Source organism: Microbacterium sp. NIBRBAC000506063 (assembly GCF_017968845.1).
Lineage (GTDB): Bacteria > Actinomycetota > Actinomycetes > Actinomycetales > Microbacteriaceae > Microbacterium.
The window spans coordinates 57,672-111,838 of the sequence record NZ_CP072877.1 but is presented as its reverse complement, the minus strand read 5'-3'; the positions used below and the strand labels follow the sequence as shown (position 1 = coordinate 111,838).

55 protein-coding genes and 19 pseudogenes (3 of these 74 running past the window's edge) are annotated in these 54,167 nt (G+C 66.6%); 25 read left to right on the top strand and 49 right to left on the bottom strand.

Annotation, left to right across the window (positions count from 1 at the left end; all coding sequences use genetic code 11):
- Window positions 1-62 carry the final stretch of a hypothetical protein gene (locus KAE78_RS18980; RefSeq protein WP_317451961.1) on the top strand. It extends 238 nt beyond the left edge of the window, so only the last 62 of its 300 coding nucleotides appear in the window; its start codon lies beyond the left edge, outside the window; the stop codon is at window positions 60-62.
- Window positions 1-1,282: the 3' portion of a DNA polymerase Y family protein gene (locus KAE78_RS15135; protein ID WP_411156043.1), read on the top strand. 47 nt of this gene lie to the left of the window's left edge; the window shows 1,282 of its 1,329 coding nt (coding positions 48-1,329); the start codon falls outside the window, past its left edge; it ends in the stop codon at window positions 1,280-1,282. Before KAE78_RS18980 ends, KAE78_RS15135 begins: the two co-directional genes overlap by 109 nt.
- Before the next feature lie 33 nt (window positions 1,283-1,315).
- A pseudogene (locus tag KAE78_RS15130) lies at window positions 1,316-4,682 on the top strand (error-prone DNA polymerase).
- On the opposite strand, the gene KAE78_RS15125 reads toward KAE78_RS15130, so the two are convergent.
- The gene (locus tag KAE78_RS15125) at window positions 4,661-5,080 is read right to left on the bottom strand and encodes a hypothetical protein (protein ID WP_223172741.1); all 420 of its coding nucleotides are present in this window, start codon (window positions 5,078-5,080) and stop codon (window positions 4,661-4,663) included. The pseudogene KAE78_RS15130 and the gene KAE78_RS15125 sit on opposite strands and share 22 nt — an antisense overlap.
- A gap of 100 nt (window positions 5,081-5,180) precedes the next feature.
- Between KAE78_RS15125 and KAE78_RS15120 the strand changes: the two genes are divergently transcribed.
- Both KAE78_RS15120 and KAE78_RS15115 read left to right on the top strand, forming a co-directional pair.
- The gene (locus KAE78_RS15120; protein ID WP_223172740.1) at window positions 5,181-6,062 is read left to right on the top strand and encodes an SDR family oxidoreductase; all 882 of its coding nucleotides are present in this window, start codon (window positions 5,181-5,183) and stop codon (window positions 6,060-6,062) included.
- A 29-nt stretch (window positions 6,063-6,091) separates the two neighbouring features.
- Window positions 6,092-6,565: a hypothetical protein gene (locus tag KAE78_RS15115; protein ID WP_223172739.1), complete on the top strand. Its 474-nt coding sequence runs from the start codon at window positions 6,092-6,094 to the stop codon at window positions 6,563-6,565.
- 44 nt (window positions 6,566-6,609) lie between these two features.
- Here the strand turns inward: KAE78_RS15115 and KAE78_RS15110 are convergent, their stop codons facing one another.
- The 4 genes from KAE78_RS15110 to KAE78_RS15095 all read right to left on the bottom strand — a co-directional run bounded on the left by KAE78_RS15110 (window position 6,610) and on the right by KAE78_RS15095 (window position 8,150).
- Window positions 6,610-6,924, bottom strand: coding sequence for a hypothetical protein (locus tag KAE78_RS15110; protein ID WP_223172738.1), 315 nt, complete (start codon window positions 6,922-6,924; stop codon window positions 6,610-6,612).
- Window positions 6,925-6,956: 32 nt separating this feature from the next.
- On the bottom strand, window positions 6,957-7,175 hold the full coding sequence (locus KAE78_RS15105; RefSeq protein WP_223172737.1) for a hypothetical protein: 219 nt from the start codon (window positions 7,173-7,175) through the stop codon (window positions 6,957-6,959).
- A complete protein-coding gene (locus tag KAE78_RS15100; protein WP_223172813.1) occupies window positions 7,172-7,498 on the bottom strand; it encodes an ATP-dependent DNA ligase in 327 nt (108 codons plus the stop codon). Before KAE78_RS15100 ends, KAE78_RS15105 begins: the two co-directional genes overlap by 4 nt.
- A gap of 100 nt (window positions 7,499-7,598) precedes the next feature.
- A complete protein-coding gene (locus KAE78_RS15095) occupies window positions 7,599-8,150 on the bottom strand; it encodes a type 1 glutamine amidotransferase domain-containing protein (protein ID WP_223172736.1) in 552 nt (183 codons plus the stop codon).
- A 200-nt stretch (window positions 8,151-8,350) separates the two neighbouring features.
- Here KAE78_RS15095 and KAE78_RS15090 point away from each other — a divergent pair, with 200 nt between their 5' ends.
- Together KAE78_RS15090 and KAE78_RS20020 are read left to right on the top strand one after the other, a co-directional pair.
- Complete coding sequence (locus KAE78_RS15090) at window positions 8,351-8,689, top strand: hypothetical protein (RefSeq protein WP_223172735.1); 339 nt, start codon at window positions 8,351-8,353, stop codon at window positions 8,687-8,689.
- Between the two features lie 40 nt (window positions 8,690-8,729).
- Window positions 8,730-9,706: pseudogene (locus KAE78_RS20020) on the top strand (DNA topoisomerase IB).
- Here the strand turns inward: KAE78_RS20020 and KAE78_RS15080 are convergent.
- From KAE78_RS15080 to KAE78_RS15065, 6 genes and pseudogenes are all read right to left on the bottom strand, one after another.
- Entirely contained in the window at window positions 9,707-10,180 is a 474-nt protein-coding gene (locus KAE78_RS15080) for an SRPBCC family protein (protein ID WP_223172734.1), read from the bottom strand. It lies immediately after the preceding pseudogene.
- 91 nt (window positions 10,181-10,271) lie between these two features.
- Window positions 10,272-11,243: an FAD-dependent oxidoreductase gene (locus tag KAE78_RS15075; RefSeq protein ID WP_262927905.1), complete on the bottom strand. Its 972-nt coding sequence runs from the start codon at window positions 11,241-11,243 to the stop codon at window positions 10,272-10,274.
- A gap of 62 nt (window positions 11,244-11,305) precedes the next feature.
- Window positions 11,306-11,395 (bottom strand): annotated as a pseudogene (locus KAE78_RS20015) (FAD-dependent monooxygenase); the annotation flags it as partial.
- Window positions 11,388-11,810, bottom strand: a complete 423-nt coding sequence (locus KAE78_RS18965; RefSeq protein ID WP_317451973.1) for a methyltransferase domain-containing protein — start codon at window positions 11,808-11,810, stop codon at window positions 11,388-11,390. The gene KAE78_RS18965 and the pseudogene KAE78_RS20015, both read right to left, overlap by 8 nt.
- A complete protein-coding gene (locus tag KAE78_RS18960; RefSeq protein ID WP_317451979.1) occupies window positions 11,711-12,103 on the bottom strand; it encodes a hypothetical protein in 393 nt (130 codons plus the stop codon). The genes KAE78_RS18965 and KAE78_RS18960 overlap by 100 nt, the downstream gene beginning before the upstream one ends.
- 4 nt (window positions 12,104-12,107) lie before the next feature.
- A pseudogene (locus KAE78_RS15065) lies at window positions 12,108-13,252 on the bottom strand (type III polyketide synthase).
- Between the two features lie 97 nt (window positions 13,253-13,349).
- Here KAE78_RS15065 and KAE78_RS15060 point away from each other — a divergent pair.
- Window positions 13,350-13,802, top strand: a complete 453-nt coding sequence (locus tag KAE78_RS15060; protein ID WP_223172733.1) for a flavodoxin family protein — start codon at window positions 13,350-13,352, stop codon at window positions 13,800-13,802.
- Window positions 13,803-13,843: 41 nt separating this feature from the next.
- On the top strand, window positions 13,844-14,200 hold the full coding sequence (locus KAE78_RS15055) for a DUF2200 domain-containing protein (protein WP_223172732.1): 357 nt from the start codon (window positions 13,844-13,846) through the stop codon (window positions 14,198-14,200).
- Here the strand turns inward: KAE78_RS15055 and KAE78_RS15050 are convergent.
- The 3 genes from KAE78_RS15050 to KAE78_RS15040 all read right to left on the bottom strand — a co-directional run bounded on the left by KAE78_RS15050 (window position 14,197) and on the right by KAE78_RS15040 (window position 15,082).
- Window positions 14,197-14,451: a hypothetical protein gene (locus KAE78_RS15050; RefSeq protein WP_223172731.1), complete on the bottom strand. Its 255-nt coding sequence runs from the start codon at window positions 14,449-14,451 to the stop codon at window positions 14,197-14,199. The genes KAE78_RS15055 and KAE78_RS15050 overlap by 4 nt on opposite strands.
- The gene (locus tag KAE78_RS15045) at window positions 14,448-14,624 is read right to left on the bottom strand and encodes an SIP domain-containing protein (protein ID WP_223172730.1); all 177 of its coding nucleotides are present in this window, start codon (window positions 14,622-14,624) and stop codon (window positions 14,448-14,450) included. Before KAE78_RS15045 ends, KAE78_RS15050 begins: the two co-directional genes overlap by 4 nt.
- A 149-nt stretch (window positions 14,625-14,773) precedes the next feature.
- Window positions 14,774-15,082 carry a hypothetical protein gene (locus tag KAE78_RS15040; protein ID WP_223172729.1) on the bottom strand — a complete coding sequence of 103 codons (309 nt, stop codon included), beginning with the start codon at window positions 15,080-15,082 and terminating at the stop codon, window positions 14,774-14,776.
- 265 nt (window positions 15,083-15,347) lie between these two features.
- Between KAE78_RS15040 and KAE78_RS15035 the strand changes: the two genes are divergently transcribed.
- Window positions 15,348-15,689 carry a VOC family protein gene (locus tag KAE78_RS15035; protein WP_223172728.1) on the top strand — a complete coding sequence of 114 codons (342 nt, stop codon included), beginning with the start codon at window positions 15,348-15,350 and terminating at the stop codon, window positions 15,687-15,689.
- A 16-nt stretch (window positions 15,690-15,705) separates the two neighbouring features.
- Here KAE78_RS15035 and KAE78_RS15030 read toward each other — a convergent pair whose 3' ends face one another.
- On the bottom strand, window positions 15,706-16,659 hold the full coding sequence (locus tag KAE78_RS15030) for a diacylglycerol/lipid kinase family protein (protein WP_223172727.1): 954 nt from the start codon (window positions 16,657-16,659) through the stop codon (window positions 15,706-15,708).
- A 44-nt stretch (window positions 16,660-16,703) separates the two neighbouring features.
- On the opposite strand from KAE78_RS15030, the gene KAE78_RS15025 reads away from it, so the two are divergent.
- Both KAE78_RS15025 and KAE78_RS15020 read left to right on the top strand, forming a co-directional pair.
- Window positions 16,704-16,973: a DUF4177 domain-containing protein gene (locus KAE78_RS15025; RefSeq protein ID WP_317451959.1), complete on the top strand. Its 270-nt coding sequence runs from the start codon at window positions 16,704-16,706 to the stop codon at window positions 16,971-16,973.
- A 2-nt stretch (window positions 16,974-16,975) separates the two neighbouring features.
- The gene (locus KAE78_RS15020) at window positions 16,976-17,491 is read left to right on the top strand and encodes a DUF2165 family protein (RefSeq protein ID WP_223172725.1); all 516 of its coding nucleotides are present in this window, start codon (window positions 16,976-16,978) and stop codon (window positions 17,489-17,491) included.
- Between the two features lie 39 nt (window positions 17,492-17,530).
- On the opposite strand, the gene KAE78_RS15015 is transcribed toward KAE78_RS15020, so the two are convergent.
- The 3 genes and pseudogenes from KAE78_RS15015 to KAE78_RS15005 form a co-directional block, all read right to left on the bottom strand.
- The gene (locus tag KAE78_RS15015; RefSeq protein ID WP_223172724.1) at window positions 17,531-18,049 is read right to left on the bottom strand and encodes a YdeI/OmpD-associated family protein; all 519 of its coding nucleotides are present in this window, start codon (window positions 18,047-18,049) and stop codon (window positions 17,531-17,533) included.
- 81 nt (window positions 18,050-18,130) lie between these two features.
- Window positions 18,131-18,939, bottom strand: a pseudogene (locus KAE78_RS15010) (HAD-IIA family hydrolase).
- A gap of 110 nt (window positions 18,940-19,049) precedes the next feature.
- Window positions 19,050-19,592: a polymer-forming cytoskeletal protein gene (locus tag KAE78_RS15005; protein ID WP_223172723.1), complete on the bottom strand. Its 543-nt coding sequence runs from the start codon at window positions 19,590-19,592 to the stop codon at window positions 19,050-19,052.
- A gap of 217 nt (window positions 19,593-19,809) precedes the next feature.
- Here KAE78_RS15005 and KAE78_RS15000 point away from each other — a divergent pair.
- Both KAE78_RS15000 and KAE78_RS14995 read left to right on the top strand, forming a co-directional pair.
- A pseudogene (locus tag KAE78_RS15000) lies at window positions 19,810-22,370 on the top strand (glycoside hydrolase domain-containing protein).
- Window positions 22,340-23,323, top strand: a complete 984-nt coding sequence (locus tag KAE78_RS14995) for a glycosyltransferase (protein ID WP_317451957.1) — start codon at window positions 22,340-22,342, stop codon at window positions 23,321-23,323. The pseudogene KAE78_RS15000 and the gene KAE78_RS14995 overlap by 31 nt, the downstream one beginning before the upstream one ends.
- Before the next feature lie 9 nt (window positions 23,324-23,332).
- Here KAE78_RS14995 and KAE78_RS14990 read toward each other — a convergent pair.
- Window positions 23,333-24,371 (bottom strand): annotated as a pseudogene (locus KAE78_RS14990) (1-aminocyclopropane-1-carboxylate deaminase).
- Window positions 24,372-24,474: 103 nt separating this feature from the next.
- Here KAE78_RS14990 and KAE78_RS18950 point away from each other — a divergent pair.
- Window positions 24,475-24,642: pseudogene (locus tag KAE78_RS18950) on the top strand (GntR family transcriptional regulator); the annotation flags it as partial.
- Window positions 24,643-24,770: 128 nt separating this feature from the next.
- Entirely contained in the window at window positions 24,771-25,139 is a 369-nt protein-coding gene (locus KAE78_RS18945) for an FCD domain-containing protein (RefSeq protein ID WP_317451956.1), read from the top strand.
- A gap of 238 nt (window positions 25,140-25,377) precedes the next feature.
- On the opposite strand, the pseudogene KAE78_RS14980 reads toward KAE78_RS18945, so the two are convergent.
- Window positions 25,378-25,584 (bottom strand): annotated as a pseudogene (locus tag KAE78_RS14980) (IS3 family transposase); the annotation flags it as partial.
- A gap of 139 nt (window positions 25,585-25,723) precedes the next feature.
- Here KAE78_RS14980 and KAE78_RS14975 point away from each other — a divergent pair.
- The 3 genes and pseudogenes from KAE78_RS14975 to KAE78_RS18050 form a co-directional block, all read left to right on the top strand.
- A complete protein-coding gene (locus tag KAE78_RS14975; RefSeq protein ID WP_223171608.1) occupies window positions 25,724-26,041 on the top strand; it encodes a helix-turn-helix domain-containing protein in 318 nt (105 codons plus the stop codon).
- 115 nt (window positions 26,042-26,156) lie between these two features.
- The gene (locus tag KAE78_RS14970) at window positions 26,157-26,684 is read left to right on the top strand and encodes an IS3 family transposase (RefSeq protein WP_223172722.1); all 528 of its coding nucleotides are present in this window, start codon (window positions 26,157-26,159) and stop codon (window positions 26,682-26,684) included.
- Between the two features lie 52 nt (window positions 26,685-26,736).
- Window positions 26,737-26,850: pseudogene (locus KAE78_RS18050) on the top strand (transposase); the annotation flags it as partial.
- A gap of 338 nt (window positions 26,851-27,188) precedes the next feature.
- On the opposite strand, the gene KAE78_RS18940 reads toward KAE78_RS18050, so the two are convergent.
- The 3 genes and pseudogenes from KAE78_RS18940 to KAE78_RS14955 form a co-directional block, all read right to left on the bottom strand.
- Window positions 27,189-27,287, bottom strand: a complete 99-nt coding sequence (locus KAE78_RS18940; RefSeq protein WP_317451972.1) for a transposase — start codon at window positions 27,285-27,287, stop codon at window positions 27,189-27,191.
- 167 nt (window positions 27,288-27,454) lie between these two features.
- Entirely contained in the window at window positions 27,455-27,943 is a 489-nt protein-coding gene (locus KAE78_RS18935) for an IS110 family transposase (protein WP_317451971.1), read from the bottom strand.
- Window positions 27,944-28,239: 296 nt separating this feature from the next.
- Window positions 28,240-28,913, bottom strand: a pseudogene (locus KAE78_RS14955) (IS3 family transposase); the annotation flags it as partial.
- Between the two features lie 273 nt (window positions 28,914-29,186).
- Between KAE78_RS14955 and KAE78_RS14950 the strand changes: the two are divergent.
- Window positions 29,187-30,232, top strand: a pseudogene (locus KAE78_RS14950) (IS110 family transposase).
- Window positions 30,233-30,252: 20 nt separating this feature from the next.
- Here KAE78_RS14950 and KAE78_RS14945 read toward each other — a convergent pair.
- A pseudogene (locus tag KAE78_RS14945) lies at window positions 30,253-30,549 on the bottom strand (transposase); the annotation flags it as partial.
- 122 nt (window positions 30,550-30,671) lie between these two features.
- Between KAE78_RS14945 and KAE78_RS14940 the strand changes: the two are divergent.
- A pseudogene (locus tag KAE78_RS14940) lies at window positions 30,672-31,956 on the top strand (IS3 family transposase).
- Between the two features lie 236 nt (window positions 31,957-32,192).
- Here KAE78_RS14940 and KAE78_RS18045 read toward each other — a convergent pair.
- The 22 genes and pseudogenes from KAE78_RS18045 to KAE78_RS14840 all read right to left on the bottom strand — a co-directional run bounded on the left by KAE78_RS18045 (window position 32,193) and on the right by KAE78_RS14840 (window position 46,477).
- Window positions 32,193-32,462, bottom strand: coding sequence for an acetoacetate decarboxylase family protein (locus KAE78_RS18045; protein WP_262927904.1), 270 nt, complete (start codon window positions 32,460-32,462; stop codon window positions 32,193-32,195).
- Window positions 32,459-32,809, bottom strand: a complete 351-nt coding sequence (locus KAE78_RS18040) for an acetoacetate decarboxylase family protein (RefSeq protein WP_262927903.1) — start codon at window positions 32,807-32,809, stop codon at window positions 32,459-32,461. The genes KAE78_RS18045 and KAE78_RS18040 overlap by 4 nt, the downstream gene beginning before the upstream one ends.
- A 187-nt stretch (window positions 32,810-32,996) precedes the next feature.
- Window positions 32,997-33,275 carry an amidase family protein gene (locus tag KAE78_RS18035; RefSeq protein ID WP_262927902.1) on the bottom strand — a complete coding sequence of 93 codons (279 nt, stop codon included), beginning with the start codon at window positions 33,273-33,275 and terminating at the stop codon, window positions 32,997-32,999.
- A 322-nt stretch (window positions 33,276-33,597) separates the two neighbouring features.
- Window positions 33,598-34,272, bottom strand: a pseudogene (locus KAE78_RS20010) (amidase family protein); the annotation flags it as partial.
- Window positions 34,273-34,419: 147 nt separating this feature from the next.
- On the bottom strand, window positions 34,420-34,695 hold the full coding sequence (locus tag KAE78_RS18030) for a nuclear transport factor 2 family protein (protein ID WP_262927901.1): 276 nt from the start codon (window positions 34,693-34,695) through the stop codon (window positions 34,420-34,422).
- Window positions 34,668-34,904 carry a nuclear transport factor 2 family protein gene (locus tag KAE78_RS20005; RefSeq protein ID WP_411156042.1) on the bottom strand — a complete coding sequence of 79 codons (237 nt, stop codon included), beginning with the start codon at window positions 34,902-34,904 and terminating at the stop codon, window positions 34,668-34,670. The genes KAE78_RS18030 and KAE78_RS20005 overlap by 28 nt, the downstream gene beginning before the upstream one ends.
- Window positions 34,905-34,912: 8 nt before the next feature.
- Window positions 34,913-35,809 carry an ABC transporter permease gene (locus KAE78_RS14915; RefSeq protein ID WP_223172720.1) on the bottom strand — a complete coding sequence of 299 codons (897 nt, stop codon included), beginning with the start codon at window positions 35,807-35,809 and terminating at the stop codon, window positions 34,913-34,915.
- 154 nt (window positions 35,810-35,963) lie between these two features.
- Complete coding sequence (locus KAE78_RS14910) at window positions 35,964-37,481, bottom strand: sugar ABC transporter ATP-binding protein (RefSeq protein WP_223172719.1); 1,518 nt, start codon at window positions 37,479-37,481, stop codon at window positions 35,964-35,966.
- Between the two features lie 156 nt (window positions 37,482-37,637).
- A complete protein-coding gene (locus tag KAE78_RS18025) occupies window positions 37,638-38,147 on the bottom strand; it encodes a sugar ABC transporter substrate-binding protein (protein ID WP_262927900.1) in 510 nt (169 codons plus the stop codon).
- A 59-nt stretch (window positions 38,148-38,206) separates the two neighbouring features.
- Window positions 38,207-38,431 (bottom strand): annotated as a pseudogene (locus tag KAE78_RS20000) (hypothetical protein); the annotation flags it as partial.
- Window positions 38,432-38,459: 28 nt separating this feature from the next.
- A complete protein-coding gene (locus tag KAE78_RS14900) occupies window positions 38,460-39,527 on the bottom strand; it encodes a substrate-binding domain-containing protein (RefSeq protein WP_223172718.1) in 1,068 nt (355 codons plus the stop codon).
- Window positions 39,528-39,796: 269 nt separating this feature from the next.
- On the bottom strand, window positions 39,797-40,291 hold the full coding sequence (locus tag KAE78_RS19995; RefSeq protein WP_223172717.1) for a nuclear transport factor 2 family protein: 495 nt from the start codon (window positions 40,289-40,291) through the stop codon (window positions 39,797-39,799).
- Window positions 40,284-40,615: pseudogene (locus KAE78_RS18930) on the bottom strand (transketolase C-terminal domain-containing protein). The gene KAE78_RS19995 and the pseudogene KAE78_RS18930 overlap by 8 nt, the downstream one beginning before the upstream one ends.
- Window positions 40,616-40,827: 212 nt before the next feature.
- Window positions 40,828-41,309: pseudogene (locus KAE78_RS19990) on the bottom strand (acetoin dehydrogenase); the annotation flags it as partial.
- Complete coding sequence (locus KAE78_RS14875; RefSeq protein WP_223172716.1) at window positions 41,302-42,258, bottom strand: thiamine pyrophosphate-dependent dehydrogenase E1 component subunit alpha; 957 nt, start codon at window positions 42,256-42,258, stop codon at window positions 41,302-41,304. The pseudogene KAE78_RS19990 and the gene KAE78_RS14875, both read right to left, overlap by 8 nt.
- On the bottom strand, window positions 42,255-42,728 hold the full coding sequence (locus KAE78_RS14870; RefSeq protein ID WP_223172812.1) for a zinc-binding dehydrogenase: 474 nt from the start codon (window positions 42,726-42,728) through the stop codon (window positions 42,255-42,257). The genes KAE78_RS14875 and KAE78_RS14870 overlap by 4 nt, the downstream gene beginning before the upstream one ends.
- Before the next feature lie 109 nt (window positions 42,729-42,837).
- Window positions 42,838-43,266, bottom strand: a complete 429-nt coding sequence (locus tag KAE78_RS14865; protein WP_223172715.1) for an alcohol dehydrogenase catalytic domain-containing protein — start codon at window positions 43,264-43,266, stop codon at window positions 42,838-42,840.
- An 11-nt stretch (window positions 43,267-43,277) separates the two neighbouring features.
- Window positions 43,278-44,399 (bottom strand): sugar ABC transporter substrate-binding protein, encoded by a 1,122-nt coding sequence (locus KAE78_RS14860; RefSeq protein ID WP_223172714.1) that lies wholly within the window; start codon window positions 44,397-44,399, stop codon window positions 43,278-43,280.
- A 53-nt stretch (window positions 44,400-44,452) separates the two neighbouring features.
- Window positions 44,453-45,244, bottom strand: a complete 792-nt coding sequence (locus tag KAE78_RS14855) for an IclR family transcriptional regulator (protein ID WP_223172713.1) — start codon at window positions 45,242-45,244, stop codon at window positions 44,453-44,455.
- Window positions 45,241-45,546: a M20/M25/M40 family metallo-hydrolase gene (locus KAE78_RS14850; RefSeq protein WP_223172712.1), complete on the bottom strand. Its 306-nt coding sequence runs from the start codon at window positions 45,544-45,546 to the stop codon at window positions 45,241-45,243. Before KAE78_RS14850 ends, KAE78_RS14855 begins: the two co-directional genes overlap by 4 nt.
- A complete protein-coding gene (locus tag KAE78_RS14845) occupies window positions 45,522-46,130 on the bottom strand; it encodes a M20/M25/M40 family metallo-hydrolase (RefSeq protein WP_223172711.1) in 609 nt (202 codons plus the stop codon). The genes KAE78_RS14850 and KAE78_RS14845 overlap by 25 nt, the downstream gene beginning before the upstream one ends.
- Window positions 46,088-46,477 carry a hypothetical protein gene (locus KAE78_RS14840; protein WP_223172710.1) on the bottom strand — a complete coding sequence of 130 codons (390 nt, stop codon included), beginning with the start codon at window positions 46,475-46,477 and terminating at the stop codon, window positions 46,088-46,090. Before KAE78_RS14840 ends, KAE78_RS14845 begins: the two co-directional genes overlap by 43 nt.
- Window positions 46,478-46,620: 143 nt before the next feature.
- Here KAE78_RS14840 and KAE78_RS14835 point away from each other — a divergent pair, with 143 nt between their 5' ends.
- The 4 genes and pseudogenes from KAE78_RS14835 to KAE78_RS14820 all read left to right on the top strand — a co-directional run.
- Window positions 46,621-47,931, top strand: a complete 1,311-nt coding sequence (locus KAE78_RS14835) for an aspartate aminotransferase family protein (protein WP_223172709.1) — start codon at window positions 46,621-46,623, stop codon at window positions 47,929-47,931.
- A 161-nt stretch (window positions 47,932-48,092) separates the two neighbouring features.
- Window positions 48,093-49,214 carry an alanine dehydrogenase gene (gene ald, locus KAE78_RS14830; RefSeq protein WP_223172708.1) on the top strand — a complete coding sequence of 374 codons (1,122 nt, stop codon included), beginning with the start codon at window positions 48,093-48,095 and terminating at the stop codon, window positions 49,212-49,214.
- Between the two features lie 351 nt (window positions 49,215-49,565).
- Entirely contained in the window at window positions 49,566-50,522 is a 957-nt protein-coding gene (locus KAE78_RS14825; RefSeq protein WP_223172707.1) for a helix-turn-helix domain-containing protein, read from the top strand.
- Window positions 50,523-50,744: 222 nt separating this feature from the next.
- Window positions 50,745-51,095 (top strand): annotated as a pseudogene (locus KAE78_RS14820) (ArdC family protein); the annotation flags it as partial.
- Between the two features lie 325 nt (window positions 51,096-51,420).
- Here KAE78_RS14820 and KAE78_RS14815 read toward each other — a convergent pair.
- The 3 genes from KAE78_RS14815 to KAE78_RS14805 all read right to left on the bottom strand — a co-directional run.
- The gene (locus KAE78_RS14815) at window positions 51,421-51,636 is read right to left on the bottom strand and encodes a hypothetical protein (protein WP_146008251.1); all 216 of its coding nucleotides are present in this window, start codon (window positions 51,634-51,636) and stop codon (window positions 51,421-51,423) included.
- A gap of 308 nt (window positions 51,637-51,944) precedes the next feature.
- The gene (locus KAE78_RS14810) at window positions 51,945-53,042 is read right to left on the bottom strand and encodes a UvrD-helicase domain-containing protein (protein ID WP_223172706.1); all 1,098 of its coding nucleotides are present in this window, start codon (window positions 53,040-53,042) and stop codon (window positions 51,945-51,947) included.
- A protein-coding gene (locus tag KAE78_RS14805) for a hypothetical protein (RefSeq protein WP_223172705.1) crosses the window boundary here: on the bottom strand, window positions 53,039-54,167 show its 3' portion. The gene runs 593 nt beyond the window's last position; the window shows 1,129 of its 1,722 coding nt (coding positions 594-1,722); the start codon falls outside the window, past its right edge — the gene reads right to left on this strand; its stop codon occupies window positions 53,039-53,041. Before KAE78_RS14805 ends, KAE78_RS14810 begins: the two co-directional genes overlap by 4 nt.

Genomic DNA, 54,167 nt, shown 5'->3' with positions numbered 1-54,167 from the left:
CCCCGTCCTGCGGGTGCTCGAAGAGCAGGTCCCGGGCGTGCAGCTGCTGCGGCCGGGGCTGACGGCGCTGCGCGCCCGGGGCGCCGCCCGCTACTACGAAGGCGAAGAGCAGGCGGCTCGAACGCTCCTCTCGGTGCTTGCCGCGCACGGCCACCCCGAGGCCCGGGCCGGCATCGCCGACGGGCTCTTCACCGCCGAGCAGGCGGCGCGCCGGGCAGACCCCTGCCTCGTCGTCGCACCCGGCGGCTCGGCCGCCTTCCTCGCTCCCCTTCCCGTGCGGTTCCTGGACGACGACGCGGTCGCCTCGCTGCTGACCCGCCTCGGGGTGCACACGATGGCGCAGTTCGCCCGGCTCGCGGAGAGCGATGTGCGTGACCGCCTCGGCGAACGCGGGGCGCGCCTGCACGCCCTCGCCGCCGGCGCCGACTCCCGCCCCTTCGTGCCGCGCTCCCCCGATGCCGAGCTCGCCCGCGAGGTCGTGTTCGAAGTACCGCTCGCCCAGGCCGAGCAGGTCGGCTTCGCGGTGCGGCAGACGGCCGACGCCGTGATCGAGGCGGTGGCTGCGGCATCCGCCGTGTGCACCGAGGTGCGCATCGACCTCACCGACGACCTCGGCGGCGTGTCCACCCGCGAATGGCTGCATCCGGCCTGCTTCGACGCCGCCGACCTCGTCGACCGGGTGCGGTGGCAGCTGGAGGGCGACGGCACGCCGACCGACGACAACCGTGTCTCGGCGGGGATCACCGAGGTGCGCATCACCCCCACGCGGATCGATGACGCCTCCCACCATCAACCGGGGCTCTTCGGCCAGGGCGTGCAGGAGCGGCTGCACCACGGGGTCTCGCGCGTGCAGGCGCTGCTCGGGCATCGGGCGGTGGTCATCGGCAGCGTCGCGGGCGGGAGGCTGCTGGCCGACCGACAGCTTCTCACCCCTTGGGGAGACCGTGCGCTCCCCGAACGCGATCCCGGGCGGCCTTGGCCCGGCCAGCTTCCGCCGCCTCTGCCGAACGAAGTGTTCTCCCCGCCTCGACCGGTACGGGTGGAGGCTGCCGACGACGCCCCGGTCGAGATCGATGGGCGTGGCACGCTCTCGGCTCCGCCCGCGCGCATCGACGGCGCCCCCGTGGTGGCGTGGGCGGGCCCCTGGGGCGTGCGCGACCGCGCCTGGGACGCCGAGAAAGGACGTATCGCGCACCGGTTTCAGGTGCTCGACGAACGGCAGCGGGCGTGGGTCGTGCTGTGCGAGGGCGGGCGATGGTGGGCCGAGGGCGTCTACCGCTGAGGCGGGCGACGAGAGCGATGAGGAGGTGAGCGCATGGGATGGCACAACTCCGACCTGCCGTGGAGGCAGATGGAGCAGCTCCTGAGCGGGGAGCACAGCGATCCGGGTCCGCTCAGCCGCAAGCGCGAGCGCGAGCCCGCCCCCGAGATCGAGAGGCCTCCGGATGCCGTGCCCTACGCCGAGCTGCACGCGCACTCCTCCTACTCCTTCCTCGACGGCGCCTCCTTCCCCGAAGATCTGCTCGCCGAGGCGGAACGCCTGGGACTCACCGCCCTCGCGATCACCGATCACGACGGCTTCTACGGTGCCGCGCGCTTCGCGGAGGCCGCCGAGAAGCTCCAGGTGGCGACCGTCTTCGGCTCCGAGCTGTCGCTCGGGCTGCCTCCGCAGAACACCACGCAGGGCGGCAGCCCCGACCCGCCCGGCGAGCACCTGCTCGTCATCGCCCGGGGCACGGAGGGATACCACCGCCTCTCGGGCGCGATCACCCGCGCGCATCTGCGCGGCGGAGAGAAGGGGCGTCCGGTCTACGATCTCGACGATCTCGCCGCCAGCGCGGAGGGGCACTGGACGATCCTCACCGGATGCCGCAAGGGCGCCGTCCGCCGCGGACTCGCCCGGGGCGACGCCGCGACTCCGCTGCGCACGCTCATCGACCTGTTCGGGAGGGAGAACGTCGCCGTCGAGCTGATCGACCACGCGGGCCCCCTCGACACTCGCGACAACGACGCCCTGGCCGAGCTCGCCGCCCTCCACCGGCTCCCGGTCGTCGCCACGGGCAACGTCCACTACGCCGTCCCCGAACGCGCCCGGCTCGCCGAGGCGATCGCCGCTGTCCGGGCGCGACGCAGCATGGACGAGCTCGACGGCTGGCTCCCCGCCCATGGCGCCGCGCATCTCCGCTCGGGCGACGAGATGACGGCGCGGTTCGCCCGTTACCCGGGCGCGATCTCGCACGGGCTGGAGATCGCCGCGGCATCCGCCTTCCCCCTCCGCCGGGCCAAGCCCGCACTCCCCACGCAGAAGGTCCCCGAAGGGCGCACGCCCATGGGCCATCTGCGCCACCTCGTCTGGGAGGCGGTGCCAGGCGCGTATCCCGACCTCACCGCCGAGGGCGGGAGCGCATCGAGCGGGAGCTCGCCGTGATCGAGGAGAAGGACTTCCCCGGCTACTTCCTCATCGTGCACGGGATCGTCGCCGAGGCAAGACGTCGAGGCATCCTCTGCCAAGGGCGGGGCTCCGCCGCGGCGAGCGCCGTCTGCTATCTGCTGGGCATCACCGCGGTCGATCCGATCAAGTACGGTCTCCCCTTCGAACGGTTCCTGGCGACGACGCGCGAGGAGGAGCCCGACATCGACGTCGACTTCGACTCGGGCCGGCGCGAGGAGATCATCCAGTGGGTCTACCGGGAGTACGGGCGCGACCGCGCGGCGCAGGTGGCCAACGTCATCCAGTACCGACCGCGCAACGCCGTGCGTGACATGGCGCGGGCGCTCGGCTACGCGGTGGGCCAACAGGACGCCTGGGCGCGTCACGTCGAGGACTGGAGCCGTGACATCGCGCCGCAGGGCGACCACGACGTCCCGGATCAGGTGATCCAGTACACGGCAGAGCTGCTCAAGGCGCCCCGGCACCTGGGCATCCACTCCGGCGGCATGGTGCTGACCGAGCGCCCCGTCGGCGAGGTCGTGCCGATCGAGCACGCCCGGATGAAGGATCGCACCGTCATCCAGTGGGACAAGGACGACGCGGCCTGGATGGGCCTGGTGAAGTTCGACCTGCTGGGGCTCGGGATGCTCGCCGCCCTGCAGTACTGCTTCGACCTGGCGGCAGAGACGATCGGCGAGCGCTGGCTGTTGGAGACCATCCCGAGGGAGGAGCCGGCGGTGTACGACATGCTCTGCCGCGCCGACTCCATCGGGGTCTTCCAGGTGGAGTCGCGGGCCCAGATGGGGTTGCTCCCCCGCCTCCAGCCGCGAGAGTTCTATGAGCTGGCGATCCAGATCGCCCTCATCCGCCCCGGCCCCATCCAGGGCGGGGCCGTGCACCCCTTCGTCCGGCGCAAGACCGACCCGGAGAACAATCCGGTGACCTACCCGCATCCGCTTCTGGAGCCGATCCTGAAACGGACGCTCGGCATCCCCGTCTTCCAGGAGCAGCTGATCCAGATGGCGACGACCCTCGGCGACTGCACGGCCGACGATGCCGATCTGCTGCGCCGGGCGATGGGCTCCAAGCGCGGTTTGGAGAAGATCGAGAGCATAAAGAAGACCCTCTACGAGGGGATGGCCCGCAAGGGTCTCGACGAGGAGGCCTCGGACCGCATCTACGCGCAGATCGAGGCTTTCGCGAACTTCGGCTTCGCCGAGTCGCACTCGCTCGCCTTCGCGCAGTTGGTCTACGTCAGCGCCTGGCTGAAGCTGCACTACCCCGCCGCGTTCCTCGCCGCCCTCCTGCGAGCGCAGCCGATGGGCTTCTACTCGGCGGCGACCCTCACCGCCGATGCCCGCCGTCACGGGGTGGAGGTGCGAAGGCCCGATCTGCACGCCTCGGGGGTGCACCCGGGCTTGGAGGCGACGGGAGAGGAGAGCGGCCCGACCGGCGATCCCGCGTGCCTGGCCGCGGAGCAGCCCTCTGTGGGCGAGTTCGATCCGCAGAGACCGGATGCCACGGCCGCCCACCGCCGCGACGGCGCCTTCGCGGTGCGACTCGGGCTGGCCGCGGTGCGCGGGATCGGCGAAGACACGGCGACGCGCATCGTCGCCGAGCGCGAAGCCCACGGCCCCTATCGCGACCTGCACGATCTCGTGCGCCGGACGGATGCCACGGCCGCCCAGCTGGAGTCCCTCGCCACCGCGGGAGCCTTCGACTGCCTGGGCCTCGAGCGACGGGAGGCGATCTGGCTGGCGGGCGCCGCCGCCGAGGACCGCGCCCGGTACCTGCCCGGCACCACCATCGCCGTGCAGCCGCCCCTGTTCCCCGACCAGACGAGTTTCGAGCAGCTCACCGCCGATCTGTGGGCCACGGGCGTCTCCAGTGACGACCACCCGCTCGCGCACTTCCGCCCGTCGCTCACCGAGCGCGGCGTGCTCACCTCCGCGCAGCTGCGCACGCACGAGACCGGGCGCCGCATCGAGGTCGCGGGGCTCGTCACCCACCGGCAGCGGCCGGGCACGGCATCCGGGATCACCTTCCTCAACCTGGAGGACGAGTGCGGCCTCGCGAACGTGATCTGCTCGGCCGGGGTCTGGAAACGGCACCGGCGCACGGCCGCGAGTCGCCGGCGCTCATCGTCCGGGGCATCCTCGAACGCTCGCCCGAAGGTGTCACGAACGTTCTGGCGGATGCCTTCGAAGACCTCCGTACGGGCATCCCGCATCATTCACGGGACTTCCAATGATCAGGGCTTGGGCGGGGGCAGGTTCGAGGGCGTGCTGCTCCAGCGCATCGCCTCGGCCTTGGCCGCGGCGAACGCCGCATCCGCTCCGCCGAGCGCCTCCTCCGCCTCCTCGGCGGCCGGTCGGCGTTCGCGGGCGGCCGCATCGGCGGCGGACTCGCCCTCGACCGGGCCGAGCACGAGGGTCGTATGCGGATGCTCCGTGCCGGGGCGACCGTGCAGGCGAGCACACTCCCCTGCCAGGTGGCCGTGCTCGTCGCCGCGCCGACGTCCTCCGAGGGCAGGTAGCGGATGCCGGTCTCGAGATCGGCGATCGCGAACGACTCGGCGAACTCGGTGACGTCGACCCGGTGCCCGACCGGGATCGCCGCGAGGTAGTCGAGCGTGAGCGTGCGATCCATGCCTCCAGCATAGGCGGGAGGCAGGCGCGGGCAATGGCATTCCCGGAAGGACATGTCAACCCCCTCCACCCCGCGCCGCGCCCGGCCTAGCCTCGCGAAGATGGACACACCGCTGATCGACCCCCGAGACAAGTACCGCAGCGAGGGCTTCCCTCCCGCCGACGGCACACAGCCCGGGCTCACGAGCGAGACGACTCCGCGCCCCGATCATGGCGAGTCGACCTACGCGGGATCCGGCCGGCTGCAGGGGCGCCGCGCCCTGATCACCGGCGGGGACTCCGGGATCGGGCGGGCCGTCGCGATCGCCTATGCCCGTGAGGGCGCGGATGTCGCACTCAGCTACCTCGACGAGGAGCGGTCGGATGCGGAGGACACCGCCGAGTGGGTGCGCCGCGCCGACCGCACGGCGGTGCTGCTCCCGGGCGACATCACCGACGAGGGGCACTGCGCTCGGATCATCGCCGACACCGTCGAGCAGCTCGGCGGCCTCGACCTGCTCGTCCTCAACGCCGCGTACCAGAAGAGTCGCGCGGAGGACGCCCGCTTCTCCACGGAGGAGTTCGACCGCGTCATGAAGACCAACCTCTACGCGGCCTTCTGGCTCACCCGCGAGGCGCTCCCCCACATGCCGCCGGGGTCATCCCTCATCGTCACGACCTCGATCCAGGGCTTCGACCCGTCGCCGGATCTCCTGGACTACGCGATGACCAAAGCGGCGCTCGTCTCCTTCGTGGAGGCGTTGGCCGACCAGCAGGGCGCGAACGGCATCCGTGTGAACGGCGTGGCTCCCGGCCCCATCTGGACGCCGCTGATCCCCGCGACGGGATGGCCCGACAAGCTCCCCGTCTTCGGCGAGAACACCGCGCTGGGCCGTGCCGGGCAGCCCGCGGAGCTCGCCGGCGCCTATGTGTACCTGGCCTCGGAGGACGCCTCCTACACCTCCGGCGCGATCCTTCCGGTGACCGGCGGCCGGCACCTGTGACCGATCCGCGACACGAGAAAGGACATGCCATGACCGAGCAGACCCCCGAGCCGACGACGACCCATGCCGAACGGGGTGCGGGGCACCCCCGCCTGCTCGTCTCCCGCGATGACGAGCGCTTCATCCATGAGATCACCACCGAGGAGGTCAGGGTGGGCTCGGCCGCCGACAACGAGCTGCCGCTGCGCGACTGCGACCCGTTGCACGCGACGATCCGGCACGACGAGCGCGACGAGTACGTGCTGACGCTGCACGGCGCCGGCGAGATGAATGCGAATCCGCTCTCGGCCGCGACCTATCCCGACGACCGCTCCGAGACGCTGCGCACGGGCGCCCACTTCACCGCGGGCCCTTGGACACTGGTCTTCGCCCGGGACGAGTTCGCCGACCATGGCCGACCCTTCGGCGGCCGGCAAGGGGCGAGTACTCGGACCAGCCTCCTCAGCCGGCCCGGCCCCGCTACGACGACCCGGATGGCGACGACCAGTCGCGCCCCTGGGTGAAGCAGGAGGGCTGAGTCGGCGGCCTCACGGCATCCGATTCCCGCTCAGTCCTCGGCGCTCTCGAAATGCTCGGAGATGAGCTTGATGCCGCCCGAGGAATGCGCGGAGCTGGCGAGTTCTTCGATCCACTGACGAGACAGCTCCGGTTGCTCCGCCCCGTCGAACACGAAGCGCAGCGGGATGGACGGATGCAGCCAGATCGTGCTCCGCCCACCCGGATGGTCGTCCGGGTGCACCCACGACACGGTGAAGCTCTCACCCCGCCGCAGTTTGGTGGAGATGACGATCTTCAGATGCGCCAGTGCCCGGTCTTCGATCTCGATCGCAGTGCCGGGACTTCCATAGAACATGATGCCCACCTCCGGAGCATACCGCCGCGGGCATCACCCGCCTATCTCACGTCCGAGATACGGTCGTCGGGGATCGGGACGACCGCGATCGGTATGCCCGGCGCGAGGAGGAGGTAGGCCGTACGGGGAGCACCTTCGCCATCGTTGACCTTGAGCCAGCGCGGCGTGTCACCGCCGGTGATCTCCTCCTGCAGCTCGGCGAGATCTCGCCCGCCGACGCTGTACTGGTCGCCTCCGTAGTGGATGTCTATGCGCTTCATGCGATTCCTCCCAGCTGATCGGTGATCTCCGGCGGCTCGGGGACGATGTAGAGCCCTGTCGGTGAGTTGGCTGTGTGTGCGAGCGCGTCCACCCAGGCCAGGTTGATACTCGGCTGCCGGCTCCCGTAGTACTTGAAGACGAGTGGGCACTGCGGTGTCATCCACACGCTCGTGCGACCGTCGCCGACGCTCGCATCGTCCCGCCATGCGAAGAAGAACGTCTCTCCGCGACGCAGTTTGGTGCCGATCACGAGCTGCAGGTGAGCGAGCAGGCGGTCCTCGAAGTCGACCTTCACCCTGCCGTCGTAGATGAACTTGCCCATCATGCTCCTTATGTCCGATGCTGGTGCCGCGGTTCCGCGGCGATCGGAAGCCCGCGGGCCCCGCTGTCAGCGTGTCACGACACGCGGCCCGCGGCCAGCTCTACGCGATCTGTCCGCTGTGTCTGCCCTCGGCGATCTCCTCGACCGTCTTGGCGTTGAAGGCGGGAAGGTCCTCGGGCGTGCGACTGGAGACGAGCCCTTGGTCGACGACGACCTCCTCGTCGACCCAGACCGCGCCGGCATTGCGCAGGTCGGTCTTCAGGCTCGGATAGCTGGTGAGCGTGCGCCCGCCCACGACGTCCGCCTCGATCAGGATCCAGGCGCCGTGGCAGATGACCGATACCGGCTTGTGCTGAACGAAGAACTCCCGGGTGAAGGCGACGGCGGACTCGTCCATGCGCAGATGGTCGGCGTTGACGACGCCTCCCGGGAGCACGAGAGCGTCGAAGTCGTCGGCGGAGACATCGCTCGAGGTCCTGTCGACGGACTGCGTGTGGCCGTTCTTACCCGTGGTCTCGCCGGTCTCGGGGGCGACGAGGGTCGCCGTCGCCCCGGCGCCGGTGACGGCGTCCCAGGGACTGGTCAGCTCGCTGTCCTCGTAGCCGTCGGTCGCGAGGAAGGCGACCCGCTTACCGTTCAGATGATGCGTCATGATCGTCCTTTCGGTCGTGGTGGTCTACGGCGACGATTCCTCAGGAGGACGAGCGGGGGAAGGGCCTGGCCAATCGCTGTCGGCTGTGCTAACCGGTCCGTGAGCGGCGACAGGATAGCCTCGCCCGGATCGTCGCGCCAGGGGATGGTCGGATGCCGCACGGAGCAGCAGTCTCGGAGCACAGACCAAGGAGGATGCTGATGAGCGAACGTCGCGACCTCGATCCCACGCTGATGCGCAACCAGCCGTCGCTGCGTACCGCGTCGGGGACCGTCTGGGTGATCATCGGCGCGCTGTTCGTGCTCGCGTGCCTGATCCCTCTGGCGCTGATCGTCCTCACCGGAGGCCCCGCCGTCGTGGCGGCGGTGATCACGATCGCCGTGGTGCTGATCCTCTACGCGACGATCGTGGTCGTGCGCTTCTCTGTGCCCGCGGGCACGCGGAGACTCCGCACCATGGCGATCTGTCTTCTCGGGATCGCCGTCGTCGCGCTGGCGGGAATGCTCCTGTGCGTCGCGATAGTGCGTCAGGCCGGCTGAGCGGGCGTCCGACGCGCTCCCGACGTGCTCCGTCTGCACCATGCCAAGACTTCGCCGCAGTCGCATCGGGGATCCGGGAATCCGCCGCATCCGTCGCGGCCGCGGGTTCTCCTACGCGGATGCCGGCGGCGACCCGATCGCCGCCGACGACGCCGAACGCATCCGTGCCCTCGCCCTGCCTCCGGCGTGGCGCGACGTATGGATCTGCCCCTTCGAGAACGGGCACATCCAGGCGGTGGGAACGGATGCCGCGGGCCGCCGCCAGTACGTCTACCACCCCGCCTGGCGGGAGCGGATGGCGCGGGAGAAGTACGACCGGATGCTGGAGCTCGCCGCTGTGCTTCCCGCCGCCCGTCGCAGTGTCACGCGGGATCTGCGTCGCAACGGGTTCGGCCGCGAACGGGTACTGGCGGGAGCATTCCGGATGCTCGACACCGGGAGCCTCCGCGTCGGTTCCGAGCGGTACGCGCGCGAGCGCGGCAGCACCGGCCTGTCGACGCTGCGCGGGCCCACGCCACCGTCCACGACCACGAGGAGGTCGAGCTGCGCTTCCCCTGCAAGAGCGGCCAGGCCTGGGAGTCGAGCCTCTCGGATCCGGACCTCGCGGCGCTCGTGGAAGGACTCAAACGGCGGGGCGGGAGGGCGCGCCTGCTCGCGTGGCGCGATGACGAGGGCGACTGGCATCCGCTCCGCGCCGAGGAGATCAATGCCGATGTGCGGGAACGGGCCGGCGAGGAGTTCACGGCGAAGGACTTCCGCACCCTGCACGGCACGGCCGCGGTGGCCGAGAGCCTCGCTCTCGCGGGGCCGCAGGACGCGATGCGCGCACGACAGCGGGCGGTCGCCGAAGCGATGCGCCAGGCGGCGACCGTCCTGGGCAACACTCCTGCGATCGCCCGGTCGAGCTACGTCGACCCGCGCCTTCTGGATGCGTATGAGGAGGGACGGCTGATCGACATCTCATCCGGCCGCTCGGTGGAGCGCGAGCTGCTCAGCCTGCTGCGCGACGCGGAGTGATCAGCGCCCTGTCGCGTCGGGTGCGCGCTCTATGGTGCCTCTCCACGCACCCGTCTCGAACTCGTTGGACTCGATCAACCTCTTGAACTCGCCCAGATCGCGGGCGATCTGCGCGTCGTCGAGTTGAAGGGCCGAACCGATCGTCTCGACGAAGCCCTCCGGGCTCCACTCCAACTGCAGACGCACACGGGTGCGATCGTCGTCGAGCCGGTGGAACGTGACGACACCGGACTGCTCGGGACCATTCGTGCTCTGCCAGGCGATGCGCTCGTCCGGCTGCTGCTCGGTGATACGAGCGTCGAACTCGCGCTCGACGCCACCGATCGACACCTGCCAGTGCAGCAGGCCGTCGGTGCGCTGGTCGACGTGGTCGACGCCATTCATGAACGCGGGGAAGTCCTCGAACTGGGTCCACTGGTTGTAGACGCTGCTGATGGGCGCCTCGATGTCGATGTCGCTGGTCACGGTGGCCATGGCAATCACTCGTCCTGTCTCTGCTGTCTTCACAGGCCGACGACTCTACGGAGTGCGTCACACGCTGTCACGGGGGTTGACTTCGGTGACGTCAGAGTCCTCGCATGGTGAACGCGCGCAGCGCGATGCCGCGAAGCGGTCGGGTGCCGAGAACTCTGGCGGCCAGATCGCGGAGACCGCGCACCGGGCCGCGCACCGGGCGCCCCATCGCCATGTTGAACCGCGCCCGTCGCCGCGCCCGGCCGGCGGAGCGCTGCTGCCTCCGCTCGTAGCGACGGAAGTCCGCGCGATCGTCGCGCAACGCGCGGCGGATCTCCGGCGCCAGTCGGAGAGCGCCGATCCACCCGAGATTCATGCCCTGTCCGCCGATGGGGCTGAGTTCGTGCGCCGCATCGCCGAGCAGCACGACACGGCCCCTCGCGAACCGCGCCGCCCGGTGCTGCCGCGCGGTGAAGGCGCTCGCAGAGTCCTGAGGCGCTGCGGTGAGGGCGATGCCGGTGCGTTCGCGGATGATCGCCGCGAGGGTCTCGGGATCTGCGGTGTCCGGGGTTCCCACGCGTGCCACCCACCGCCGGCGATGGTCGGGCAGGGGAAAGGACTCGACGATCCCGGACGCGGCGCAGAAGAGGTGCGCACGCGCCCCGAGATCGGTGACCTCGCCGGCGTCGGTCATCACATAGTGCGCGGTCCCGCGGCACTGCCGCCAGCCGAGGTCGAGCGCGGAACGGATGCCGCTGCGCACCCCGTCCGCGGCGACGACGATGCGCGCCGCGCACTCTGCGGTCTCCTCCCCCGACGTGCGCCGCATGACGATTCCGGCGTCGCTCTCGCGCAGGCCGCTGATCGCCGTCCCGGTCCGCAGGGCCCGAGGGTCCAGGGCGCTGAGCCGGGCGCGGAGAAGCTCCTCGATCCGCCATTGCGGCAGTGTGAGCACCGGGGCGTCGGCATCGTCCAGTCGCAGAGAGGCGAGCATCCGGCCGCGAGACCAGGCGACGCCTTCGGAGAGGCACAGCGCTTCGGCGCGAACGGCATCCTCGACTCCTGCGGCACGCAGTGCGCGCACCCCCGGGGGAGGATCCCGATCGCGCGGGATCCGGTGGGCGGACCGGCGCGCTTCTCGTACACCACTACCGCGACGCGCTCCTGGGCGAGCAGGCAGGCCAGCAGGAGACCGACCGGTCCCGCGCCCACGATCGCGACCTCGTGATCAGTCATCGGTGCGCTCCCGGCGCAGCTCGAGGCGTGCGGGAAACGCCGATCGCACCGTCCAGCCCGCGGGGACGACCTCGGTCAGTTCGCCTCGTCTGTACGAGCGACGGATGCTGGTGAGCCCGTCGGCACGGATGAAGGAGCGGCGCCGGTGCGTGCTCGGCAGGGGCGCGGTCGCGAGGGCGAAGCCGACGTAGGCGAGGCGCCCGCGGGCGATGTCCCGGTGCAGGGCGAGACCGCCGGAAGCGAGCAGGTGCAGCGAGTCGCGCAGGAGCCCGTGCAGCTCGGCTGGCTGGAGGTGATGGAGCAGGTGGTTGGAGATCACCAGATCGAACCGCTCCCCCGCGTCCACGAGCTCGGCGCTGTGCAGGGCGCGCAGGGTGAGTCCCGGCATCCGCCCGTGCTCTCGCGCCCACGCGATCGCGCGGCGATCGGGATCGATCGCGGAGACCTCGACGGGGCGCGGTCGCGTCGCGCCCACCGCAGGATCGCGCGCGACACATCGGCCCCGCCGCAGCCGATGTCGAGCACGCGGAGCGGTCCGCGCCGCGCGCGCGGAAGGATCTCTCGGCGGTAGACGCCGCGCCATCCGCCGACGACCGCGTTCACGAGCGCGAAGCGAGCGTAGGTGCGCGCCAGGAGCACCGGGTCGCACTCGGGATCGTCCATGAGCTCGGTCGCGTGGACGTCGCGCACGGAGAGGTCCGGGAACATCGCCTCAGCCCTGCACCACCGTGAACATTCCGCTCTCGACGGTGAGACCGGGTCCGAAGGCCATCGCCGCGACCCGATCGCCGTCCTGCGCCGATGCGTGGTCGAGGATGTTCTTCAGCACGAAGAGCACCGTCGCGCTGGACATGTTGCCGTAGTCGCGGAGCGTCTCGCGGGCGGCCCGGAGCTGGCCCTCGGAGAGCCCCAGTCGGTCCTGCACACGATCGAGGATGTCGCGCCCGCCGGGGTGGATGGCCCAGTGCGCGACCCGTGCGGAGGCATCGCCGTCGTCCAGGGCGGCCGCGAGTGACTCCTCCCCGAGAAGAGCGGCCGCAGCGCCCCCTCGATGTGGTCGCCGATGATGTGCGGCACATACGAGGAGAGCACCATCTCGAAGCCGTGGTCGCCGATCGTCCAGGCCATCGCATCGTCGCCGACCGGGGTGACGACGGTCTCGAAGGCGTCGAGACGGAGAGCGGCCCCTCCCTCCGGCGGCGTGCGGCGGGAGACCACACCGGCGGCGACGCCGTCGGAGAACAGCGAGGAGGCCACGATCGTGTCGGGGTCGTTGGAGGAGCGCAGGTGCAGGGTGCACAACTCGGCGCTGACGACGAGCACGACGGCATCCGGATCCGCCTCGCAGAACTGCGCCGCCGCCCGCAGCGCGGGCATGGCAGCGTAGCAGCCCATGAAGCCGAGGTGATAGCGCTGCACGCCTGCGGGAAGGGACAGTTCGCGGGCGATCTCGAAGTCGGGGCCGGGCGCGTAGAAGCCGGTGCACGAGACGGTCACGACATGGGTGACGTCCTCCGCCTCGATCCCCGCCGCTCCCGCGAGCGCCCTGCGGGCAGCCTCCACGAACAGGTTCGAGGCGGCCTCCGTGTACAGGTCGTTGCGGGTCTTGGTGCCCGGCATCCGCAGCGCGCCGGTCTCGGCATCGAAGAACTCGGGATCCTCGCTCGTGCGAGAGCGCGTGAGCTCCTCGATGACCGTGTGCCGGGTCTCGATGCCCGAGACCCCGAAGGACGTCGCGATGATCCGCTGCGCGAGCCGGTTCAGGCCGGGCTGCGAGGCGAAGACCTCGCGGACCTCGTCCTGCACGAGCACGGTGGGCGGGACGAGCGTCTGCAGCGAGCGGAGAAAGGCGGCCATACTCGAACCGAACCATCCGCGAGGCCTCCCTCGCAAGGGGTTGCGCTCCGCGCAGGAATGCGCTGAGGGCAGGAACGTCCCGGCGTAGAGTGACGGCATGGCCCGTCTGCTCGTCGTCCATCACTCGCCATCGCCGCGGGTGAGGGAGATCACGGATGCCGTGCTCCGCGGCATCCGGCATGAGGACATTGTCGGCGTCGACGTGGTCGAGCGCGCCGCCCTGGAGGCGACGCTGGAGGATGTGCTCGCCGCCGACGGCTACCTGCTCGGCACCACGGCGAACTACGGGTACATCTCCGGCGCGCTCAAGCACTTCTTCGACACGACGTACTATCAGGTGCGCGAGGAGACCGTGAAGCGTCCCTTCTCCTACTGGATCCACGGCGGCCACGACACGACCGGCGCCGAGCGGGCGATGACCTCGATCACCGCCGGGTACGGGTGGTCCCTCGCCGCCGAGCCCCTCGTCTTCACGGGAGAGATCGGCGCCGCGCATCTGGAACGGGCAGTCGACCTCGGCGCCACGGTCGCCGCAACCCTCATGGAGTGAGCACCCTTCCGCCGTGTGCGCGAGCGACGTAACCTGGGGGCATGCACCGAGTGTTCCGCATGCCGTTCGCCGACGTCTATCCGCACTATGTCACCAAGGCGGAGGGCAAGGGACGCACGCGCGAAGAGCTGGATCAGGTCATCGAGTGGCTGACCGGGTTCGACCAGGACGCTCTGCAGGAGCACCTGGCGAAGAGGACGACGTTCGAGGAGTTCTTCGATGCCGCCCATCTCAACGAGAACGTGACGCTCATCAAGGGGGTCGTGTGCGGCATCCGCGTCGAGGACATCGAAGACCCGCTCATGCAGAAGATCCGCTACCTCGACAAGCTCGTCGACGAACTCGCCCGGGGCAAGGCCATGGAGAAGATCCTGCGCGAGCCCGCTCCGGCGGGCTAGATCTCCTCGCCGCCGAGGTGAAACGACGCGGAGGGACCGTGCTGCAGGACCGGGTACCGCTCGCGCAGCTCCTGATGCAGGTCCTCGACCTGCGGGCAGGTGGCCGCGCCGAGCCAGACCACCTTCGTCGCGGGGTCGTTCTCACCACAGGTCCATTCGGCGAACCATCCCCTGACCGCCCGGCTCAGTCGCTGTCCTCGCGGCTCCATCGGACGGTCGATGCCCGCCTGGTCGCGGCAGAGCCAGGTCACCGTGACCCCTGAGGCTCGTCGATTCGCCGGATCTGAAGCGACGTCGCGACCTCGATGTACACCTGCCCGTAGGCGTCGACGGGCGTGCGCCGCAGAGTCGCCTGGATGAACGGGATGTCGCTGCTGTCGCCGGCGAGGAGGAACTGAGGGCGATCGGAGGAGCATGCGCACATGCTTCTAACTTAGGTAAGGCTTACCTATTCCGCAAGACTTTCACTCCTGTCGGCATTCTCGTGCGCCGCGACGAAGTCCCTGAGCGCGTCCACCTCGGGGAGCTTCACCCGCAGACGGATGCTTCCCGACCTTGATGACCCGGTCCCGTTCACGACGGCCGCTCCACCGAGCCGGTCCAGAAGAGGCGCCAGGTCGGCCGCCGGGCCGCCGGGCACATACCCACCCCGCGCCCGTTGGCGTAGACGGCGATGTCATGCGGATGCCGCCGATCACGCGACTCGCGACGCAGGACGTACAGGCGATCTCCCGACTTCTGCCGCTCACGATCGTGCACGACGTAGTGGGTGCGTTCGACGGGGACGACGGTCGACGGCAGCTCCCGCAAATCAGGCAGCTCGGAGTGCTGGCCGACGCGGCCGACGGTCAGGTGCAGGAGTTGCTCCCACCAGGTAGGCACGGTCTGTTCTCGATTCGATCGGCGGGGTGGGGCGTGATCAGCGGGTGCGGCATCCGCTCGGCTCGCGCGCTGCTGGACGAATCCGAGGACGACGGCTCACATGCTTCGACAGTACGCGCCCCTCGTGGCACCAGGGTCGATACGGGGAGACTCACAGACGTCCCGCGCCCGGCAGCACCCCTGCATAGGATGGCCGCATGCCTCTCCTCGATCACCTTGGAATCACCGTCGACGACCTCCCCGCGGGGTCGCGCAGTTCGACCCGGTGCTGAAAGCGCTCGGCTACCGGAGGGAAGACGCAGACCAGGCAGTCGCCTGGCATGTCGGCGACGAGTCAGAACTGATCCTCTTCCCCGCTCGCGAAGAGGGCACCGGCCCGCACCGGCATGGGCGTGTCGGATGGCAGCATCTCGCCTTCGCCGTCGACTCTCGCGCGGAGGTCGATCGTCTGCACGCGATCGCACTCGACGCGGGCTGGACGGCGGTGCGCGAGCCGAAGGAGTACCCGCGCTTCACCGAGCGCTACTATGCCTCCTTCGTCGAGGACGACAACGGCATCCGGATCGAGTTCATGCACAATCCGCCGAGGGACGCCGTCACGGACTGATCCGGCGGCGCGGGGGTCATCTGACCCGGACACCACCGGGCTGGATGCTGACCTCGATGCGCGTCGTCTCGCCGATGTCGTCGCCGTCCACTTCGAAGACCCGCGGCTCGTCGAGCTCGATCGTGAGATGGGTCAGACGCCGATGCACGGCGGTGTCGCTGCTCTCTGCGCTCTCGGCCGCATCCCCGCGGGCGAGGAGGCGCTTGAGTCCGTTGTCCCAGGCCATGTTCCGCAGCGTGTCCATCCACCCGGTGATCCCGTCGGCGCTCAGCACGAGCAGGTCGAGTTCACCGTCGGAGGGGTTCGCGTCGGGCAAGAGGGTGATCCCGCCCTGGAGCATGCCACAGTTACCGATGAGGAGCGTGTGCGCCTGCTCTTCGGAGGCTTCTCCCCCGGCGTCGACCAGCCGGATCCCGATGACCTCGCTGGCCGAGACGGCCCGGCCGAGGGACTCGACGTAGGCGAGCCACCCCGCCCGGTCCTTGAGGCCGTCATCGGTCTCGGTGATCATGTGCGCATCGATCCCGAACCCGGCCATCACCACGAAGGCGTACCGTTGCGCTCCCTCCGGCAGCGTCACTTCGGCCCAGCCGACATCGATCGACTGGGCGACGCCCGTGAGCGCACGAGTGAACGCCGCAGACAGGTCGTTCAGGGGAATGCCGAGGTTTCGGGCGAGAAGATTCCCTGTGCCGAGCGGGATGACCCCCAGCTCGGCACCGGCATCCGTGTCGGCGAGGTGTTCCGCGACGGCGCGGACCGTTCCGTCGCCCCCTGCCGCCAGCACGACGTCGCTGCCGGCGTCGAGCGCCTCCTGAGTCGCGGCACGACCGGGATCGTCCTTGCTCGTCTCGAACCAGCGCACCTCGGGCGCCTCCTGACCGGAAAGCGCCTTGCCCAAAGCGGATTCCAGTTCTTCCCTGGTGGTCTTGGAGGGGTTCCAGACGATGCCGATGCGGTCTGTGCTCATGACGGGTCCTTCCGGAAGATGTCGATCGTGCCGCCCCTCGGAGCATGGAGCAAGGAGAGGTCGCACCAACACGGTATCCGTTGACCTTACGCGCCCCCACTGCCAGGGTGGGCGGTGAAGGAGGTGCCGCAATGCGCGAGTACTCGTTCGTCAGGATTCCTTTCACGCGCCGTCGAGCGGGGTCCGCGCTCGCGAACGACTACCGCGATGTGATCCGCGACAGGGCCGCATCCGGGTGGGAGTTCGTCCAGGCGATCAGTTTCGACACGCATGCCCAGCCGCACCTCGATCTGGTGTTCACACGAGAGGTATGACAATGAAGCATCCGCTCCGCCTCCTGCAGGCGTTCACCCTGTTCTCGGCCGGACTGTTCGGGCTGTTCGTCTTCCTGGGGAACCTCATGGACTACGACTCGAACTACCAGTTCGTCCGGCACGTGCTGTCGATGGACACGACCTTCGAGGGCAATGCGCTCATGTGGAGGGCGATCACCATCCCGTGGGTGTGGACGGCGGCGTACATCGGCATCATCGTCGCCGAGGCCGTCTTCGCCGTGCTCGCGCTCGTGGGTGCGGTGAAGCTGTTCCTCTGTCGCGACGCGAGTGACGCCGAATACAACCGCGCACGCACCTGGGGCTACGCCGCCTACGCTCTGGGGTTCGCGATCTGGTTCCTCGGCTTCATCGTGATCGGCTCCGAGTGGTTCGCGATGTGGCAGTCGAGCATATGGAACGGCAAGGACACCGCGATGGGCATCGTGACGCTCTGGGCGGGTTTCGCCGTGCTGCTGGCGCTGAACGAACCGGCTTCTGCGAGCGTGGCGAAGGAGTAGTCGCCCCGCCCAGGCCGTGAGAGCGGGCGCGCTGAGGGATCAGCCCGGCCGCGTGCCGTCGGCCGCATCCGCGACGATCCGTGCGATGCGTACCGCGCGGGTCTCGGGCCTGCGCGCCAGCGCGATCGCGGTGAGGCCGAACTTGCGCGCCGACGCCGGGAAGGCGTCCCAGCGCTCGCGCGCCTCGGGGTTCGCGTCCAGCGCAGCGGTGAGCTCAGGCGGTTCGACGCCCGCCTCGGGGCCGTCCAGGACCTCCCACATGCCGTTGGCCTTCGCGTTCTCGATGACGCGGCGCCCGGCATCCGTCATCAGGCCGGCCGCCTCGAGCTCGGCGACGCGCGCCTTGTTCGTGCCTGCCCACATGCTGCGCGGCTTGCGGGGCGAGAACCGTTGCAGAGTGCCCTCGCCGTCATGGGGGCGCGACTGCCCGTCGACCCAGCCGAAGCACAGCGCCTGACGCACTGCCTGCTCGTAACGCTCCCGGTACCCGGATCCGCGGGGGATCACGAGCCAGACCGCGCGCGCGGTCTCATGGTTCGCGGCGAGCCAGGCCGCCACTGGGCGTCGTCCTCCACGGTCAGGACGTCGTCGTCGGTGTCCGTCATCGCGCCGTCTCCTCGTCGTGACCGCGGAACCCGCTCACAGAACTTCGGGCAGATCCGACTCGGCGGGATGGGCCGACACGAGTTCGGCGACCGAACCCAGCACCTCGCTCGGCCGGAACGGGAAGCGCTCGATCTCGGCGGGGTCGCTGATACCGGTGAGCACGAGCACGGTGTGCAGGCCGGCCTCGATGCCGGCGACGATGTCGGTATCCATGCGGTCGCCGATCATGCCGGTGTTCTCGGAGTGCGCGCCGATGCGGTTCAGCGCCGAACGGAACATCATGGGGTTGGGTTTGCCGACGACGTAGGGATCCTTGCCGGTCGCCTTGGTGATCAACGCCGAGATCGCCCCGTGGCCGGCAGCACGCCCTCCATGCTCGGCCCGGTCGCATCGGGGTTGGTCGCGATGAACCGTGCCCCCTTCCCGATGAGCCGGATCGCCTTGGTGAGCGCGTCGAAGGAGTAGTGCCGGGTCTCGCCGACGACGACGTAGTCCGGGTCGGACTCGGTCATGATGAACCCGGCCTCGTGCAGCGCGGTCGTCAGCCCCGCCTCGCCGACGACGAAGGCGGAGCCACCCGGCATCTGCGAGCGCAGGAAGTCGGCGGTCGCGAGCGCCGAGGTCCAGATGCGGTGCTCGGGTACCTCGAGCCCCGAAGCGCGAAGCCGGGCCGAGAGGTCTCGCGGGGTGAAGATCGAGTTGTTCGTGAGGACGAGGAACTCGGTGCCCTGATCGGCCCACTGCCGGAGCAGCTCGGCCGAGCCGGGGATCGCCCGGTTCTCGTGCACGAGCACGCCGTCCATGTCGGTGAGCCAGCATTCGATCTCATCGCGTCTCGACATGGTCGTCATTGTACGCAGGGGGTGTGACGGAGGGATGTCGCGCAACAGTGCTGACGCTGATGATCGGGCACGGCTCCGGGTGGGGCCGTGCCCGATCGATTCAGTGCCGCTCAGCGACGGATGCGCGAGCCTGTGCCGCTCTCCTTGATGTTGCCGTCGACCTCTGCACCTCGGTAGGTGTAGAGGTTGCCCGCATTCTTCTCGGAGGCGTTCCCGTCGACCTCGGCGGTGCCGTAGAGATACAGGTGGCCCTTGCCCGACTCGGTGACGTTGCCGTCGACCTCGCCGCGGATGTAGACGTGTCCGGTGCCGCTCTCGGTGACGTTGCCGTCCACCTCGCCGGTGCGGTAGATCCAGACGCTGCCGGCGTTGCGCTCGACGACGTTGCCGTCGACCTCGCCTCTGACCCTGACATAGCCGGTGCCCGACTCGACGACGTTGCCGTCCACCTCGCCCGAGGCCGAGATGATGACCGACCCCTTGCCGATCTGACGGACGTTGCCGTCGACCTTGCCGTGGATGGTGATGGTGCCGCCTCGCACCGTGAGATTGCCGTCGATCGTGCGCCCCTTGGGGACGACGTAGTTGCCGCTGCGGTTCACGTCGTCGGCCTGGGCGGCGCCCGGGATCCCGACGAGGAGCAGTCCTGCCACCGCTCCTACCGCAAGTGTGCTGCGAAGTTTCATGGGAGTCTTCCTCTCGTCTCGACCCGCCGAGGACCCTCGTGCGGCTGTTCTCAGTACAGCGGTGGCGGGTGAGGCGCGGCTAAGCGCTTCGTGAGGACATCCTTGGGCGGGCGAGGCGAGTCGCGTGCGAACCTGTTCACGCCGCCGTAACACCGCCGAGACAGTCGCGCCGTAGCGTCGCACCATGATCGAGCACGTCGATCCGTTCATCGGCACCGAGACCACGGCGCTTCCGGCGCGCACCGGACTGGCCGCGACCTGGTGGTGGCCGAAGCCGCAGGTGGGCAACACCCACCCGGGCGCGACCTCCCCGTTCGGGATGGTCTCGGCCTGCGCCTACTCCGGGGCCTACCCCACCGGGTACGGACGCTACGACCTCAGCACGGAGGGCCTGCCGCCGGTGATCCACGAGGAGCAGGTGGCCTCCGGTTTCACCCACTTCCAGCAGTCGGGCACCGGCGCGATCCGCAAGTACTACAACTACTTCCGGGTGACCCCGATGCTCGAGCCGCTCGACGTGCTCGGCCGACTGTGGGGCATCAGCGAGGAAGAGGCGGAGCCGGGCCGCTTCGCCGCGACGCTCGACTCCGGCATCCGGGCTGAGCTCACCGTCGGACCCAAGAGCGCCGTGCACCGCTACACCTTTCCGGAGCATCCGAATGCCCGGGTCGTGATCGACTTCTCGCTGGGCGGGCTGTCGCTGCCCCATTCGGCGACGATCCCGCTGCGCGCGCACCTCGAGTCGGTCGCACCCGGCGTCGCGCAGGGCACGATCGTCGTGGAGGGCGCGCCGCTCTCGGTCTACCTCGAATGCGACGCCGAGACCTGGCGGCAGATGCTCTGGTACGACCGGCGGCTCATGCCCGGCGGGACCCGGCTCGACTTCGACCACATCCGGCCGACGACCCTGCGCTCCTTCGGGATGATGTGGGCAGGCCCCAGCCGCGCCGGCCAGCAGATCGAGCTGCGCATGGGCTTCTCGCTGCGCGGCGTGGAGCAGGCCCGGCGCAACCTGCAGAAGGACTGCGGCGCCGACTCCGGCGGCTTCGATGCTCGCCGCGAGCGCACCCGCGCCGCCTGGCGCGACAGCCTGGAGGCGATCACGATCGAGACGGACTCGCCCGAGCGCGCCACCGTGTTCGCCACCGCGCTCTACCACTCGCTCATCAAGCCCTGCCTGGCGCCCGGCGAGAGTCCGTTCTGGCCGAGCGACGGGCCGTTCGCCTTCGACCTCTCCACGCTCTGGGACATCTACCGCACCCAGCTGCCGCTGCTGACCGCTCTGCAGCCGGAGCGCGCCGTGGAGCTGGCCGGCGCATTGCTGACCATCGCGGAAGAGGAGGGCAACTTCCCGATCGGCTACCGGATGGCGATCGGCAGCGACCGCTTCTCACGGCAAGGCAGCGCGCTGGCGCACACCTTCCTCTCCGACCTCTGTCAGCTGGGGATGCCGGGAATCGACTGGGACTGGGCATTGGTGCACATGCACAACGATCTGCGCCGCACCTACGGCGAGGACTTCCTGCTCCATGGCGAGGCGCGTCCGATCAGCCACACCCTCGACCTCGCCTTCGGCTACTGGTGCAGCGTGAAAGTGGCCACCACGGTCGGCGACCACGACCTGGCCGAGGAGTTCGTCGCCCTGGCAGAACGCTGGGTCAACGCCTACGACCCGGCCACGGGTCTGCTGAAGGACTCCACGTTCTACGAGGGCAGCAAGCACAACTACTCCTTCCGGCTCCAGCACGACATGGCCGGGCGCATCGCACTCGCCGGCGGCGACGAGGCCTTCCTCGGCATGCTCGACGCCTTCTTCGGCTATGGCGCGGAGCCCGTGGTGCAGCCCGGGCTCGCACCCGACGACGCCGAGATGCGGGCGGGCTACGCGCTCGGCCGCTTCGAGGGGCTCAACAACGAGCCGGACATGGAGGCCCCTGGGCCTACCACTACATCGGGCGTCCCGACCGCACCGCCGAGATCGTGCACGCGGCGGTGCTGCAGCAGTTCGGCACCGGCCGCGGCGGGCTGCCCGGCAACGACGACTCCGGTGGTCTCAGCTCCTGGTACGTCTGGGCGTCGCTCGGGCTGTTCCCGGTGGCGGGGCAGAACCTGTTCCTGGTGAATGCGCCCTCCTTCCGCTCGGCCCGGATCCAGCTCGCCGCCGGGCCCCTGCGCATCGAGACCGAGGGCTTCGTCGAACCGCGGGCTGGAGGCCCCGTCCAGTACGTGCAGTCGGCGACCCTGAACGGCGCGCCGCTGGCCCGCAGCTGGATCAGCGGCGCCGAGTTCCATGCCGGCGGCGAACTGCGGCTCCGGCTCGGCCCCGAACCGAGCGACTGGGGCCGGTCCGAGCGGCCGCCGTCCAGTTCCACATCCGAGTCCCCTGACCCCAGATCACCAGGAGACGAAAATGTCCGTATCCCGCCGCCTGATCATCGTCAACCGCGCCGACCCGTGATCTGCGGGCACTCGGTGGAGGGCCGCAATCTCGCCGAGGCCGCGCTCACCCGCGGCTTCGACGAGGTGCGCATCGTCACCTGGCCGCTGGAGCGGCTCGCGACGAGCGGCCTGCCGTTGAAGCCGCTGGAGACCGTGCTGCCCTACAGCGCCGGCATCCATGTCGAGCGGCCCGAGCCGGTCGGCGACTACAAGGTCCCGACGGGCGCTACCTCGCCGGGATCACCGGGCGTCTCGTCGAGCTCTTCACCGACGGTGTGCCGACGACCGTTCTTTCGCTCTACCTGAGCCCGCACACGCTCGCCGTGGCCGACGCCGTGCGCACGGCGCGGGCGACCGGCCTTCCGGTGGATGTGATCACGATCGCCGAGGCGGTGGGCAGCGACATCACCAATGTCGTGCGCTCCAGCCTGGAGCAGAACGCCTTCGGCGCCGCGGCGCAGATCTTCAGCGCCTATCTGGAGCAGGACCACCCGGTGGCGGTCTCCGAGTACACGCGCGACATCATCATCGACGCCGCATCCGAGCTCGACGCCCGCCACGGCACCCGCTTCGCCGATCAATGCCGCGAGCGCATCCGGGTCTCCTACCCCGCGATCGATACCTCGGCCTATATCGACCTCGATCCGGCGGAGACCGACAAGGTGCTGGCCCGGCGCGGGCTGGGCCGCAACCGCTACGTGCTCTTCCTCTCGCGCCTGCAGCCGGCAAAGGGCGTCGACGACCTCATCGCCGGTTTCGAACGGGCCGGGCTGCCGGAGGACGTCGAGCTGGTGATCGTCGGACGCGGACCGGATGCCGGGCGCCTGCACGATCTGGCCGCGGCCTCGCCCCTGGTGGCGCGCATCCGGTTCCTCGATGATGTCGGTGATGCCGAGAAGCCGCATCTGATGGAGGCCTGCGCGGTCTACGCGCTGCCGAGCAGGCCGAGCCCCGACTTCATCGAGACCTTCGGCATCGCGCTGGCCGAGAAGATGCTCGCCGGCGGCGGTCCGGTGATCACGACGATCACCGGCGGCATCGGCGAGGCGGTGGGCGATCACGCGCTCATCGTGCCCGTCAATGATCCGGATGCGATCGCCGCGGCGCTGCGCGAGGGCCTCTCGCTCACGCCGGAGCAGATCGCGGAGCGGGCGGCGGCGGCGCGGGCGTACGCGATGCAGTTCGATCGGGGTGCGGTGTTCGACAAGCTGTTCAGCGCTGTGACGGCAGGCGGGGCTCCCCTGCTCGCGACGCGCTGACGTCGCCGCTCATACCGCCACCCGCGCGCTGTGCGTGAACAGGGCGCTGTAGGCGTTGAGCGCGGGCTGCCCGCCGAGGTGAGCGTAGAGGACCGTGCTGTCGCGGGAGATCTCGCCGTTCGCGACAAGGTCGATGAGCCTGCCATGGACTTGCCTTCATAGACGGGGTCAAGGATGACGCCCTCCAACTGGCCGGTCAGTCGAATGGCATCGATCGTGGAGTCGACCGGGATCCCGTAGCGATCGCCCGCCCATCCGGAGAGCACGGTGATCTCGTCGTCTCGCAGGGGCGATCGACACCGATCAGCGCGGCCGTCGCCCGTGCGATACGAGCCACCTGATCGCGGGTCTCATCGATCTTCGCGCTCGCGTCGATGCCGATCACCCGGCGGGGCCGACCGCCGGCATCCTCCAGCGCGGCGAAGCCGGCGATCATGCCCGCATGCGTGGATCCGGTGACCGAGCACACCACGATCGTGTCGAAGAAAACGTCGAGTTCCTGCTCCTGCTGCTGCACCTCGTACGCCCAGTTCGCGAAGCCGAGACCGCCCAGAGGGTGGTCGGAGCCGCCGGCGGGAATCGCGTAGGGGCGTCCGCCTCTCTCCTCGACGTCGGCGATGGCCCGCTTCCACGAGTCCTTGAAGCCGATCCCGAACCCCGCCGAGTCCAGTCGCACTTCGGCGCCCAGGATGCGGCTGAGCATGATGTTGCCCACGCGGTCGTTGACGCTGTCGGGCCAATCGACCCACTTCTCCTGGACGAGCACGGCGTCAAGGCCGAGGGATGCCGCGACGGCGGCGACCTGCCTGGTGTGGTTCGACTGGTATCCGCCGATCGAGACGAGGGTGTCGGCGCCCTGCGCGAGCGCGTCGGGCACGATGTACTCCAGTTTCCGCGTCTTGTTGCCGCCGAAGGCGAGCCCGGAGTTGCAGTCCTCCCGCTTGGCCCACACCTGTGCGCCACCGAGATGGGCGCTCAACCGCGGAAGCGGATGGACGGGGCTCGGCCCGAAGGTGAGCCTGTGGCGGGGGAAGTCTGAGAGTGGCATCCGGGTCCTCACTTCATCAACGGTTTTCGATACGCAATATATTACACATTGAGGGACATTCGCACCATGTCCGGGGTGGCGGGTTGACTTCTGCCAGGATTCTGTGTGCAATACATCGCATGCCCATCCCGACCTCCTCTCCCCCGTCGGCCGGTCGCTTCTTCGGGACGATGTGTATCAGCGACTGCGTGACGCGATCGTCGACGGCACCTTCGCGCCCGGCGAGAGCCTCCGCGATGGCGAGCTCGCCGACTGGCTCGGCGTGAGCCGGACGCCGGTGCGCGAGGCGATCCTGCGGCTCGCCGAGAGCGGACTCATCGTCGCTCGGCCGGCCGGTCCACCGTCGTCGCCGACGTCGAGGAGGCCGCCGTCCGCAACGCGCGCGATGTGGTGGCCGCGATGCATGAGCTTGCGGCACGCGTTGCCGTCCCGCTCCTTTCCGAGCATCAGCTGGAAGCCATGCGCGCAGCGAATGAACGCTTCGCCGCCGCCGTCGAAGCGGGCGACGCCGCCGCCGCGGTGATCGCCGATGACGCCTTCCACGATGCACTCGTGGTCGCCGCCCACAACCCGGCACTCGCTGCGGTTCTCGAGCAGTACACGCCTGTGCTCCGTCGCGCCGAGTTCCTCCGCTTCCTCTCCGTCGACAAGTTCGCTGCGATCGAGCGCCACTCTCAGCTGATCGAGCTGTGTGCGGCCGGCGACGCCGAAGGCGCTGCGCACCTCGCCTTCCACACGTGGCACAGCCTCCCGATCACAGCCGACTGACCCACCGCGAGCGAGTCCAACCTCAAAGAGTGCGAGTCTCCTTTCGCGCGGCATGCACTATATTGCATGCCGCCGGTGTTGCACAGGGTGAGTCGAAACCGGCTCCTCGGAAGGCGCAAGCCATCGCGAAAGGAAAGACACCATGCACACGACCACCCACGCTCCGAAGCAGACCATCGTCCTGGTCCACGGGGCCTACGCCGATGGGGTCTGCTGAAGGTTCGGTTGAGTCCGGGGTTTATGCCGCCAGGCAGGCGGCTTCCATCATTATGGTCTCGAACTCGACGGGGGTCAGTTTCCCGAGTCGTCGCTGTCGCCGTTTGCGGTGGTAGATCCCTTCGATCCACTGCACGATCGCGAGCCGCAGCTGGAGCCTGCTCGCCCAGGGATGCCGGTCGAGGACGTTCTTCTGCAGCAGGCTGAAGAACGATTCCATCGCAGCGTTGATGCTCCTATATCTGTCAAGCCGCGATTTGGAGGGATGGTCGGGCTTCGCGGATGGGTCGCATTGTCGCGCGTCAGACTATGTGGCAGGGGTAGTTAGTTGCTGATGCAACGCCCCAGTTGAAAGGTCTGAACCCATCATGAGTCGTCCACCCACGATCCCTGTGGACAAGAAGCTCCGCATCGTGTTGTCCGTTCTGCAAGGCGAGATCACGATCGCCGAAGCCGCCCGCCGGGAGAAGGTCTCCGAGCAAGCGATCGGGAACTGGAAGCGACAGTTCCTCGAGGGAGGAAAGGCCGGGATCGAGGCCGGCAAGTCCAAGCCCTCGACGCGGGAGCAGCAACTCGAGGACGAGGTCGCCGAACTGACCCAAGCCCTCGGCGAGGCAGCGGTCGAGATCCGAGTGTGGAAGAAGTCCGCGGAGGGCCGCTTGGGCCCTTCGAGGACCTCGAGGTGATCCGCGTGGATGCGGGCATGTCGACTTCGAGGTTCTGCCAGCTCATCGACATGCCCGAACGCACCTGGCGACGTTGGCAAGCCCGGGCGAAGCAGTCGCAGCCGCCGAAGGGCCCGTGGCCGCAGCCGGCCAGGGACGCAGCCCGCCGCTGGTGGTCGCCCATGCGCTGGCCAAGCCGGAGTGGGGTCATCGGAAGATCTGGGCGATGACCCGCCACGACGGTCACAAGGTGTCGCAGGCGACCGTGCTGCGGCTGCTGCGCGATGACGGGCTGATCCTGCCGTCCGAGTACCAGAAACAACGCCGCGAGCTCGCGGCAGACCGCAAGGCCGCGTTCGCGGTGACACCGACAGGTCCGAACCAGGTGTGGCAGCTGGACTTCAGCGAGTTCGAGACCACCACCGGTGGCACGTGGCGGATCGCTGGATGTCGGGACTGGTACTCCAAACTCGAGCACCGCTTCCACACGTCACCGACGGCGAACCAGCACGACGCGATCGCCGCAGTCGAACTGGCTCTGGCCGACTACGAGGCCATGTTCGGGCATCCCTCGTCGACCAGTGCCAGGTCGACACCGACACCGGTGAGCTGCTGCCGGTGGTCACGATCGTCACCGACAACGGCGGCCCGTTCCGGTCGCTGAACTTCGAGCTGTTCATCATGCGCCACCCGAGCTGCGACACGTCCGCACGCGGGTGAAATCGCCCGGGCAGAACGGGTCACGCGAACGCGGGTTCGGGACGTTGAAGTACGAGCGGCTGTCCCTCGACGACATCCCCGACGCGCTCACCCTCACAGAGCGCGCCGAGGACTACCGCATCGAATACAACACGATCCGCCCTCACGAGGCAATCGCCTGGAACCGGCCAATGGAAGTCCACCTGGGCCTGGCCGACCCACCATCCCCAACTTCGAAAGAGAAGAAATCCTGCCAACTACTTGACGCGGGACAGCATCGCGGCCCAGAGTTCGCGGGCGAGAAGACGTTTCAGACACCGGATGATCTCGGACTTCGTCTTGCCTTCGGTTGTGCGGCGGGCGACGTAGGCCTTGGTGGGTTCGTGGTGCTGCATGCGAACGATGACGACACGGTAGAGCGCGGCGTTCGCTTGCCGGTGACCGCCCCGATTGAGCCGGTGTCGGGTGGTCATCCCGAAGATGCTGGGATCGGGGCGACGCCGCAGAGCCTGGCGAACGCGGCCTCCGAACGGATCCGTTCCGGATTGTCGCCGGCGACGATCAGCATCTCGGCCGCGGTGTCAGGACCGACTGCAAAAGCTTTCGCGAGATCGGGAGCGATCTGCGCGGTCAGCTCTGCCAGAAGCTTCTCATGCCCGGAGATCTCGGCATCCAGTACTTCCCACCGACGAGCAATCGACCGTAAAGTGTGCTTGGTCGACGCGATGATCGTGGTCACCTGGCCCGGACGAAGCGCCGCGCAACGGTGAATGAGCGCCATCTTCGATAGCGGCTGCAGCTCCTGACGCAGATCATCGGGGCATTCACGATGACCTGCTTGAGGCTGATCATCGCGGATGTTCTCGCCTTGACGGCGATGTCCTTGGCGACCTTGATCTGACGGATCATCTCCACCGTTCCGTCAGCTGACTTCGGGATGGCCGTGGCCAGGCCCGCGAGAACTGCCCTGGCTGCGTTCTCGGCATCGATCGTGTCGGACTTGCCTCGCAACCGCCGGTCGCGACGGTCCGTTCTCATCACCTCCAGCGTCCCGATTCCACGACGGCGCACTGCGCCAGCCAGGCCTGCGCCATAGGATCCGGTGCCTTCGATCCCGAAGGTGAGCTTCCCGCCGAACGACTCGCCCCAGTCGATCAGCTGACCGTAACCACCGGAATCCGCCGCGAAAGACCGACGATCCAGGACCGCGCCGAGCTCATCGATCGCGACGGCGACGTGGACGTGTTTGTGAGTGTCGACGCCAACAACGACTCGACGGTGAGGGGGACATGCTGCATGCTCATAGTGCTCGCTCCAACCAGATCAGGACAGGGTGAGTGACACTGGCCGGTCGGGTGGACGGGACTGTGATGGGACTGTTGCGATCAGGCTCCTATGAGGTCACGCCCGCCCGGCCAGCACCACGAGGGTGATGCGCCTCCTGACGGACGACAGATCAACAGCAAGGACACCCAGACTTCGGGGTCAGTCGTCAGCAAGAGTCAGGCCGCCAGGAGGTACTCGACACTCTCACAGTCTCCGCACGCACCGACGCGGCCCATCGACCCGAGCAGGTGGTGTCGCTTGAGCGCCTTGCGGAATTTCCTCGACCTGACTGCCACGGTCGCTGTGAACGATGACGCCTTCCGGGTCACCGCGGTGAGCGACGGCCATCTCGAGGGCGTTCACGGCCAGGCGAGCCTTCATCCTGCTGTCGATCGAGTAGCCGACGATCTTGTTGCCCCACACGTCTTTGATCGCGCACAGGTAGAGCTTTCCCTCTCCGGTCCAGTGCTCGGTGATGTCGGTCAGCCACAGCTGGTTCGGCCCGTGGCGGTGAAGTCCCGGTTCACGAGGTCATCGTGCACGGGCGGGCCCGCTTTCCGATACCGGCGTTTACGGGTCGTGATCGTTGAGCGGATCCCCGCGACATGACACAGCCGCCACACGCGCCGCTCGGAGAGCTGGTAACCGAGGTCGGTGATGTCGTCGGAGAGCACCCGGTACCCGCCTTGGGGTCGTCCTCGTGCAGTTCTCGGAGCACCTCGATCAGGTGCGCTTCCTCGACCTCGCGCGCGCTGACGGGCTGCTTCAACCACTTGTAGTACGCCTGCTCGGTGAAGCCCAGCACCCGGCACGCCACCGCGACCGGCACCGGGATGGGCGCCTTCTGCGCGGCCAGCTCACGGACGAGCGGGTAGATCTGTAATGGATTCTGGCGGGCCTGCGGCCGGCTGACAGGCTGGGCCTCGGCTCGGTCGTGTGACTCCGGGTAGAACCGACCCGCCGCTCGCGGCGGTGTCTTGAAAAGGACGTGTCCGCGACCGTGCCGCGGCTCGGCCTGCCCGCGCAGAGGCCTTGCTCAGAAGCCTGTCCGCCCGCAATGGCGTGACTCATTACAGATGTGTCTCTGAGCGACCCCACCCGAGCCAGCCCGCCGAAGTGCTGATATCCCAGAGGAGCTCGCATGACGACAGTCGCCGATCAGTTCGAACACGTCGTCGGCATCGACACTCACGCCCGAACACACACCTACTGCCTCGTCGAGACCCGCACCGGCGGCATCATCGACACGGCCACCTTCCCCACCACTTCTGCCGGCACCAACCGCGCGCTCTCCTGGATCGCTCGACGCTCCCAGGGGACGACGACACCCGCGGCCATCGAGGGGACGTCCTCCTACGGCGCGGGCATCGCGGCGGCGTTGGCTGCGAGCGGGTTCGAAGTCACGGAGATCCGACCGATCGCCAGACCGTCACGCGCCCGCACCGGGAAGTCCGACCCGATCGACGCGGAAGCCGCCGCGAGAAGCGTGATCAGAGAAGACCTCGACAAGCTCGCCCAGCCACGGCGAACCGGGGACCGGACGGCGTTGCGCGTACTCCTGACTGCCCGCGCGCTCGTCGATCAGCAACGCACCGCGAACCGCAACGCCCTCACCGCCCTTGTCCACAGCATCGGCCTCTCGGTCGACGCCCGCAAGCCGCTCACAGACGCCCAGATCGCGACGATAGCAGCCTGGCGCACAAATCGCGACGACGCGACAACTCGGGTGTTCCGCGAAGAAGCACGGCGACTCGCCAGAGCCGTGCTCGAGCAAACCGAAGTTCTGCGAGAGAACCACCGCCAGCTCGGGCAGCTCACTGAAGCGCTGGCGCCGGGGCTGCAGGCAGTCCCCGGAGTCGGAGCCGTGACCGGCGCGATCCTGGTCGCGGCCTACTCCCACCACGGCCGCGTTCGATCAGAAGCTGCATTTGCCGCCCTCGGCGGCATCGCCCCGCTGCCCGCGTCATCCGGCAACACCACCCGCCACCGCCTCTCCCGGTCCGGCGATCGCCAACTCAACCGCGCTGTCGACGTCGTCGTCCGCACACGCCTGAGCTACGACCCCACCACCGTGAGTACGCCTCCCGCCGCCGTGCCGAAGGACTCTCCATCCGTGAGATCCGACGCTGCCTGAAACGCTACGTCTGCCGAGCGCTCTACCGTGAACTACGCACCCGCATGACTTGACACGAGGCATAGAAGCGTCATTTTGGGGGCAGGATATGCGCCTGCGACAGATACGCCGCCGCACGCCGGAGCACCTCGTTCTCCATCTCCAACTCCCGGATCCGCCGCAGCGCTGCGGTCATCTCGCGGCGCTCGTCCGGATCCATCGTCGGGGTCATCCCGTGCGAGCGGAACCGGTCATCTCGCACCCACGTCTGCAGCGCAGTCTTCGAGATCCCCAGATCCCTGCACACCGCCTTCTGGGACGAGCCCGATGCGACCATCGCCACAGCGTCCCGCTTGAACTCGTCATTATAGATCTTCGGCACGATTGCCATCCTTCCAGCACGACCCCAGCCGGGAATCACGCGGTCATGGACTCAACCAAACCTTCAGCAGACCCGGTTTGAAGCGCCCCAGGTTTGATGCCGCATCCTTTTGAGTTGGAAGGATGTATGTCATGCCGAAGAAGATCGATCCCGCGCTCCGTGAGCGCGCTGTCCGGTTGGTGCGGGAGCACCGGTCGGAGTATCCCTCGCTGACGGCCGCGTCGGCAGCTGTCGCCCGCCAGGTCGGTGTCGGCAACGAGTCCGTGCGCCGGTGGGTGCTGCAAGCAGACATCGACGACGGGACCCGTGAAGGGGTGTCCAGCGCAGAGCATGCCGAGATCAAACGGCTCAAGGCGGAGAACAGTCGCCTGCGGGAAGACGTCGCCATCCTTCGAGCGGCGACGACTTTCTTCGCGGGGGAACTCGACCCCCGCAACCGTTGATGCTGGGTTTCATCGACCAGATGAGAGCTGAAGGTCACGCGGTCGAGTCGATCATCCGGGTCCTGCGTGAGCAGGGCGTGAAGATCGCCGCGCGCACCTACCGGGCCCGCCGGCAAGGCGTCGTCGCGTCGCGGACGATCGCGGACGCGCAGGTTCAGGATGCGGTCCGTTCGGCAGCCTGGACCGTTGTCGAACGAGGCGGGAAGATGCGTCGCGTGCTGACACCGGAGGGCCTCTACGGGCGTCGGAAGATGACTGCCCTGATCCGTCGAACCTCGATGCCCGACGCGTCGCGGGGAGCTGTCGATCGTGCCATGCGAGCACTCGGGCTCTCGGGGATCCGTCGTGACAAAGGCGTGCGCACCACGATCCCGCGAAAGACGGGGTCCGTGCCGGCGACCTCCTGAACCGCGACTTCACTGCGCCGCGTCCGGATCACACCTGGGTGATGGACTTCACCTACTGCCGCACCTGGGCGGGCTGGGTCTACGTCGCGTTCATCGTCGACGTGTTCTCGCAACGTATCGTGGCCTGGCATGCGCAGACCACCAAGCACGTCGAGTTGGTGATGATCCCGCTGCGCATGGCCTTGTGGGAACGAGCGCGTGAAGGGCACCCGATCCGGCCCGAGCAGCTCCGTGCGCATTCGGACGCCGGGTCTCAATACGTCTCCCTGGCCTACACCGACAAGCTCGCGCTCGACGGCATCGCTCCCTCGATCGGGTCTGTCGGCGACGCGTTCGATAACGCGCTGATGGAGACGATCAACGGGCTCTTCAAGACGGAGTGCATCCGCACGACGGTCTTCCACGACGGGCCCTACAAGACCATCAGCGACGTCGAGTTCGCGACCGCTGGCTGGGTCGATTAGTACAACACTCGTAGGCTTCACTCGAGCCTCGGCTACGTTCCACCCGCCGAGTTCGAGCAAGCCCACTACGCAGCTCTCAACCGAGAACCGCAACCCGCATAGGAGCGGCAGAGAACCTGGGGCGCTTCACCCCTGCCACATAGTCTGACGCGCGACAACGCCACCCGCCAAGGGCTCATCGGTGGATCAAGGCTTAGCGATGCTCAGCGGTACTCGCCCGGTAGTGTCCGCCCCGATTTGACCCGAAAGATAGGCGACCCGGCCGGCGGGATGTACGGCGAGATGGCTGAAGGCGCCAACAGGTGGAGCAATCCGCGGCGGGGAGAATCGCGCGACGGCTACCATGACGGGCTCCCGAAGGAACTGAACTCGGTGACGTGCTCTCGATAGGTCCCGTACGAGATGCTCAGAACGCTCCTGCCATAGCGAGCCCGGACGGCACCGATTGGCGCGAGCAAGTGGAGCGGGTCGGTGCGGTCCTCAGCCCATATAATGCGGGCGTCACCGTGGCGGACATCCTCAAACTGACTGAAGGCCCAGGGGATCTCGACGAGTCGACTGATGTCGAACCCGCTACCTTCCGCGCTGGGGATGAGTTTGTGTGTCATGTGACGGTCGAACCACTCGGGGCGGGCCGCTCGTCCTCATCTCGTCCGTCGAGGTCGACGGAGGCGCTGAGAAGTGGGATCCCTCCGGCCGTGACGAAAGAGACGTCTAGTCCCGCTTCCTTCTCTTGCAGGCGCACTTCGCGAGCCTGCTTCTTCGGAAGCCCGAACTGTTCGCGACCGAGGATGCCGTGGTTGAGACCTTCAACGAATGTGATCACGGCGTACGCGGAGTCGGCTCCGTGGTAGTCGCATCGCACCGAGACACCGCCTTGCATGTAGGCGGGCCGACGTTCCACAGTTCCGTCCGGCGTGATGAACTCCGCGCCGATGAACTCTGCAACCCACACCCCGACTTCAGGAACATTCCCCGGATAAGCGGAGCCGGTAGAAGGGATTCGAGGATGGCGGGATCGGTGGGATAGGTCATGCCGAGCCACCTCACCTCCACACGTTCCGTGCCCGTCGAGTACAGCGGCGCAAAGGAAGGCATGGAGGTTGCCCGCGGGATTGAGCGTGGGTGGTCCTGATTCATGGTCATCCTTCCGTCGACGGGGCGGCACCTTCGCTCGCCCAGCGCGCGAAGTCGAGCAGTTCCTCGTCGTGGTTGTGACGCGCGACCAGCATGGCGCCCACCGGCAGACCAGGTGTATTGATGGGGATCGACAGCGCCGGGTGGCCGGTCACATTGAACGCTCCGGTATTCGCCAGGACATCCCAGCCTCGCGAGGTTCGCTCGACGTCGGTGATGTCGTGAGAAATCGCCAGCGCATCGATAGGTGAGGTTGGGAGAACGAGGAAGTCCGCCCCGCTCAACGCGGCTTCGACGTCGGTGACCAGGGCGTCCCTCGCGGCAAGTCCTCTGCCGAAGGCGGCCCCGGGTTCGTTGCCTGCAGGCGCTGGGCGGCAAGAATGCTGAAACGAACGGGGGCGGACAGTTCCTCGAAGTTCGATGCGACACCCCGCGCAAGCGCCTGGTGTAACTCTTCCCAGAAGAAGTAGTGCCCTTCCACGGCGCAGACAAGCCACCCAATGTCGCCAGCGCCCCCTCCAAGAAGATGGCGGTTGATATCGGCCCGTGAGCCGTCAGATCCAGATCGGACTGCTCGACCGCGACGCCTCGCCGTGCCCAGTCGTTCAGACGTTCCTCGACAGCCTCCCTGATCCGCGGTTCGGCGCTGTCCATCGCGGATCGCACGACTCGCACAGTGATCGGGGGCTCTCCCGGGCTGGCATCGCGAGCGGATACACCCACGCCTTCGTACGCAGGACTCTGTCGGGCGTCCAATCCGTCCACGGCGCTCAGCACGGCGAGCGTGCGACTGATGAGCTGCGGAGAGTGGGCGAGGATTCCCACATGGTCTAGTCGGGCGTCCATGCCAACGATGCCGGTGTACGGGATGCGCCCGAATGTGGGCTTGAGCCCATAGGTTCCCGTCCATGCCGCGGGGAGTCGCACGGATCCGCCCTGGTCGGTGCCCAACGCCACGTCGATACCGTCGAGAAACAGCGATGCCGCAGCTCCACCGGATGACCCGCCGGCTAGTCGAGACGAATCATGTGGGTTGAGTACGGGACCATACGCGCTGGTGTCGCCTGCTCCTGAGAACGCGAGATCATCCATATTGGTAGTCGCGGCAATCGTCGCTCCGGCTTCAAGGAGACGACGCGTGACTGTCGCATCTCCGGAAGGCACAAAGTCGCGAAGCGCGACCGATCCTGCGGTGAGCGGAATTCCGCTGACCGCGATGGAATCCTTGAGCGAGAATCTCAACCCTTCGAGTGGACCGCCGGCACTGCCCTTGACGTCCACCCAGCGCACCACCGCGTTGTACGGGTCGGTTTGCGCTGGCGCTTCGCTTCGGACGCGCGTGTCTGCGGTCTCCAGCCCGGCAGCGGGGCTATCGAGCCGGCGGCAATGACGAGCGCTTCAACGTACGCGTCAGAATCACGCGAGGATTCAGGGTTCATCTCGGTCATCGTTCCAGGAACCCGGCGCTTCCTCGCCCCATCCGCTGGCCAGGTTGCCGACGTAGGTGAAGTCGACCCGCACTGCCGAGAATTGCCACTGGCCGTCAGAGAATCGGAACTCGTCCTGATAGCGCCCTAGCGCGACGACGGAGTCGCCTTGGCTGGTGGCAAGTTGCAGAAGGTCCCAGTGTCCGCGGGCGGTGATGACGTCGTCAGCGACGACGATTCGAGGGTTCGTCAGCAGATGAACTGCCCACGGGAACACGCCCTCACCGATCCCCGCATGAATCGGGAGATCTCATCTCGTCCGCGAACTTCGGGATATGTGTTGCTGACCCAGGACCCGTCTTCGGTGAACAGTGCTGCGATGGCGTCGCCGTCGTATCCGAGATCGCACAGACGAGCGTACTCGGCTTTCAGATCGGCGATCTGGAACTTCGCTTCGAGAGCGGCGACCCTGTGCTCCAATGACATCGCCGTGCTCACTTCCGCGCCCTGGACAGCGAGCTAAAGCGACCCGAGGTGAAGGCGACCGCGGCCAGGAGCACGACGCCTTTGAGGAGGGACTCGATGTAGAACGGCAGGCCGAACTGCTGAAGACCGGCCACGAGCGCGGCGAGAACCAGAACCGCCACAATGGTGCCGATGACGTTGTATCTGCCGATTGTGTAGATGGCCGCTCCGAGGAACACTGCGGCGAAGGCGGGCAGAAGGAAGCCAGCTCCGACCTGCGGGTTCCCGGACCCGAGAATCGCTGCCTCTGCTACTCCGGCGATACCAGCGACCGTCCCTGAAGCGACGAACGAGGCCACAGTGAGACGGTGAGTGGGAAGGCCCGCGAGACGTGCCGCGTCGTTGCTGTCGCCCATTGCATACAGATACCGGCCGGTGGGGGTCTTCTCTAGCAGCCACCAGATCGCGACACAGATCACTGCCGCGTAGACGACGGGCAGCGGAATCCCGCCTACTCGACTGCCCAGGGCACGGAAGCTCTCCGGCACATTGAGCGCGAAGATCGACCCGTTCGTCCACCACAGCGCGATCCCGAGCGCGATGCTTCCCATGGCCAGTGTGGCCACCATGGAATTGATTCTGAGCCAGGCGACGGAGATGCCGTTCAGCAGGCCTATGAACGAGCCGGTCAGAACGCCGGCTACACACGCGAGCCATGTAGGCGCTTCGAAGAACTGGAACATGCCGATGGAAACGATCATCGATAGTGTCAGCACGCTCGCCAGCGAAAGATCGAAGTAGCCCGCGACGATGGGGATGAGCATTCCGACGGCGAGCATGAGCCCGACGGCTTCGTTGCTGAAAACGGCAGTGACGTTACTTGCAGTCGGATACGTTCGCGGCAGAAGGACGCTGAACAGAACCACGATCACGACTAGCGCGTAAAAGCCGTACCAGCGAGGTTCTGCCAATCGCCGGAACCTAGATGTTCGGGTGGCGGCGACGGGGTCGCCAGTCGCGTCTGTAGATTCTTGCGTTGGGGGTGCGGTAATCGTCATGATCTTTCCTGCCTGCCGGGTTCTAGGCATCATCGCTTGCAGCGAGATGAAGGAGTTGCTCTTCTTTGGTGTCCGCAGGGTCAACTTGACCCTTCAGCTGTCCACGTCGCATGATCAGCACGCGGTCGCTGAGTTCGAGGAGCTCTGCGAAGTCTGAGGAGACCACCAGGACACTCATACCGTCGCTCGCGAGCTTTCGGATCGCGTCGTGGATCTGGAGTCTGGCGTGGACGTCGACTCCTTGTGTGGGCTCGTCGAGGAGGAGCACTTTGGGAGCGAGCCGCGCCCAGCGGCCAATGATTGCCTTCTGTTGGTTGCCGCCGCTGAAGAGCCGGAACACCTTCTCCGGGTCCCGGGGACGAACGTCGAACTGCTCCATCGTTTCCGACGCCGAGCGCGTCTCTGCTTTCCGGCGAATCCAAAACGGGCTGGCGAAGCTGTCCATCGAGGCGATGGTGACGTTGTCCGCCATAGTCATCGTCGGCAACGCACCATCTTTCCGGCGATCCTCCGGGACGAAGCCGATCCCGGCCTTCCTGGAGTATCGCGGGCTCCCTGAGCGTAGCGGAGTGCCGAAAAGCTTGGTCTCTCCTGCGTGCAACGGTTGCGCCCCGTACAACAGTCTGAGGAGTGTGCTTCTGCCGGAGCCCAGGAGTCCTGCGATCCCCACTATCTCGCCTCGCCGAATTTCGATGGACGCGTCTTTCACCTTTCCTCCGCTGATGCCGGAGGCAGAGAGCGAGACGGGCGCGTTGTTTGGTGCCCTGCTCGTGCTCAGTGCGGCGGGCGACCGGTCCGCGGTGCCAACCATCGATGCGGCGAGTTCCTGCTTGGTGAGCTCGGTCGTCGCGGTCGTGTCCACTCGTTTTCCGTCACGGAGAACGGTCACGCGGTCGGCAAGGTCGAGCACCATGCTGAGGTCGTGCGAGATGAACAGAACCGCGACACCCTCCGCTGCGACTCGTCGGACCATGTCTGTCACGAGTTTCACTTCGTGTTCGGGGAGCGAGGCAGTGGGCTCGTCGAGAACGAGCAGCCGTACCCCTCGGTCAGTCCAGAGGTCTTGTACGGCGCGGGCGATGGCGACCATCGTTCGCTCTGCTGGAGACAGGTCTGACATCTGACGCTTCGGATCGAGGTGCGGCACACCCAAGCGTTTGAACACGTGCTGTGCGACCTGATCTTCACGTCGCCGGCGAACGTGCACGCGCGAACTGGAGCGGAACCCGGACCCTACCGACACGTTGTCTGCGACAGTCAGGTGGGGAAACACGACCGGATCCTGATGCAGGAACTGCAGTCCGAACTCACCTGCGCTGGCGGGTGTGAGGTCGCCGACGACCTGGCCGTTGACCGCGATCTCTCCGCCGTCGAGCGAGTACACTCCCGCCAGCAGCTTCACGAGGGTCGACTTCCCGGACCCGTTCAGACCCGCCAGCGCATGTACTTCGCCGCCGTGGAATGTCACGGTGACCTCTGACAGTGCCCGCTGGTTTCCGAAGATCTTTGTGACGGATCGCACTTCGACGGTGTGAGGCATTGTCACTCCACCCCCACAGCGCACGGTACTGACTCTTGAAGTCGACGTCGCCGTCCCAGCCTTCGAGTCCGATCTCGTCGATGTTGGTGGAGTCGACCAGCTTCAGGCTGAGCACGTCCGCGGCGACGGTCGGATCCTCGCCCGCGAAGATCCTGTTCATCGCGTCGATATCGGTCCACCCATCCACTCGTTCGGGAAGGCGGTCGATGCGCTCTGCTCTCCGGTGCGGATTCGCTCGAGCGCGGCCGGGATGCCCTGCGATCCGAGCACGATCTTGTCTTCAGCGCCCACCGCACGCAGTCCTTGGGCTACGGAGGCCACTGCGTAGTCGTAGTCGATGTAGATGGTGTTGAAGTCGGGGTTGCGCTGGGCCATCTGCTGGACCATTCGAGGAACGGAGGTTGCGAGGTCGGCGAAGGTGAACGTCTGCTCCTCCACTACCTCACAGTTCGCGCACTCCGCGAGTCGGTCCTTGAAGGCCTCGTATCTGGCCTCCAGCACTTCGAATCCGGTGTCGTGCAGGAGGAGTGCTTTGACGTTTCCGTCCGTCTCGGCAATCGCATAGTCGGCGAGGAGGGATCCGCTGTCCTTCCACACTCGCTCCGACGGCGTGCCCGAGAAATCAACGAGGTCGGTCTCCAGGGCCTGCGAGGCGATGGTGACCACCCCTCCTCGCGTGCCTGTGCGAGCGAGGACTGAATCGTCGACGGGTTGATGGAGACAGTCAGGATTCCATCCGGGTTGAGGGTCAGAGCCTGCCGGACCGCAGCGTTCTGGGAGTCGGCGGTTTCCTTCCCGTCGACGATCTGTGCTCGCCATCCCAACGCCTCGGCCGCCTCTTTTGCCGCATAAGCGGGTTGCGCGCAGCCCTCGGATGCGAGGGCGCACGGGACGATCACGACGAACTTGTCCGGTTGTGCGGCTGGACCCGTCTCCGGCGCCCCTCTCATTACTTCTGCCCGCGCGGCGTCTACCCGCTCACGTGCCTGCTGCACGACCGGATCGGAGCCTGACGCAGTTTCGACCGGGCCCGGGTCGACAGAGGAGGCGCATCCGGACAGGAGTATCGCCATCGCCACACCGCCGGCGACGAGAATCGACCGGACCTGTCGAGGATGCGTCGAACGCTGGAGCTGTCTGCGGATCACTGCTCCACCCCCACATCTTCAGATATGCAGCCTCGAAGTCGACGTCACCGTTCCAGAGCCCGTCGATGTTCTGGTCGAGGGCGACCTGTTGATCGATGAGCTTGCGGGTGAGGACTTCCGTTGCGGGATCCGGCGACTCTCCGGCGAAGATGCGATTCATGGCGTCGATGTCCGCCCAGCCGATCCAGGCGAGAGCATACGCGGTGGTCGCGGACTGGCCGCCGCCGTCCCTGATGAGTTGGATAGCTGCAGAGGTTCCATCCGAGCCGAGCACAATCTTTCCTTCTGCACCGATCGCACGCAGGCCCTGGAGTACGGACGGGACGGCGTAGTCGTAGTCGATGTAGAAGGTATTGAAGTCCGGGTGGCGCTGCGCCATCTGCTGGACCAGGCGCGGAACCGACGTTGCCAGATCAGCGAACGTGAAGTTCTGATCTTCCAGAATCTCGCAGGTGTCGCATTCGTCGAGCCGATCGATGAACGCCTGGTGCTGGGGCTCGAGGACGTCGAAGCCCGTGTCGTGAAGGACGAGCGCCTTCACGTCGCCTTCGGTCTTCACGATGGCGTAGTCGGCGAGAAGCGACCCGCTGTCCACCCATGTCTGCAGCGAGGGGATGTTGGAGAAGTCGACGAGGTCGCTCTCGGTCGCCGATGAGGCGATGACTTTCACCGCCTGGCTCCGCGCGAGTTCGAGGGAGCCCTGGATGGCCGTCGGGTTGATCGCGAACGTGATGATGCCATCCGGACCGAGGGCGAGTGCCTGCTGGACGGCGGCATTCTGCGTGTCAGCGGTGTCCTTGCCGTCGATGATCTGTACCCGCCATCCGATGGCCTCCGCGGCTTCCTGCGCGGCCTTGGCCGGCTGCGCGCAACCTTCCGAGGCCAGTGAGCAGGTCACGAGCACGACGAACTTGTCCTCCTGGACCGGGGGCTCTGCTCGGGTGCTCCGATTTCGACGGGGGCCTGCGCGGCTGCGACGCGCGCCTGTGCCTCTTCGACGATTGCCGAGGATCCTGCCGAGCTTTCGGGGCCGGCCTCGGGGTGCTCTGGCATCCCGCCAACAGCACGCTGAGTGCCGCGACCGCGATGATCGCGGCCTTCCTGGTCTTCTTGGTGGTGAACATCATTGTCCTTCTGTATGAGTATTGGGTCGGGTGTGTGCAGGGGTTACTGCGGGGGTTGCCCGGGCTTTGTGGCAAGACCGAATCGGTTTGCCGCCCAGTCCGTGAGGTGAGGGGTCATCAACTCAAAGGCCACGCGAAGATGCTGAAAGCGCCAAGCATCGTCAACGAGTACGAACGTGTTTCGGTAGGTGCCGGCGAGCCACCCGGCCTGCTCATCGCCGCTGCTCCGGTCGGTGCAGGGCATGAGCAGATGCCAGGAGCCGTGGGCGGTTCGGCTGTCCTCCGCGAGGTCGATGCCAAGCGGCACGTTAATGTGCATCGACCAGGGGTACATCGGTCCCGCCGTGGCGAAGTGCTCCGCGATCTGTACTCGACCCTCGCAGCGAACGCCGAGTGAGCTCTCCCAGACTCCGTCCTCAACGAACAGATCGGAGATCTGCGTGGGAGGGAAGCCGTCGTCGCAGAGTGCGGAGTACGTGGCTTGCAGGCGTGCGATGTCTCGCTCGGCGCGGAGCTCGAGAAGTAGGCGCTCATCCATGAGATGCCATCGTTCCGCCGGCGAAGCTCGCGTTGATCGTGAACGTCCGGCGTAGTGCGTCGGCGATGCCAGCAGCGGATGGGATGACTGCCTGCGCGAGGTGGGGCGCGGCAGGAATGCGGACATCGGGGGTTCCGATTCGAACCACCGGTGAGGCGAGGCGCACCCCGTGCTCGGCGACGCGCGCCGCAATCTCCGCACCCACGCCGCCGGTCGTGTGTGCTTCATGGACGATGACGAGCCGGCCGGTGCGCTCCACACTTGTCAGTACCGTCTCGTGGTCCAGGGGCGGATCCAGCGCATGTCGATGACTTCGACGTCGATGCCCTCTCGCGCGACTGCCTCGGCTGCCTCCAGCGCAGCGAACTGCGTTGACCCCAGGTGACCAGGGTGATGTCGCTGCCCTGACGTCGCACACGTGCACCATCGATGGGCTGAATCGGCGCCCCGTAGGTAACGTCCACCTTTTCGCCGTGGTACAGGGTGCGGTTTTCGATGACGACGGTTGGATCGTCGCTCCAGATGCTGGTGAGGAGTAGGTCGTAGGCATCTTGCGCCGTTGTGGGCATGCAGACCTGAAGCCCGGGGATGTGGGCGAACAGCGCTTCGAGCGACTGGGAGTGTTGTGCGCAGGCGCCGGGGCGTTGCCCTGTTGCGTGCGCACCGTGATGGGTGAGCCGAGCACTCCTTGCGAGACGTATCGAACGTTTGCCGCTTGATTGACGAGCTGGTCGAGGGCGACGAGGGAGAAGTCGGCCCACATGATCTCGACGACGGATCTCATGCCGAACAGTCCGGCCCCGACCGCGCCTCCCAGGATCGCGGACTCGGAGATCGGCATGTCGAAGACTCGGTTGCCGAACCGGCGGTGGAGACCTTTGGTGACGCCGAAGACGCCACCAGGTAGGGCTACGTCCTCTCCAAAGACGAGGACTTCTGGGCGTTCCTGCAGCGCTCTGGTGAGGGCGGCGTTGACGGCCTCGGCGTAGGAAGATCGTTTGATGGTTGTCTCAGGCATAGAGGTGCTCCAGAACGGTGTCAGTCGGTGCGAGTTCGTCTGCGAGCGCCTCGGCCGCCGCGGTTTCGATCTCGTTCTGCACGCTGGCGTGTAGCTCGTCGAGCTCTTCGCGGGTGCGGCCGAGGCCGATGAGCTTCTGCTCCAGGCGCACGATGGGTTCGACCTTCGAGACCTCGTCCAGCTCGCCCTCGGGGCGGTAGTGCTGGACATCTCCGATGTAGTGGCCGACGAGGCGCTGCGTGATCAGCTCCAGCAGGACAGGGCCTTTGCCTCGTCGGGCGCGCGCGACAGCTTGGGCGACGGCGTCCGCGACGGCGGCGGGGTCGTTGCCGTCGACCCGCGCTCCAGGCATGCCGTAGGCGTTGGCCCGGCGGAACAGTTGGTCGACTTTGACCATCGCGGAGATGGGGGTCAGTTCGGAGTAGCTGTTGTTCTCGACGATGAAGATGACGGGAAGGGAACGTATTGCAGCGAAGTTCATCGCTTCGTGAACCGCTCCCTGGTTGAGAGCGCCGTCGCCGAACGATGCGACTGAGACTCGTCCTGACCCGTCGAACGTTGCGGCAAGTGCTGCACCGGTCGCAATGGGTGCGCCTGCCCCGACGATGGAGTTTTCGCCGAAGAATCCGTATTCGGGTGCGGTGAAGTACGCGGAGCCGCCGCGGCCACCGCTGATACCGGTGGAACGTCCGAGCAACTCGGCGAGAATTGCGCGCGGCGGCACGCCGCAGGCGACTGCCCAGCCGTGTCCACGGTAGGTGGGGAAGACGGCGTCTCGGGTGAGGTCGAGTGCTGCGCATGCGCCGACGTAGATGGCTTCCTGACCGTTGCACAGATGGACTGAGCCAACGATCTGATTTTCCGCGCGGAGCTGAGCGATCTTCTCTTCGAGCGCGCGGATCCGTCGCATTCGTGTGAGATGGTCCCAGAGCTTCTCGTTGTCGTTCATGTGCTCGTCTGCTTTCCGTCGTCGCCGCCGATGGAGACGACGATCTTTCCGAAGTGGGTGTTGGCGGAGAGGGCTTCGAGTGCTTCCTCCGCGCGGTCCAGCGGGTAGATTGCGCCAACGACCGGCCGGATCTCGTGGGTGGAGACGAACCGGAGCATGTCGGCGAACTCTTGTGCGCTGGCCATTGATGTGCCGGCTATAGATATCTGTCGGAAGAACAGGTCACGAAGATCCAGCGCCACCTCGGCGCCCGCCGTCGCGCCAACACTGACCAGCCGGCCGCCAGGGCGAAGTGCAGCGACCGCGCGTGAGAAAGTGGGGGCGCCGACGGTGTCCAGGACGAGGTCAACTCGTTCGCCGAGCGCTTTGGACCAGTCGCTCTCGGTCAGGAGCGCGTCAGTTGCGCCGAGTTCGAGGGCGCGTTCGAGCATCTCGGGTCGTCGCGAGGTGACAGTGACGCGGGCGCCTATAGCTCGTGCGAGCGAAAGTGCGAGGAGGGCGACCCCTCCCCGATGGCGGGGATCAGCAGGTGCTGGTCCGGGCGAAGGTCACCGACGGAGAAGAGCGCTCGGTATGCTGTCATCCCGGCCAACCCCAGCGCAGCAGCTTCGTCATCGCTGAGGTGAGCCGGTGGGGTGGCGATGTTGTTGGCGGGAACGGACACAAACTGTGCCAGCGTCCCCACCGCGGGTCACCGAGTATCTCCGGGACTATCGGAACGTCGCTCGGGTCGTCCCAACCCAGGCATGGGTTGATGATGACCCTTCGTCCGATCTTCGAGGCGCTCACTCCTGCGCCGACTTCGACGACGACGCCGATACCGTCCGATCCCAGCACGAGCGGCGGGGTGGACTCAGTCCGTGCATCCATGACGAAGACGTCGTGTCGGTTAAGGCCCGTCCGCTCGAGGGCGATGAGCACTTCTCCGTCACCGGCGCGTGGGGTCGGGACGAGCTGCTGCTGGATACCTGCCGATCCCGCACGATCTTGATGGACGGCAGCGCGCATCTCTGCGGGGGTCATTCGGCCACACCCCATCGGGCGAGGTACTCGCCGCGGTAGTCCGTGTCCCCGTCCCACATGCCGTCGATCTGGCCGGCGTTCTCGGCGGTGATGAGCTTCACTCCGATGGGGTAGGAAGCGGTCGCGGGGTCCTCGTCGGCCAGGATGTGGATCAGCTGGTCAACTGCTGCCCATCCGATGCCGCGGAGAGAGAACGCAGTGGTGGCTGTCTGACCACATGCGGACGCAATGCACTGCGTGGCATCCTGCGTGCCATTGGACGCAAGGATCGTCTTGCCTTCGAGGCCGAGGGAGTCAAGAGCCTGCAGGATCGGGGGCACCGCGTCGTCGTAGTCCACGTACAGCGTGTTGAAGTCGGGGTGGCGCTGAGCGAGCTGCTGCACCAGGCGCGGCAGTCCGACGACGAGGTCCGCGGAGGTGAATGTCTGTTCCTCGAGGACGGCACACCCCTCGCACTCGGCAAGACGGTCGAGGAATGCCTGATAGCGCGGTTCGAGGACGCTGAAGCCGGTGTCGTGCAGGACGAGTGCCTTGGCCTCCCCTGCCTGATCCGCGATTGCGACATCTGCCAGCAGGGAGCCGGTCTCCGAGTAGATGTCTAGCGTCGGGTTCACCGAAGAATCAACTAGGTCCGACTCCTGTCCCGCGGAGGAGACAACGATGACGCCCTGCTCCCGGGCCGCAGCGAGGGATTGCTGGATGGTGGGCGGGTCGATTGCGAAGGTGAGGATGGCATCCGGTGACAGTGCCAGGGCCTGCTGCACGGCGGCGTTCTGGGTGTCGCCGGTTCCCTTTCCATCGATCATCTGCACTCTCCAGCCCAGAGCCGTGAGTGCCTCCTCCGCGCCGATGGCTGGTTCGGTGCAGCCGGGCTGGGCCTGGTTGCACGGCACGAGGACAACGAATCCCTTGTCCGTTGGCGCTTTCACGCCGGCCCCGTCCCACGCCACGTCCACGGTTGACGTTGCGGCGTCGGTTCTCGCTTGCGCGTCCTGGACGATCTCAGAGTTGGAGTCGCCTGACGGTGCAGTGCCGGGTGCGGCGCTCGACGCACATGCGGTGAGAGCGAAGGCGAACACAACGGTGGAGATCGTTGCGAAGACGGTCCTGCGTGCCATGGGGAACCTTTCGAGTGTCGGATGGGGAACGGGTAGCGAGGCCGCTGGGCCAATCACCCCGGCGGGCTGGGATGCGACTTCTTGTGGAGGAACCGCGTTGCCAGCGCAGAGGCTTCGAGCACGGCGGAGATGAGTTGCGGCTTGGTCTGTTCGAACCGCTCCGAAGGGACCGACACCGTGTAAGCGCCCACAGGTAGCCCCGAGGGATCGACGAAGGACGCAGCGACGCAGTGGACACCGACGGCAAATTCGCCGCGGTCGATTGCGTACCCTTGTCGCTTGACTTGAGCGAGTTCAACACGGAGTTCGTCGTAATCGGTGATGGTCGCCGGTGTGAGCTGCGCGAGAGAAACCCCTTTGAACAGCGACTCGATCTGATCATCCGGGAGATGAGAGACGATGGCCTTGCTGGATGCACGGGCGTGCAGGTCGCCTCCGAAGCCGACCTCTAGCTTCATGACGTTGGTCGCTTGGGTTCCTGCAAGGTAGTTCTGAAGGATCACGGCAGCGTCCTGCCATCTCGAAATGTAGGTGGTCTCCCCATTTGTGATGTTGTGCAGACGCGCGAGGATCACATTGAGCTCAGGCGCGACGGACACACGCACTTGCACCTGCCGTGCGGTGCTGAATGCGCGTGGGCCAGGTTCGTACTCACCGTCGTCCAGTCGGGTCACATGCCCGGTGACTACGAGGGTTCGGAGGATGTGATAGCAGGTTCCCTGCCGAATCCCGGTCTCCTTGGCGATTCGCTTCGCGTTGACCGGGCCGTTTGCCGCGATGAAGTCGAGCACCGCGAGACCGCGTTCCAGCGTGGACAGTGTCGTCTGTTCTGGCTGCCCGCTCATGCCGCACCCGCCAACACGATTGCAAGCACCTTGGCGGCGGCAACGATCTCGGATACTTCGACGCACTCGTTAGGCGAATGTGCCAGGGTCACGTCGCCGGGGCCGAAGACGACTGTCGGAATACCCGCTCCACCGTAAAACGCGGCGTCCGAACCTGCCGTGAATCCGACCAGCTCAGGGCTGCGGTCCAATGTTTCGTGAGCACGGACGAAGGATTGGACGAGGTCGCTGTCCGTCGGTGTCTCCCAACCACGGAGCCCGTCGTTCCCCCAGGCAATCAAGGCGGATGGTCGATGAACCACGGGTCGTCGTTCTGGAGGCTCTGCACTGCATCGATGATCATCGCCCGCATGTCCTGCGGGTCCTCGCCGGGAGCCAGTCCGATCCGGCCCGACATCGTAGCGATGGCGGGGATCGATGCCGGATAGTCGCCGGCTGACACTTGGCCGATGGCGAAAGGAAGACCTGTCGGTACGTCGGCGAACAGCTCGTGCGAGTACTTTTCGGACCGCTCCTGGGCGAGCTTCATCAATGTGGCGCGGACGGTCAGAAGCTTTTCGAACGCATCCACTCCGCGCCATGGCGCTGATGTGTGCGCAGCTCGCCCCGACACGGTGATGGAGAAGAACTGGAGACCAGTACTGATGGGGACAATCCTGCATCCTGACGGCTCCAAGACCACAACTGCCGCGGGAGCCCTCGAGTCATTCTCGAGCACCAGCCTCGTTCCCACGCCCGTCGTCTCTTCGCCAATCACAAGTTCCAGACGGACGTCGTGGGCGGGCATCACGTTACTCTTTTCCAGAGCACGTATTGCCAGGACGGCTGACGCGATCCCACCCTTCATATCGACCGATCCCCGACCGTAAAGCCGGCCATCGACCACGCGGCCTGAAAACGGGGAGAGCGACCAGTCCGCTGGGTCCCCGGTGGGACGACATCTAGATGCCCGTTCAGCACAAGAAGACCAGCGTCGCGACCGCCGAACGTGGCGACGACGTTGGCGCGCTTGCCCACCCGCTTCTCCCCTTCTCGCAGACGTGAATCGGCGAGCGGCTGAGTTTCGACCATCCACCCGAAGGACCTCAGCGCCTGTTCGTAGAGCTGCACGACGGGCTCTTCATAGCCCGTGACGCTTTGTGCTTGAACGCTCTGCCCGAGAAGTTCGATGAACTCTGGTGCGAGCGCGTCGACGGCGGCCAACAGTTGATCGGTTACGTGCTTCACGACCATCCCTTCGTTGCGCCGGTCGTCTGATCGTTTGATAGTGCGCCAGTGCGTGTTCTAGTTTGCAGATGTGAACCAGAATTTCGTTTATATGAAATATCCACTCTTTTGACGCCTTGCGGGAGGGCCTCGGCGGATACGGTGTGCCCATGACGGATCAGACTTCGGCCTCAGAAGCTCACGTCCTGCTCGCCCGGCACCGCCAGGTGATGCCGGACTGGATGGCGCTGTACTATGAGGAACCCCTGGAAATCGTGTCGGGCAGTGGCCGTCACGTCGTCGGCGGCGACGGCAGGACCTATCTCGACTTCTTCGGCGGCCTCCTCGCGACCATGGTCGGCCACGGTGTGGAAGAGATCGTGGAAGCGATCCGTTCTCAAGCAAGGAAGCTCCTGCATTCGTCCACGCTCTATCTCATCCGTCAGCAGGTGGAGCTGGCCGAGAAGATCGCCAAGCACTCGCGCATCCCCGACGCACGCGTATTCTTCGTGAACTCCGGCAGCGAGGCCGTGGAGACTGCTTTCCTGATCACGACCACCGCCGCAAAGAGCAACCAGGTTCTGGCTCTACGAGGGAGCTACCACGGACGAACGTTCGGCACCGTCGCGACGACGGGCATCCGGGCTTGGTCCGCAACCAGCCTCAGCCCGCTCCAGGTGAGTTACGTGCACAGCGGCTACCGGTATCGCAGTCCATTCGGCGCTCTTCCGGACGAGCAATTCGTGGATGCGTGCATCGATGAGTTGCGAACCATCATCGAGACCACAACCAGCGGACAAGTCGCGTGCATGATCGCGGAGCCGATTCAGGGCGCCGGCGGGTTCGCCTCACCCCCGGACGGCTTCTTCCGTCGAACGAAGGCGGTTCTCGACGAGTACGGAATTCCTCTCGTTTCGGACGAGATCCAGTCGGGGTGGGGACGGACCGGTCGCGATTTCTTCAGCATGCATGCGCACGGCGTTGAACCGGAGGCAATCACCTTCGCGAAGGGCCTCGCAAACGGGATGTCAATCGGCGGAGTCGTCGCCAGCGCCGATCTGATGAATGCGGTCCAGGCGAACTCGATCTCCACCGCCGGCGGGAACCCGCTGGCGATGGCCGCGGCGAATGCAACTCTGGACTACATCCTCGACCACGAGCTTCAGGCCAACGCAGACGCTCGCGGCAGGGAGCTGCTCGTCGGCCTCCGGTCACTTGCCGAGTCGCATCCCGGCATCGGCGAGGTGAGAGGAGAGGGACTGATGATCGGTGTCGAACTCGTCGTCCCCGGGACGAAGACCCCGAACGTCGCCTACACTCTGCGCATCCTAGAGAAGGCACGTGAACTCGGCCTGCTCATCGGCCGCGGCGGTCTGCTGGGGAACGTACTACGGATCACCCCGCCGATGTCGGTCACCAAAGACGAGTGCCTGACAGCACTCTCGATAGTCCGAGACGTGTTTGCGCAAACCGCGCCGTAGGACGGCATGCTCGATCCGGCGCGCTGTCAGCAGGCTGTTTCGCCAGCCACACGCCGAGTGTGGGCGGGCAGCCGCGGCCCGAAGTCCTTTGCGCTACTAAGACCGGCACAAAGGCGTCCATTCCGAAGTACGACCGATCTGATCAGTCAGGAGAAACGCTCATGCGCGTTGGTGTGCCCGCAGAAGTCAAGAACAATGAAAGCCGCGTCGCAATCACGCCCGCAGGTGTTTACGAGCTCACCCGGCGCGGCCACGACGTCCACGTGCAGTCAGGCGCAGGCGAAGGCTCAGGCCTCACCGACTCAGCTTTCGAGGCGGCCGGAGCGACCATCTCAGCGACCGCTGCGGCGATCTGGGAAGACGCCGATCTTCTGCTGAAAGTCAAGGAGCCGGTCCCCTCCGAGTACCCCCATCTTCGGGCAGACCAGGTGTTGTTCACGTACCTCCATCTGGCGGCGGACCGGCCGCAGACGGAAGCGTTGATCGATTCGCGTACCACCGCAATCGCATACGAAACCGTGCAGGCAGACGATCGGAGTCTGCCGCTACTGTCCCCGATGAGCGAGGTGGCGGGCCGTCTAGCCGCTCAGGTCGGCGCGTATCACCTCATGAAGGCCGTTGGTGGCGCCGGGATCCTGATGGGCGGGGTTCCGAGTACGCCGAAGGCCAAGGTCGTCGTGATCGGCGGAGGAGTAGCCGGCGAGCACGCAGCCGCCAATGCGCTAGGTATGGGTGCCGATGTCACCGTCATCGATCTCTCCCTCATCCGTCTTCGACAACTGGAAGCTCGGTTCGGGCAAGCCATCCAGACACGCGCATCGTCTCGATACGAGATCGCCGAGCAAGTGGCGGCAGCTGATCTGGTCATTGGATCCGTCCTCATCCCCGGAGCTCAAGCTCCGAAGCTCGTCACGGACGAGATGGTCGCTGGAATGCGCCCCGGATCAGTACTGGTGGACATCGCAATTGACCAGGGCGGTTGCTTCGAGGGATCCCGTGCGACCACGCACGATGAACCCACGTTCTCGGTGCATGACTCGGTGTACTACTGCGTTGCGAACATGCCAGGAGCTGTACCAGCCACATCTACGCGAGCCCTCACGAACGCGACGCTCCCCTTCGTGCTCTCGCTCGCCGACAACGGATGGCGTGCGGCCGCCGCTGCCGACCCCGTTCTCGCGCGCGGAATCAACGTCCACGATGGCCACGTACTCAACGCAGGTGTAGCGAGCGCTCACGACCTCGAACTGCTTCCAGTCGAGCGCCTTTTGGGAGCGAGGTAGTCGACAGACCTGTTCGGCGACTGCCTTAATTGAGCCTGCGAGCAGTGGCCCGCGGTAGAAGACATCTATTGGATAACACACCATCACCGACCTGTAAGAAGCGCCTCCCAAGGCGACGAAACTGGGTCAGCGGGCGAGGTCCGGCGCGTTCTCACCTTGCCGTTGGGATGAGATCTTTGCACGGCGCTCGTCCAGAAGATCGTCCAAGCCACGGGGATGACGGCTGGGCCTCCGTCGTCGAACTCCAACGCCCCATGGGTGCATGAGCCGCAGCCACGCTTGCGAGATCCACAAGCGCGACGGGAGTCGCGAGCGGAGGGTGCATGTGGCACGCGATGCTCTGTGATTCCGGTGGCACCGCTGATCGCTGTCGAGTCGACGCGCAGCTTGCCAACCAATCGTGTGGCGTTCGCTGAAGCCAAGATCATCCATGTCATGGAAGGAAACGTCGAGGTCGAGACGACGGACGGCGCGACCCTGCTTGCACCTGGCACCTCGCTCGCGATCGGCGCAGAACACTGGTGTCGGATGCGCCCACGCCCACACGCGCGGATGTGGACGGTCTATGCCGATGAGGGTTTCCTACGCACGCAGATGGGTTTGCTCCTGCCAGACAGAAACCGTGTGCTCCGGGGACTCCATCCAGAGGAATGGGATGGCAGGCCTCTGCTGTTCGCCCCGGGCATCTCACGACTGCAGCTTCTCGAACCCCTCTGGCGTCAGATGAGCGTCCTTCGCGATGAGGCTCCTGTTCCAGAGGTCGTCCGCGCTCGTGCTGTGGAGTTGTTCGCGCGATGGATGAGCATCGTCGCGCCCACCTTCCTCGCACCGGAGTTCGCAGAAAGCCTCGGCCAGCCGGCGGAGTCGGCGCTCAGGCCGATTCGGGGACGGCTCACGGACACTATGACGCTCGGCCATGTGGGTCGGGCTGTGCGGCTGCTCAGAGAGCGGATGCACGAGCCGTGGACGGTGGCGGCGCTGGCGGAATCGGTGGCGCTGTCACGCGCACAGCTGACGCGCCTGTTCGCTGCGCACACGGGCCTGCCACCGATCCGCTTTCTCACCGAAGTCAGGCTGACCGAGTTCGTGCGGCTTATCGAGGAGACCGAGCTGTCGGTCGCCCATGCCGCGCAGATGGTCGGCTGGCCCGATCCGCGGATCGCGTCGGCATGGTTCAGCCGCCGTTTCGGGCTCACGCCCTCGCAGTACCGTCGCAATCCGCATCCGCATCTGAGCAGCCGCGACAGTCGCGATCAGTGTGCTGTCACCAAGGACAGCGGGCAGCGGATGCGTGGACTCGGCATGTGACTCGTGTTTCTCGTCCGGTGACGCGGAACAGACCCCTGCTGCTCGACGGTGAGGTATCCGGCAGGTAGACCGGATGAGACACGTCGGGTTCAGTGATGCACCTGGCGGTCGCCCACTGCTTGTCCGTCGTCCGTCTCGATTCCTCACTGATGCCCTTGGCGCACCTTCTGGTCGCAGGGGCACCCGCCGTGCGCGGTGTGACATGCCGGGAGGAGGAAGCCAATGGAGACAACCGAGGAGCAGCGCGCCGCGCGGGACGCGAAGCTCGACGCGCTGCACGAGCGGCTGGCGGTTGCGGTCGGTCAGCTCTCGACCGGAGACGACTGGAAGCAGGCGCTGGAGTTCGCCGCGAGGTTCCGGTCGAGGAGTTTCGGGAACACGCTGTTGATCTGGGCGCAGCACCTCGACGCTTTCGAGCATGGGCGGGTGTCCGCATCGGAGCCGACCTATGTCGCCGGGTACAAGCAGTGGCAGTCCCTGGGCCGTCAGGTCGAGAAGGGCCAGCCCGGCTACATGATCTTCGCCCCGGTCACCGGCCGGTTCGCGTCCTCGACACCGCAGGATGCCGCCTCCGCGGGCACCTTCTGGTGCACTGCAAGGGCGACGACGCCGAACGGGATTGGTCCACTTGGGCGGCGGACGGATCGAGCAGATCGAGCGAGTGGACCAGCCAGTGACCACTCCCAAAAACGACGAAGCCCTGGTGAAAGTTGCCTCTCACCAGGGCTTTTTGTCGGGATGACAGGATTTGAACCTGCGACCCCTTGACCCCAGGCGTCCAAACGGCTTCGGCCTGCCCGGATTCCGCGTGATTCCGGGCGTCAGATCATGCAGAACACGTCACGGGATGCATGGATTGCATGATTCTGGTCCCCTTCTGGTCCCCTCGTAGGCAAGCTCAGTTCGCGGCCAGAGCCGCGAGAGGCGCTACGGCGGCGTGGAACCTGTTGCCCACGAGCAGCACGACGATCTTGTGTCTGGCTCTGGAGAAGACCACGTAGAGGAGCCGACTTGTTGTGGGGAACGGTTCTGATTCGTAGCCCATGAAGTCTCCCTCCCGCAACACCACGACGGTTGCGTCGGCCTCGCGTCCCTTCGTCTGGTAGAGGTTCATTAGTTGAACCTCTCGCGGGCTCAGCGCCGAGTCCGTGAGCGCCGCGTAACTCGCCTCACGAGCTTCCGCACAGATCGCTGCAACCATCTGACGGTCATCGCGGGCGCTGCTCGTGCGTGCCGCTCGCGCGTACATCACCGAGAGCAGGGTTGCTGCTTGCTGCCAGGCGCCCGACTTCTGCGGTAGTCCGAGCGCGTCGTGTGCCGTCGCCGCTACCTCGATTACCTCCCGAATGGACCCCGCCTCGGAGAGACGCTCTCGAAGAGCGCTCAGGCGAGCTTGCAGGGTCGTGGGGCCTGAACCGTTCATCACCTGGTACGCGATGGGGGCGCCTTCTGCCCACGTTGCGCGCTCGTCAGGAACACGGCTATCGCTTCGAGAACAATTCCCCAGGTGCCATCGCCGGTATGGAATCGCGCCATCGCAGTCTGGGCGTCGAGGGCGGCGGCGAGCGCGTCACTGAGACCGGCAACTTCATGTTCGATCCCGTCGGCTTCAAGTGCATCCGAGAGAGCCGCGAGCATGTCGTTATGGTGCGTGAATACTGCCACGCCCATATCTTTCGCGGCTAACTCGCTAACGACCCGTGCGACGTGACTGGTCTCGTCGGAGAGTGGTATTCCGTCTTGGATGACCAGTCTTTCGTCCTGGATGGCGGCCGCGATGGCCTCTGAGTCGAACAGGCGTCCCCTGATGGCGTTGGCGACGGCCGGGATGATCCCGGAGGGGTCTCGGAAGGAGGTTTCTGGCAGCAGGATGGTGTTCTCTGTCCCAGCGGCCGAGCAGGCTTCATCGATGCGCTCCACTCTGACGCCGTCTTCGGCGAGGAACGTGTAGATGCACTGGTTCGGGTCGCCGAGCAGTATCAGCCTGCTGTCGCGGGCAATCAGCTGAAGGAGGTCTTGCTGCGCATCGCCGGTGTCCTGAAATTCGTCGACGATTACGAGGCCCCATCGGGTGCGAAGGTGTTCTGCGACAGCAGGTGCGGCCTGAGCGATTTCGAGTGTGAGCGGGATGAGCCTGCTGTATCCGATCTCGTGCTGGGCCAGCCCGAGCTTCTCGCGAGCGGGGCTGACGAGGACGGCGTCGCCGTGTCCGACCAGATTCCCGAATCTCCGGACCACGGAGAACGCGAGCGAGTGGAACGTCATGATGTCCACCTGGGAGCCTCGGCGGCCGAGAATCTCGTTTGCGCGGGAGGCTATGCGCGCCACCGAGGAACGAGAGAACGAGAGGAACAGGACCCGATCGTGGGGTTCGCTTTCTGCTACTCGTTCAAGATGGGCGTGAGCTGCGGCGAGCGCGCTGGTCGTCTTTCCGACACCCGCTCCGCCGAGCACGACAGTGAGTTCGGCCTGCGTCGCTACGACTCGCTGCTGCTCCGGGTTCTGCGGGGCGAATGTCATGGTAGATCAGGGATGTCGATGCGTCCGAGCGTATCGCCGCAGACTGCTTCGATCGCGGACCGCGCGATCGGCGGCTGTCGTGTCAGTGCGTGAGCCCAGGCTGCCCCTAGCCCCTGTTTCTTGATCACTTTCGTCGCGATGAGGTGGTCCGCGATGTCGTCGTCGCCGAGATCGGGTGGCAGGGCGGGCATGCCGAAGTCTTCCAGGGTCTCGACCGTCTCTCGGAGCTGATCTCCGGGTACGCCGCGGATGAGTGCGGCCTCCACGGCGGTGCGAGTGGGAAGCACGACGAGTTGTTCGATCATTCCTGCAAGGACTCCGACTGCTGGATCTTCGTGTCCTGGCTTGTCATTGTCGACGATCGCTCGGACGTGGAATCCGAGTTCAAGGGCGATCTCGGCAATGGCTGGGAGCCGGGTAACTCCTCCGTCTGACCCTGGCGGGGCGACCAGGCGGATGCCGTTAGCGGGGAGGCTGTGGTGCGGTTCGTTCGTCTTCCGGAAGAGCCGCGACGCGAGCGCGCCGTACCCCTCGACATCGAGCGGCCCCTCCAGGAGGACAACGGTTCTCGCGCTCAGCGCTGCGAGAAGCTGCTCCAGGATGAGCCTCCGGTTGACTCGGCCCGTCTTGTCCGTGACTGCAGAGAGCTGGTGCTGTCGTCTCTCGCCGTGGCTGACCGTGAGCCGAACCAGCTCACCGGGATCGAATGCTCGTACTACCTCAGGACGGCGCGTTGTGAGGATCGCTTGCCCTGCCGTTACGTGGATGAGCCGCGCCATGTGTTCAGATGACGATGCGTCAAGGCGATCTCCGAAGTCATCGCCGATGATGACGACGCCTGATTGTGCATCTCGCGCGGCTGCGATGGCTTCAGCGGCCGAGAGCACACTCTCGAGAGTCGACCCCTGGGAACGGACGGGAAGGGCCCCGGCCGCACCCATCGAGATCGCTGGTTGAAGCGCTCTGAGGAGGGCAGCCATAGAACCGTCATCCGCCAGAAAACTGATGTCGGCGGAGTCATCGATACCGAAGAGAGTCTGCGGTCCGGAATCAATGACCTTATCCAGAACGCTAGTGACCACCTCCGTCTCAGAGAACGACCCGGTTGCAGCATGGACGGCCGAA

Coding starts and splice junctions, on each gene's coding strand:
- KAE78_RS15125 (WP_223172741.1), bottom strand. CDS start 5,080: ATGGATCGCACGCTCACGCTCGACTACCTCGCGGCGATCCCGGTCGGG.
- KAE78_RS15120 (WP_223172740.1), top strand. CDS start 5,181: ATGGACACACCGCTGATCGACCCCCGAGACAAGTACCGCAGCGAGGGC.
- KAE78_RS15115 (WP_223172739.1), top strand. CDS start 6,092: ATGACCGAGCAGACCCCCGAGCCGACGACGACCCATGCCGAACGGGGT.
- KAE78_RS15105 (WP_223172737.1), bottom strand. CDS start 7,175: ATGAAGCGCATAGACATCCACTACGGAGGCGACCAGTACAGCGTCGGC.
- KAE78_RS15100 (WP_223172813.1), bottom strand. CDS start 7,498: ATGGGCAAGTTCATCTACGACGGCAGGGTGAAGGTCGACTTCGAGGAC.
- KAE78_RS15095 (WP_223172736.1), bottom strand. CDS start 8,150: ATGACGCATCATCTGAACGGTAAGCGGGTCGCCTTCCTCGCGACCGAC.
- KAE78_RS15090 (WP_223172735.1), top strand. CDS start 8,351: ATGAGCGAACGTCGCGACCTCGATCCCACGCTGATGCGCAACCAGCCG.
- KAE78_RS15080 (WP_223172734.1), bottom strand. CDS start 10,180: ATGGCCACCGTGACCAGCGACATCGACATCGAGGCGCCCATCAGCAGC.
- KAE78_RS18960 (WP_317451979.1), bottom strand. CDS start 12,103: ATGTTCCCGGACCTCTCCGTGCGCGACGTCCACGCGACCGAGCTCATG.
- KAE78_RS15060 (WP_223172733.1), top strand. CDS start 13,350: ATGGCCCGTCTGCTCGTCGTCCATCACTCGCCATCGCCGCGGGTGAGG.
- KAE78_RS15055 (WP_223172732.1), top strand. CDS start 13,844: ATGCACCGAGTGTTCCGCATGCCGTTCGCCGACGTCTATCCGCACTAT.
- KAE78_RS15045 (WP_223172730.1), bottom strand. CDS start 14,624: ATGTGCGCATGCTCCTCCGATCGCCCTCAGTTCCTCCTCGCCGGCGAC.
- KAE78_RS15030 (WP_223172727.1), bottom strand. CDS start 16,659: ATGAGCACAGACCGCATCGGCATCGTCTGGAACCCCTCCAAGACCACC.
- KAE78_RS15025 (WP_317451959.1), top strand. CDS start 16,704: ATGGAGCAAGGAGAGGTCGCACCAACACGGTATCCGTTGACCTTACGC.
- KAE78_RS15020 (WP_223172725.1), top strand. CDS start 16,976: ATGAAGCATCCGCTCCGCCTCCTGCAGGCGTTCACCCTGTTCTCGGCC.
- KAE78_RS18945 (WP_317451956.1), top strand. CDS start 24,771: ATGCATGAGCTTGCGGCACGCGTTGCCGTCCCGCTCCTTTCCGAGCAT.
- KAE78_RS14975 (WP_223171608.1), top strand. CDS start 25,724: ATGAGTCGTCCACCCACGATCCCTGTGGACAAGAAGCTCCGCATCGTG.
- KAE78_RS18940 (WP_317451972.1), bottom strand. CDS start 27,287: ATGCTGATCGTCGCCGGCGACAATCCGGAACGGATCCGTTCGGAGGCC.
- KAE78_RS18045 (WP_262927904.1), bottom strand. CDS start 32,462: ATGACACACAAACTCATCCCCAGCGCGGAAGGTAGCGGGTTCGACATC.
- KAE78_RS20005 (WP_411156042.1), bottom strand. CDS start 34,904: ATGTCATTGGAGCACAGGGTCGCCGCTCTCGAAGCGAAGTTCCAGATC.
- KAE78_RS14910 (WP_223172719.1), bottom strand. CDS start 37,481: ATGCCTCACACCGTCGAAGTGCGATCCGTCACAAAGATCTTCGGAAAC.
- KAE78_RS19995 (WP_223172717.1), bottom strand. CDS start 40,291: ATGGATGAGCGCCTACTTCTCGAGCTCCGCGCCGAGCGAGACATCGCA.
- KAE78_RS14875 (WP_223172716.1), bottom strand. CDS start 42,258: ATGAACGACAACGAGAAGCTCTGGGACCATCTCACACGAATGCGACGG.
- KAE78_RS14865 (WP_223172715.1), bottom strand. CDS start 43,266: ATGCGCGCTGCCGTCCATCAAGATCGTGCGGGATCGGCAGGTATCCAG.
- KAE78_RS14860 (WP_223172714.1), bottom strand. CDS start 44,399: ATGGCACGCAGGACCGTCTTCGCAACGATCTCCACCGTTGTGTTCGCC.
- KAE78_RS14855 (WP_223172713.1), bottom strand. CDS start 45,244: ATGAGCGGGCAGCCAGAACAGACGACACTGTCCACGCTGGAACGCGGT.
- KAE78_RS14840 (WP_223172710.1), bottom strand. CDS start 46,477: ATGGTCGTGAAGCACGTAACCGATCAACTGTTGGCCGCCGTCGACGCG.
- KAE78_RS14835 (WP_223172709.1), top strand. CDS start 46,621: ATGACGGATCAGACTTCGGCCTCAGAAGCTCACGTCCTGCTCGCCCGG.
- ald (WP_223172708.1), top strand. CDS start 48,093: ATGCGCGTTGGTGTGCCCGCAGAAGTCAAGAACAATGAAAGCCGCGTC.
- KAE78_RS14815 (WP_146008251.1), bottom strand. CDS start 51,636: ATGAACCTCTACCAGACGAAGGGACGCGAGGCCGACGCAACCGTCGTG.
- KAE78_RS14810 (WP_223172706.1), bottom strand. CDS start 53,042: ATGACATTCGCCCCGCAGAACCCGGAGCAGCAGCGAGTCGTAGCGACG.